A 56,730-nucleotide genomic window follows, 5' to 3' on the forward strand; every position below is an offset into this window, starting at 1 on the left:
ATGTGAGAGTAGGTCATCGTCAAGATTAAATTCCAAACCCCCTGTCTGCTCACGCAGACAGGGGGTTTGTTTTTGTGCGCGAAAAAGCGGTCGCAAGCTTCAAACCGTTACTCTCGGCTTGCCCCATGCTGTTAGCTTGCTGTGTGCGCGGGGTTTCTATGCAATGGCGCCGCTCATGGCTATCATGCGTGCCTCATTGTGAGGCGATACATGCATGCTGACGTTGTTGAAACTCCTCAAAGATGGTCGATTCCACTCAGGGCAAGCGCTTGGTGCTGCACTTGGCGTTAGCCGCAGTGCAGTCTGGAAGCAGCTCCAGCTTTTGGAATCCAACCTGAACCTGTCGATTCATAAAGTTCGTGGCCGTGGCTATCAGTTAGCTGCACCGCTTGAACTCCTTGAGCAGGACCAGTTGACTGCCAGCCCATGGCCTGTCTCGATTCATGATTCATTAGACTCCACCAATGCCGAGGCCTTGCGCGCGATCGACAGTGGCACTGCGGCGCCGTTTGTTGTTACGGCTGAGCGGCAAACTGCTGGTCGTGGACGAAGAGGCCGCAAATGGGTCAGTCCTTTCGCAGAAAATATCTACTACAGCCTTGTTCTTCGCATGGATGGCGGGATGCGCCAGCTTGAAGGGCTTAGCCTTGTGGTTGGTCTGGCAGTACTGAGTGCGCTTCGCGGGGTGGGGATATCTGACGCCGGCCTCAAATGGCCAAATGATGTGCTCGTAGGCAACAAGAAAATTGCCGGCATTTTGCTTGAGTTGGTCGGCGATCCGGCTGATGTGTGTCATGTGGTTCTGGGGATCGGCATTAACGTCAATATGCGGGTGGCCAGCGAGGTAGATCAGGCCTGGACCTCGGTATTTCTCGAGTCAGGTCATTCGGTAAACCGCAATGCGCTGATTTCGAAACTCAACGATAGCCTGCTTGTGTATCTGAATCGCCATGCTACCGAGGGCTTTTCGGCATTGCAGGCGCAGTGGGAGCAAAACCACTTGTGGCAGGGTCGTGAAGTCTCTCTGATAGCTGGAGTGCATCAGGTGGATGGCACTGTCATGGGTATTGATCAGCAGGGCGCGCTGCGCATGAGTGTCAATGGCGAAGAGAAAGTGTACAGCGGCGGTGAGCTTAGCTTGAGGTTGCGCCATGATTCTTGAGATGGACTGTGGCAACAGTTTTATAAAGTGGCGTGCCCTTGACGCGGGGGTGGCGGTGGGTGGGGGCGTAGTTGACTCTGATGCTGCGCTGCTGGCCGCGGTGTTGGCCGTTCCGGGGTTGAACATCACCCACTGCCGGTTGGTCAGTGTGCGCAGTGATGATGAGACATCGAGCCTGGTGGCCTCCATCGTGACGACCTTTCGTGTGGCTGCACAGTGCGCGCAGCCTGCAAGGAGTGCCGCAGGTGTGAGTAACGGTTATGAGGAGTTTACCCGTTTGGGGCTCGATCGCTGGCTTGCCGTGGTTGGTGCTTTTGAGTTGGCGAAGAGCGCGTGCCTGGTACTGGATTTCGGTACGGCGGTAACGGCGGACTTCGTGGCTGCTGACGGTCAGCACCTGGGCGGGTTTATTTGTCCCGGGATGCCCTTGATGCGCGATCAGTTGCGCACTCATACACGCCGTATCAGGTATGACGACCTCTCTGCGGAGCAGGCCTTGCTCCAGCGTACGCCCGGGCGTACGACGGTTGAGGCTGTTGAGCGTGGGTGTTTGTTGATGCTGCGGGGCTTTGTGATGACCCAGCTGGAATTGGCGCGCGAGTACTGGGGAGAAGACTTTGAAGTTTTTCTTACCGGCGGTGACGCAAGCCTGGTAAAGGATATGGTTCCAGAAGCGCGCTTGGTGCAAGACCTGGTATTTGTCGGTTTGGCGGTGGTTTGTCCCCTTCCTTGAGGTTTCTATGCGTTGGCTGTTTCTGCTGCTGGTTGTACTGAATGTCTTTTATTACATATGGCACCAGCAAGAGGCTCCGTTGAGGGCCAAAGAAGTTGTTTCCTTGTCTTTGTACAAGGGCAGTCATCAGGGCATACGTCTGCTTGGCGAGGTGCCGCCGGCAGGTCGGGGAGGTGCAGTCGCCATTGACCAGGCGCTGAGTGCGCAATGCATGTTTTTAGGCAATTTACCTGCGCAAGAACAGCTGCACGGCCTGCAGCGCAGGTTGTCTGAGATGGGTATAGCATCTACGCAAGTCGAAGGTGAGCAGGCTGAAATGCCTGGCTATGCCCTCAAGATCAGCCCGCAAGGCACTGCTGCGGCCAGTGAAATGGTTTTGCAGAACCTTGTTAATGAATTCAATGGGTTAAAATACAAAAAAATGCGCTGTGAGGGCTTGCAGGTACCCGATAGTTTGCATAGAATGGCGCCCGCTCCACAGTGAACGCCAAACAGGCTACTAGGTGTGAAGCGAGTCAAGTTGCTAACTTCCTGATTTAATTGAAGAAAGTGGTTGACATAAGGTTGGGATGATGTAGAATTCTAACCAGCTCAGGAGGGGTTCCCGAGCGGCCAAAGGGATCAGACTGTAAATCTGACGTCTACGACTTCGAAGGTTCGAATCCTTCCCCCTCCACCATATTTAAGCTAGAGCAGCAAGATTTGCGGGTGTAGTTTAGTGGTAGAACCTTAGCCTTCCAAGCTAATGATGCGGGTTCGATTCCCGCCACCCGCTCCAGTCTAGCTGTTTTCGCGACATGTTTTGCTCTTGTAGCTCAGTTGGTAGAGCACACCCTTGGTAAGGGTGAGGTCAGCGGTTCAAATCCGCTCAAGAGCTCCATATAACAAGGCAGATATGAAAATATCTGCCTTTGTTTTAACAGGTGCATAGCCTGTCTGGGGTGTTTGCTGGTGGCGCTGTTTTTAGGTGTCACTGCCCTGGTTGGTTGTTACGGTTGTGAGTGGCTCGCATTCTGCTATTCGCTGGCAATTCTCTGCTTGGACAGGGTTGATTGCAAAAGTAATTGCGCTTGTTGTTGAAAAGTCTCTCTCGTGTCGGCATAATCCGCGGCTCGATAATGTTTTAGGTCAGTAGCTCAATTGGCAGAGCGACGGTCTCCAAAACCGTAGGTTGGGGGTTCGATTCCCTCCTGACCTGCCAGATTCGCTCATTGCGTCTGGCTTTCTTTTCACAGGATCCTCTTTGATGACTCCCAAGGCTGAAGTTCAAGGCTCTCGCTTCGATCTCCTCAAGTGGCTTGTAGTGGTAGCTCTTGTGGTGGTTGGCGTTGTTGGGAATCAGTATTATTCTGGTTCGCCGATCCTGTATCGCGTCATTGCACTTCTTGTGATTGCTGCTGTTGCTGCCTATGTGGGCTTGCAGACGGCAAAAGGCAAGTCGTTCGCTGTCCTGGTAAAGGAAGCTCGTACTGAGATTCGTAAAGTCGTATGGCCAACTCGCCAAGAAACTACGCAGACCACGTTGATCGTGGTGGCTGTTGTTCTTGTTATGGCGTTGCTGTTGTGGGGTTTGGATTCCCTGCTCGGCTGGCTCGTTTCCTTGATTGTTGGCTAAGGGTGTCCCGTGGCTAAGCGTTGGTACGTAGTGCATGCTTATTCGGGTTACGAAAAGCATGTTATGCGCTCTCTGATAGAGCGTATTAAGCTGGCAGGCATGGAAGATGGCTTCGGCGAAATTCTGGTTCCCACTGAAGAAGTGGTTGAAATGCGTAATGGCCAGAAGCGCAAAAGCGAACGCAAGTTCTTCCCTGGTTATGTGCTGGTTCAGATGGACATGAGCGAAGGGACTTGGCACTTGGTCAAGGACACTCCGCGTGTCATGGGCTTCATTGGTGGTACTGCTGATAAACCGGCACCTATCACTGATAAAGAAGCAGAAGCAATTCTGCGTCGCGTAGCTGATGGCAGCGACAAGCCCAAGCCGAAAACACTGTTCGAGCCGGGCGAAGTTGTCCGTGTTACCGACGGTCCGTTTGCCGATTTCAATGGCACGGTCGAAGAAGTTAACTACGAAAAGAGCCGCATTCAAGTGGCGGTGCTCATTTTCGGTCGCTCTACTCCGGTAGAGCTAGAGTTTAGCCAGGTCGAAAAGGTCTAGTTAAACACGAATCCCAACCCCATGGCCTAGGCTGTGGGGTTTTGTCGTCACTGGGATAAACGCGCAAGTAACCGGGGAGCCTCTTTAGGCGATTGAACCCGTAATTGGAGTGCCTCATGGCTAAGAAGATTACCGCTTACATCAAGCTGCAAGTGAAGGCCGCTCAGGCTAACCCAAGCCCACCTGTTGGCCCGGCTCTGGGTCAGCACGGCGTGAACATCATGGAATTCTGCAAGGCTTTCAACGCCCGTACTCAGGGTATTGAGCCAGGCCTGCCGACTCCAGTGATCATCACTGTATACAGCGACCGTAGCTTCACGTTCGAAACCAAGTCGACCCCTGCTTCGGTTCTGCTGAAGAAGGCTGCCGGTCTGACTAGCGGTTCCGCTCGTCCAAACACCGTTAAGGTTGGCACTGTAACTCGTGCTCAGCTGGAAGAAATCGCGAAAACCAAAAACGCGGATCTGACTGCAGCTGATATGGAAGCAGCCGTGCGTACTATCGCCGGTTCTGCTCGTAGCATGGGCCTTAACGTGGAGGGTGTGTAATGGCTAAGCTGACCAAGCGTCAAAAGGCAATCGCCGGTAAAATCGAAGCTGGCAAGTCTTACAATTTTGTAGACGCTGCTGCTTTGCTGGCTGAGCTGTCGACTGTAAAATTCAGCGAGTCTTTTGACATCGCCGTTAACCTGGGCGTAGACCCACGTAAATCTGACCAGGTTGTTCGTAGCGCTACTGTGCTGCCACACGGCACTGGCAAGACTGTACGTGTTGCTGTGTTCACTCAGGGTCCAGCTGCTGAAGCTGCTCTGGCTGCCGGCGCTGATCGCGTTGGTATGGACGACCTGGCTGCCGAAATGAAAGGCGGCGACCTGAACTACGACGTAGTTATTGCATCCCCGGACGCAATGCGTGTTGTTGGTCAGTTGGGTCAGATCCTGGGCCCACGTGGTCTGATGCCTAACCCTAAGGTTGGTACTGTAACTCCAGACGTAGCCACCGCTGTTAAGAACGCGAAGGCTGGTCAGGTTCGTTATCGCACCGACAAAAACGGTATCATTCACACTTCCGTTGGCAAGATCGGCTTCGACGCCGTTCAGCTGAAGGAAAACGTTGAAGCCCTGATCGCTGATCTGAAGCGTATCAAACCAGCTTCCTCGAAAGGTATTTATGTTAAGCGCGTAACCCTGAGCACCACTATGGGCCCGGGCCTGGTCATCGACCAGGGTTCCCTGGACGCGTAAGACAAAATTGGCGCAGTCAAATGCGCCAATTGAAAGATTGGGGTCCCTGCCTGGCGGGGGCTATCCAAGACCGTAGGCGGCGAAAGCCTTAAACCTCAAGCCTACGCAGATGGTGCTCCCGGTTCCTTACCGAATCAGACACCAAAACGACATCAGGCCTCGGCCAGATGAAACGGTAACAAGCAGGAGTTAAACCCGTGGCAATTAAACTCGAAGACAAGAAGGCCATCGTCGCTGAAGTCAACGAGGCTGCCAAAGTTGCCCTGTCCGCTGTTGTGGCTGATGCCCGCGGTGTGACAGTAGGCGCTATGACCGGACTCCGTAAAGAGGCTCGTGAAGCTGGCGTTTACGTACGTGTTGTACGTAACACCCTGCTCAAGCGCGCTGTTGCTGACACTGAATACAGTGTTCTCAACGACGTGTTCACTGGCCCGACCTTGATTGCATTCTCGCAAGAACATCCGGGCGCTGCTGCTCGTATCTTCAAAGAGTTCGCAAAAGGTCAGGATAAGTTCGAGATCAAGGCAGCTGCGTTCGAGGGCAAGTTCCTCGCAGCTAATCAGATCGACGTACTGGCAAGTCTGCCGACCCGTGACGAAGCAATTTCTCAGCTGATGAGCGTGATTCAAGGCGCTACCAGCAAATTGGCTCGTACTCTGGCGGCCCTTCGCGACCAGAAAGAAGCTGCTGCAGCCTAAGGCTGAGCGACTCCTTTCAGCGTTTATTGTTTATTTCGATGGCCGCGTAGGCTGTCACCCCAATACAGGAATTTATAGTCATGTCTCTGACTAACGACCAAATCATCGAAGCAATCGGCGAAAAATCCGTTCTGGAAATCGTTGAACTGATCAAAGCAATGGAAGAGAAGTTCGGCGTTTCCGCTGCTGCTGCTTCTGCTGGTCCTGCTGCTGCCGCTGCTGTTGTTGAAGAGCAAACTGAATTCAACGTTATGCTGCTGGAAGCTGGCGAGAAGAAAGTTAACGTGATCAAGGCTGTTCGTGAGCTGACTGGTCTGGGCTTGAAAGAAGCCAAGGCAGTAGTTGACGGCGCTCCAGCTATGGTACTGGAAGCTGTTGCTAAAGAAGCAGCTGACAAAGCCAAGGCTACCTTGGAAGAAGCAGGCGCTAAAGTCGAGCTGAAGTAAGCATCGACCTTGCGTTTCCAGCCCAGGCGTTAAGCTGAGGCTGATGGCTGGTGGCTCTTGCCACCGGCCTTTTTCCGTTATTGGCAGCCGACTAGGTTGGTGCCTTTAACGTGCTGTAACCACCCTGTGCGGTGGAGCAAACCAAGGGGTTTGCACGATTTTCTGGCTGCTCCCGTCGGGAGAGGCCAAACAAGCAGGTGACCAAGCTGGGGAACGCTGATGGCTTACTCATATACTGAGAAAAAACGTATCCGCAAGGACTTTAGCAAGTTGCCGGACGTCATGGATGTGCCGTATCTCTTGGCAATCCAGCTGGATTCGTATCGTGAATTCTTGCAGGCGGGAGCGACTAAAGATCAGTTCCGCGACGTGGGCCTGCATGCGGCCTTCAAATCCGTTTTCCCGATCATCAGCTACTCCGGCAATGCTGCGCTGGAGTACGTCGGTTATCGCTTGGGCGAACCGGCATTTGATGTCAAAGAATGCGTGTTGCGTGGCGTAACGTACGCCGTACCTTTGCGGGTAAAAGTTCGTTTGATCATTTTCGACAAAGAATCGTCGAACAAAGCGATCAAGGACATCAAAGAGCAAGAAGTCTACATGGGTGAAATCCCCCTGATGACTGAAAACGGTACCTTCGTAATCAACGGTACCGAGCGTGTAATTGTTTCCCAGCTGCACCGTTCCCCGGGCGTGTTCTTTGACCACGACCGCGGCAAGACGCACAGCTCCGGTAAGCTGCTTTATTCCGCGCGTATCATTCCTTACCGTGGTTCGTGGCTCGATTTCGAGTTCGACCCGAAAGACTGCGTGTTCGTGCGTATTGACCGTCGTCGCAAGCTGCCTGCATCGGTATTGCTGCGCGCGCTGGGTTATACCACTGAGCAAGTGCTGGACGCGTTCTACACCACCAACGTGTTCCACGTTCAGGGTGAGAGCATCAGCCTGGAGCTGGTTCCACAGCGTCTGCGCGGTGAAATCGCGGCCATCGATATTACCGATGACAAAGGCAAGGTGATTGTTGAGCAGGGTCGTCGTATCACTGCCCGTCATATCAACCAGCTGGAAAAAGCCGGTGTCAAAGAGCTCGTTATGCCTCTGGACTATGTCCTGGGTCGCACAACGGCCAAGGCTATCGTGCATCCGGCTACTGGCGAAATCATTGCTGAGTGCAACACCGAGCTGACCACTGAAATCCTGGCAAAAGTTGCCAAGGGCCAGGTTGTTCGCATCGAAACGTTGTACACCAACGATATCGACTGCGGTCCGTTCGTCTCCGACACGCTGAAGATCGACTCCACCAGCAACCAACTGGAAGCGCTGGTCGAAATCTATCGCATGATGCGTCCAGGCGAGCCGCCAACCAAAGACGCTGCCGAGACTCTGTTCAACAACCTGTTCTTCAGCCCTGAGCGCTATGACCTGTCTGCGGTCGGCCGGATGAAGTTCAACCGTCGTATCGGTCGTACCGAGATCGAAGGTTCGGGCGTGTTGTGCAAAGAAGACATCGTTGCCGTGCTGAAGACCCTGGTCGACATCCGTAACGGTAAAGGCATCGTCGATGACATCGACCACCTGGGTAACCGTCGTGTTCGCTGTGTAGGCGAAATGGCCGAGAACCAGTTCCGCGTTGGCCTGGTACGTGTTGAGCGTGCGGTCAAAGAGCGTCTGTCGATGGCTGAAAGCGAAGGCCTGATGCCGCAAGACCTGATCAACGCCAAGCCTGTGGCTGCGGCGGTGAAAGAGTTCTTCGGTTCCAGCCAGCTGTCCCAGTTCATGGACCAGAACAACCCTCTGTCCGAGATCACCCACAAGCGCCGTGTTTCTGCACTGGGCCCGGGCGGTCTGACGCGTGAGCGTGCGGGCTTTGAAGTTCGTGACGTACACCCGACTCACTACGGCCGTGTTTGCCCTATTGAGACGCCGGAAGGTCCGAACATCGGTCTGATCAACTCCCTGGCTGCCTATGCGCGCACCAACCAGTACGGCTTCCTCGAGAGCCCGTACCGTGTAGTGAAAGACGCACTGGTAACTGACGAGATCGTTTTCCTGTCCGCCATCGAAGAAGCTGATCACGTGATCGCTCAGGCCTCGGCCACGATGAACGACAAGAAAGTGCTGATCGACGAGCTGGTTGCTGTTCGTCACTTGAACGAATTCACCGTCAAGGCGCCGGAAGACGTCACCTTGATGGACGTTTCGCCGAAGCAGGTTGTTTCGGTTGCAGCGTCGCTGATCCCGTTCCTGGAACACGATGACGCCAACCGTGCGTTGATGGGTTCCAACATGCAGCGTCAAGCTGTACCAACCCTGCGCGCTGACAAGCCGCTGGTAGGTACCGGCATGGAGCGTAACGTAGCTCGTGACTCCGGCGTTTGCGTCGTGGCTCGTCGTGGCGGCGTGATCGACTCTGTTGATGCCAGCCGTATCGTGGTTCGTGTTGCTGATGACGAAGTTGAAACTGGCGAAGCCGGTGTCGACATCTACAACCTGACCAAATACACCCGTTCCAACCAGAACACTTGCATCAACCAGCGTCCGCTGGTGCGCAAGGGTGACCGTGTACAGCGTAGCGACATCATGGCTGACGGCCCGTCCACCGATATGGGTGAACTGGCGCTGGGTCAAAACATGCGCATCGCGTTCATGGCCTGGAACGGTTACAACTTCGAAGACTCCATCTGCTTGTCGGAACGAGTTGTTCAAGAAGACCGCTTTACCACGATCCACATTCAGGAACTGACCTGTGTGGCACGTGACACCAAGCTTGGGCCTGAAGAGATCACTGCAGACATCCCTAACGTGGGTGAAGCTGCACTGAACAAACTGGACGAAGCCGGTATCGTTTACGTAGGTGCTGAAGTTGGCGCCGGTGACATTCTGGTAGGTAAGGTCACTCCGAAAGGCGAGACCCAGCTGACTCCGGAAGAGAAGCTGTTGCGTGCCATCTTCGGTGAAAAAGCCAGCGACGTTAAAGACACCTCCCTGCGCGTACCTACCGGTACCAAAGGTACTGTTATCGACGTACAGGTCTTCACCCGTGACGGCGTTGAGCGTGATGCTCGTGCACTGTCGATCGAGAAGACCCAGCTGGACGAGATCCGCAAGGATCTGAACGAAGAGTTCCGTATCGTTGAAGGCGCTACCTTCGAACGTCTGCGCTCTGCTCTGGTTGGCCGCATTGCCGAAGGTGGTGCCGGTCTGAAGAAAGGTCAGGAAATCACCAATGAAATCCTGGACGGTCTTGAGCATGGTCAGTGGTTCAAACTGCGCATGGCTGAAGATGCTCTGAACGAGCAGCTTGAAAAGGCTCAGGCTTACATCATCGATCGCCGTCGTCTGCTGGACGACAAGTTCGAAGACAAGAAGCGCAAACTGCAGCAGGGCGATGACCTGGCTCCAGGCGTGCTGAAAATCGTCAAGGTTTACCTGGCAATCCGCCGTCGCATCCAGCCGGGTGACAAGATGGCCGGTCGTCACGGTAACAAGGGTGTGGTCTCCGTGATCATGCCGGTTGAAGACATGCCGTACGATGCCAATGGCACCCCGGTTGATGTGGTCCTCAACCCGTTGGGCGTACCTTCGCGTATGAACGTTGGTCAGATTCTCGAAACTCACCTGGGCCTCGCGGCCAAAGGTCTGGGCGAGAAGATCAACCTCATGATTGAAGAACAACGCAAGGTCGCTGACCTGCGTAAGTTCCTGCATGAGATCTACAACGAAATTGGCGGTCGTCAAGAAAGCCTGGATGACTTCTCCGATCAGGAAATCCTGGATCTGGCGAAGAACCTTCGCGGCGGTGTGCCAATGGCTACCCCGGTGTTCGACGGTGCCAAGGAAAGCGAAATCAAGGCAATGCTTCGTTTGGCAGACCTGCCAGACAGCGGCCAGATGGTGCTGACTGATGGTCGTACCGGCAACAAGTTCGAGCGTCCGGTTACCGTTGGCTACATGTACATGCTGAAGCTGAACCACTTGGTAGACGACAAGATGCACGCTCGTTCTACCGGTTCTTACAGCCTGGTTACCCAGCAGCCGCTGGGTGGTAAGGCACAGTTCGGTGGTCAGCGTTTCGGGGAGATGGAGGTCTGGGCGCTGGAAGCCTACGGCGCGGCATACACTCTGCAAGAAATGCTCACAGTGAAGTCGGACGATGTGAACGGCCGTACCAAGATGTACAAAAACATCGTGGACGGCGATCACCGTATGGAGCCGGGCATGCCCGAGTCCTTCAACGTGTTGATCAAAGAAATTCGTTCCCTCGGCATCGATATCGATCTGGAAACCGAATAACACGTGACGCGAATCGAGAGCGGGGCTGTATGGCCCGCTCTCTGCTCCGCCAGGAGGAAAGGCCTTGAAAGACCTACTGAATTTGCTGAAAAACCAGGGTCAAGTCGAAGAGTTCGACGCCATCCGTATTGGATTGGCATCGCCTGAGATGATCCGTTCGTGGTCGTTCGGTGAAGTTAAAAAGCCGGAAACCATCAACTACCGTACGTTCAAGCCTGAGCGTGACGGCCTGTTCTGCGCCAAGATCTTTGGCCCGGTAAAGGATTACGAGTGCCTGTGCGGTAAGTACAAGCGCTTGAAGCACCGCGGTGTGATCTGTGAGAAGTGTGGCGTTGAAGTCGCACTGGCCAAGGTCCGTCGCGAGCGCATGGCTCACATCGAACTGGCTTCGCCGGTTGCTCACATCTGGTTCCTGAAATCGCTGCCGTCCCGTATCGGCTTGCTGATGGACATGACCCTGCGTGATATCGAACGCGTTCTCTACTTCGAGAGCTATGTCGTTATCGATCCGGGCATGACCACTCTGGAAAAAGGTCAGCTGCTGAACGATGAGCAGTACTTCGAAGCGCTGGAAGAGTTCGGCGACGACTTTGATGCCCGCATGGGTGCTGAAGCTGTCCGTGAACTGCTGCACGCTATCGACCTGGAGCACGAGATTGGCCGTCTGCGTGAAGAAATTCCGCAAACCAACTCTGAAACCAAAATCAAGAAGCTGTCCAAGCGCCTGAAGTTGATGGAAGCCTTCCTGGGCTCCGGCAACCTTCCGGAGTGGATGGTTCTGACCGTTCTGCCGGTTCTGCCGCCAGATCTGCGTCCTCTGGTACCGTTGGATGGCGGTCGTTTCGCGACTTCCGACCTCAACGACCTGTACCGTCGAGTGATCAACCGTAACAACCGCTTGAAGCGCCTGCTTGATCTGTCCGCTCCGGACATCATCGTGCGCAACGAAAAGCGTATGTTGCAAGAAGCGGTCGACGCACTGCTCGACAACGGCCGTCGTGGTCGCGCTATCACCGGTTCGAACAAGCGTCCTCTGAAATCCCTGGCTGACATGATCAAGGGTAAGCAAGGTCGTTTCCGTCAGAACTTGCTCGGTAAGCGTGTTGACTACTCGGGTCGTTCGGTAATTACCGTAGGTCCGACCCTGCGTCTGCACCAGTGCGGTCTGCCGAAGAAAATGGCTCTCGAGCTGTTCAAGCCGTTCATTTTCGGCAAGCTGGAAATGCGTGGTCTTGCTACCACCATCAAAGCCGCCAAGAAGATGGTTGAGCGCGAGTTGCCGGAAGTGTGGGACGTTCTCGCTGAAGTTATCCGCGAACACCCGGTTCTTCTCAACCGTGCACCGACCCTTCACCGTCTGGGTATCCAGGCGTTTGAACCGGTACTGATCGAAGGTAAAGCTATCCAGCTGCACCCTCTGGTCTGTGCTGCGTACAACGCCGACTTCGACGGCGACCAAATGGCCGTGCACGTACCGCTGACACTGGAAGCCCAGTTGGAAGCGCGCGCGTTGATGATGTCGACCAACAACATTCTGTCGCCAGCCAACGGTGAGCCAATCATCGTTCCGTCGCAGGACGTTGTATTGGGTCTGTACTACATGACGCGTGAAGCGATCAACGCCAAAGGCGAAGGTCGTGTATTCGCTGACTTGCAGGAAGTTGACCGTGTATTCCGTGCCGGCGAAGCCGCACTGCACGCCAAGGTCAAGGTTCGTATCAACGAAACCGTCAACGACCGTGATGGCGGCAGCGTGACCAACACCCGTATCGTCGACACCACTGTCGGCCGTGCGCTGTTGTTCCAGGTTGTGCCAAAAGGTCTGTCGTACGACGTCGTCAACCTGCCGATGAAGAAAAAAGCGATCTCCAAGCTGATCAACCAGTGCTACCGCGTGGTTGGTTTGAAAGAGACCGTGATCTTCGCTGACCAGTTGATGTACACCGGTTTTGCTTACTCGACCATCTCCGGCGTTTCCATCGGTGTTAACGACTTCGTTATCCCGGATGAAAAAGCTCGCATCATCGCGGCTGCAACCGATGAAGTGAAAGAGATCGAAAGTCAGTACGCCTCCGGCCTGGTAACCCAGGGCGAGAAGTACAACAAGGTAATCGACCTTTGGTCGAAAGCTAACGATGAAGTTTCCAAGGCGATGATGTCCAACCTCTCGAAAGAGAAGGTAATCGACCGCCACGGCAACGAAGTCGAGCAAGAATCGTTCAACTCGATGTACATGATGGCCGACTCCGGCGCACGGGGTTCTGCTGCGCAGATCCGTCAGCTGGCCGGTATGCGTGGTCTGATGGCCAAGCCGGACGGTTCCATCATCGAAACGCCGATTACTGCGAACTTCCGTGAAGGTTTGAGCGTACTTCAGTACTTCATCTCGACTCACGGTGCTCGTAAGGGTCTGGCGGATACCGCCTTGAAAACAGCTAACTCCGGTTACCTGACACGTCGTCTGGTAGACGTTGCACAAGATCTGGTTGTGACTGAAGTTGACTGCGGTACCGAACACGGTCTGCTGATGACTCCGCACATCGAAGGCGGCGACGTTGTTGAGCCATTGGGTGAGCGCGTACTGGGTCGAGTAATCGCCCGTGACGTATTCAAGCCGGGCACCGAGGAAGTTATCGTTCCTGCAGGCACCCTGGTTGACGAGAAGTGGGTTGAATTCATCGAGCTGAACAGCATCGACGAAGTGATCGTGCGCTCGCCAATCAGCTGCGAAACCCGTTTCGGTATCTGCGCCAAGTGCTACGGCCGTGATCTGGCTCGTGGTCACCAGGTGAACATCGGTGAAGCTGTCGGCGTTATCGCTGCCCAGTCGATCGGTGAGCCGGGTACACAGCTGACCATGCGTACGTTCCACATCGGTGGTGCGGCAAGCCGGACCTCCGCTGCTGACAGCGTTCAGGTGAAGAATGGCGGTACTGTCCGTCTGCACAACCTGAAGCACGTTGAGCGTGTAGATGGCTGCCTGGTTGCAGTATCCCGTTCCGGTGAGCTGGCCATTGCTGATGACTTCGGTCGTGAGCGTGAGCGTTACAAGCTGCCGTACGGCGCCGTGATTTCGGTTAAAGAAGGTGACAAGGTTGACGCTGGCTCTATCGTAGCCAAGTGGGATCCTCACACTCACCCAATCGTTACCGAAATGAAAGGTACCGTGACCTACGTGGGCATGGAAGAAGGCATCACGATCAAGCGTCAGACTGACGAATTGACCGGTATGACCAACATTGAAGTACTTGATGCCAAAGACCGTCCAGCTGCCGGCAAGGACATTCGTCCAGCCGTCAAGATGGTGGGTGTTGATGGCAAGGATCTGCTGTTGCCAGGTACCGACGTACCGGCTCAGTACTTCCTGCCAGCGAACGCCTTGGTCGGTGTAGCGGATGGTGCGGAAATCGCGATCGGTGACGTTATCGCTCGTATTCCGCAAGAAACTTCGAAAACTCGAGACATCACCGGTGGTCTGCCACGGGTTGCTGACTTGTTCGAAGCCCGTCGTCCGAAAGAAGCCTCGATTCTGGCTGAAGTCAGCGGCACCATCGCGTTCGGTAAAGAAACCAAAGGCAAGCGCCGTCTGGTTATTACCCCGAACGACGGTACTGATCCGTACGAAGAGCTGATTCCAAAGTGGCGCCACCTGAACGTCTTCGAAGGCGAACAAGTGAACCGCGGCGAAGTTATCTCCGACGGTCCAAGCGATCCACACGACATCCTGCGTCTGCTGGGTGTGAGTGCGCTGGCCAAGTACATCGTTAACGAGATCCAGGACGTTTACCGTCTGCAAGGCGTAAAAATCAACGATAAGCACATCGAGACCATTCTGCGTCAGATGCTGCGTAAAGTTGAGATTGCCGAGTCTGGCGATTCCACCTTCATCAAGGGCGACCAGATGGAGTTGACGCAGGTATTGACCGAGAACGAGCGTCTGGGCAACGAAGACAAGTTCGTGTCCAAGTTCACTCGCGTCCTGCTGGGTATCACCAAGGCGTCGTTGTCGACTGAATCGTTCATCTCGGCGGCCTCTTTCCAGGAGACCACTCGAGTACTGACCGAAGCGGCGGTAACCGGCAAGCGCGATTACCTGCGCGGCCTGAAAGAAAACGTTGTCGTGGGTCGTCTGATCCCGGCAGGTACCGGTTTGGCATACCACAGCGAGCGTAAGCGCCGCCGTGAGGCTGACAAGCCGTTGCGCGTAAGCGCCAGTGAAGTGGAAGCTGCACTGACCGAAGCGCTGAACTCGAGCGGTAACTGAGTTCTGCGGTAAATGATGGGCGGGCCCCGGCAGTTCCGTTCATCGAATCGAGACAATTTGTCTGGGTTTGATGAGTGGAAGTGTCGGGGCCTTGCCTTGACTGGGGGCAAGATCCTCTTTAGACTCTTGTACCCCTAAATTTGGCGGGAATTCGTTCCTGCCATTTTGCTTTTCTTGCAAGACAATAGCGTCGCAAGACAACAGTGGAGCTAGTAGATGGCAACTATCAACCAGCTGGTACGTCAGCCGCGTAAGCGTATCGTCGAGAAATCCGACGTACCTGCGCTGCAAAACTGCCCGCAACGTCGTGGCGTATGCACCCGTGTGTATACAACTACGCCGAAAAAACCTAACTCGGCACTGCGTAAAGTATGCCGTGTGCGCCTGACCAACGGTTTCGAGGTTTCCTCGTACATCGGTGGTGAAGGTCACAACCTGCAAGAACACAGCGTGGTACTGATTCGTGGCGGTCGTGTAAAAGACTTGCCAGGTGTTCGTTACCACACCGTTCGCGGCTCTTTGGATACTTCCGGCGTTAAAGGTCGTAACCAAGGTCGTTCGAAGTACGGTACCAAGAAGCCGAAGTAGTCTTCGGTTTCCGGTAAATAATGCAGATTTCTTTTTTTCTGAGTCGATAAGAGTAAGGTCGGACCTGCATCCCTGGGGTGTAATGGTTCCGAGCTAACCTGAAGACCGTTTGAGGGCTTATCCATGCCAAGAAGACGCGTAGCAGCCAAGCGCGAAGTGCTTGACGATCCAAAATACGGAAGCCAAATTCTGGCCAAGTTCATGAACCACGTGATGGAAAGCGGCAAAAAAGCCGTTGCCGAGCGTATCGTTTATGGCGCGCTGGAAAAGGTTAAAGAACGCAAGAACAGCGATCCCCTGGAACTCTTCGAGAAAGCTCTCGACGCCATCGCTCCGCTGGTCGAAGTGAAGTCGCGCCGTGTAGGCGGTGCTACTTACCAGGTTCCGGTCGAAGTTCGCCCGTCCCGTCGTAACGCCCTGGCAATGCGCTGGTTGGTAGACTTCGCCCGCAAGCGCGGCGAGAAGTCTATGGCTCTGCGTTTGGCTGGCGAACTGTTGGACGCTGCCGAAGGTAAAGGTGCTGCTGTTAAGAAGCGTGAAGACGTGCACCGTATGGCCGAAGCTAACAAAGCTTTCTCGCACTACCGCTTCTAATTTCAGCTTCACTAATTTTGCGAGGGCTTTATGGCTCGTACTACTCCGATTAGTCGCTACCGTAACATCGGTATCGTCGCTCACGTGGATGCTGGTAAAACCACCACCACCGAGCGCGTACTGTTTTACACTGGCAAAAGTCACAAAATGGGCGAGGTGCATGATGGCGCCGCGACCACAGACTGGATGGTTCAGGAGCAGGAGCGTGGTATTACCATTACTTCTGCTGCCATTACCGCCTTCTGGAAAGGTTCTGCCAAGCAGTACAAGGACGAACACCGCTTCAACGTAATCGATACCCCGGGCCACGTTGACTTCACTATTGAAGTTGAGCGTTCCCTGCGTGTACTCGACGGCGCTGTCGTTGTGTTCTGTGGTACCTCGGGCGTTGAGCCTCAGTCGGAAACCGTATGGCGTCAAGCCAACAAATACGGCGTTCCACGTCTTGTTTACGTAAACAAGATGGACCGTGCTGGTGCCAACTTCCTGCGCGTTATCGAGCAGATCAAGAAGCGTCTGGGCCACACTCCAGTTCCAATCCAGTTGGCTATCGGTTCCGAAGACAACTTCCAGGGTCAGATCGATCTGATCAACATGGAAGCTGTGTACTGGAACGATGCTGACAAAGGTATGGTTCCTGTTCGCAAAGAAATTCCAGCTGAGCTGAAAGATCTTGCTGACGAGTGGCGCGACAACATGGTTCAGGCTGCGGCCGAAGCCAATGAAGAGCTGATGAACAAGTACCTCGAAGGTGAAGAATTCACCATCGCGGAAATCAAGGCGGCTCTGCGTCAGCGTACTATCGCTGGTGAGATCGTCCTGGCTGTTTGCGGTTCTTCCTTCAAGAACAAGGGTGTTCCCCTGGTTCTCGACGCCGTTATCGACTTCCTGCCTGCTCCGACTGATATTCCTGCCATCAAGGGTACTGACCCGGATGACGAGACTATCGAACTGGAGCGTCATGCAGACGACAACGAGCCGTTCTCGGCTCTGGCGTTCAAGATCGCTACCGACCCATTCGTGGGTACCTTGACCTTCGTCCGTGTTTACTCGGGCGTGTTGAACTCCGGCGACGGCGTAATCAACTCGGTTAAGGGCAAGAAAGAGCGCGTGGGTCGTATGGTGCAAATGCACGCAAACGCCCGTGAAGAAATCAAGGAAGTACGCGCTGGTGACATCGCGGCCTTGATCGGCATGAAGGACGTCACCACTGGTGAGACTTTGTGCAACGCTGACAAGCCAATCATTCTGGTTCGTATGGACTTCCCGGAGCCGGTTATTTCGGTTGCCGTAGAGCCTAAGACCAAGGATGACCAGGAAAAAATGGGTGTTGCACTGGGCAAGCTTGCTCAGGAAGATCCATCTTTCCGCGTTAAAACTGATGAAGAGACTGGTCAAACGATCATCTCTGGCATGGGCGAGCTGCACCTGGACATCCTGGTTGACCGGATGCGCCGTGAGTTCAACGTCGAAGCCAACATCGGTAAGCCTCAGGTTTCCTATCGTGAGCGCATCACGAAGAACTGTGAGATCGAAGGCAAGTTCGTTCGTCAGTCCGGCGGTCGTGGCCAGTTTGGTCACTGCTGGATTCGTTTTGCACCTGCTGACGAAGGTCAGGAAGGTCTGCAGTTCGTGAACGAAGTGGTAGGTGGTGTGGTTCCTAAGGAATACATCCCGGCTATCCAGAAGGGTATCGAAGAGCAGATGAAGAACGGTGTTGTTGCCGGCTATCCGCTGATCGGCCTGAAGGCTACCGTGTTTGATGGTTCTTACCACGACGTCGACTCCAACGAGATGGCGTTTAAGGTGGCTGCTTCCATGGCGACCAAGCAACTGGCTACCAAAGGTGGCGGTGAGCTGCTTGAGCCGATCATGGCGGTAGAGGTTGTTACACCTGAAGACTATATGGGTGACGTGATGGGCGACTTGAACCGTCGTCGCGGCATGATCCAGGGTATGGAAGATACGGTCTCCGGCAAAGTAATTCGTGCTGAAGTACCGTTGGGTGAAATGTTCGGTTATGCGACCGACGTTCGTTCCATGTCCCAGGGTCGCGCAAGCTACTCTATGGAATTCAAAAAATACGATACAGCTCCGGCGCACATCGTCGAAACTGTTACTAAAAAACAAGGCTGATTTAGTTCAGTCCTTTAGGCAAGGAGTTAATTGTCGTGGCTAAAGAAAAATTTGATCGTTCCCTACCGCACGTCAACGTTGGCACTATCGGTCACGTTGACCATGGTAAAACCACGCTGACTGCAGCTCTGACCCGTGTTTGCTCCGAAGTTTTCGGTTCGGCAATCGTTGACTTCGATAAAATCGACAGCGCGCCAGAAGAAAAAGCTCGTGGTATCACGATCAACACTGCGCACGTTGAATACAACTCGCACATTCGTCACTACGCTCACGTTGACTGCCCAGGTCACGCTGACTATGTGAAGAACATGATCACCGGTGCTGCTCAGATGGACGGCGCTATCCTGGTTTGTTCGGCCGCTGATGGTCCGATGCCACAAACCCGTGAGCACATCCTGCTGTCCCGTCAGGTTGGCGTTCCGTACATCGTGGTTTTCCTGAACAAGGCTGACCTGGTAGACGACGCTGAGCTGCTGGAACTGGTTGAGATGGAAGTTCGTGACCTGCTGTCGACTTACGACTTCCCAGGCGACGACACTCCGATCATCATCGGTTCGGCTCGTATGGCGCTGGAAGGCAAAGACGACAACGAAATGGGCACCACTGCCGTTCGTAAACTGGTTGAAACTCTGGATACCTACATTCCAGATCCAGTACGTGTTATCGACAAGCCGTTCCTGATGCCAATCGAAGACGTATTCTCGATCTCCGGTCGCGGTACTGTTGTAACTGGCCGTATCGAGCGCGGTATCGTTCGCGTTCAAGATCCGCTGGAAATCGTTGGTCTGCGTGACACTACTGTTACCACCTGCACCGGCGTTGAAATGTTCCGTAAGCTGCTCGACGAAGGTCGTGCGGGCGAGAACTGCGGCGTGCTGCTGCGCGGCACCAAGCGTGACGACGTTGAGCGTGGCCAGGTTCTGGTTAAGCCAGGCTCGGTTAAGCCACACACTACCTTCGAAGCTGAAGTGTACGTGTTGAGCAAAGAAGAAGGCGGCCGTCACACTCCGTTCTTCAAAGGCTACCGTCCTCAGTTCTACTTCCGTACAACTGACGTAACTGGTAACTGCGAACTGCCGGAAGGCGTTGAGATGGTAATGCCGGGCGACAACATCAAAATGGTTGTTACCCTGATCAAAACCATCGCAATGGAAGACGGTCTGCGTTTCGCAATCCGTGAAGGCGGTCGTACCGTTGGCGCTGGCGTTGTAGCCAAAATCATCGCGTAAGTGATGATTGCCTGAAAAAAGCCCCCGCTCAGCGGGGGCTTTTTTTATTGAGTTGACACCTACTGGGGTCGTCTATAGAATTGCGCCTCCTTTTAACGGGCGTATTGCGCTCGGTGGGAACAGCAATCTGGAGTCTGAAATCCAATGCAAAATCAGCAAATCCGTATCAGGTTGAAGGCTTTTGACCATCGCCTGATCGACCAATCAACCCAGGAAATCGTGGAAACCGCGAAACGTACTGGTGCTCAAGTGCGTGGTCCAATTCCACTGCCTACCCGTAAAGAGCGGTTCACCGTTCTGGTCTCCCCGCACGTCAACAAAGACGCGCGTGACCAGTACGAGATCCGTACTCATAAGCGCGTACTGGACATCGTCCAGCCAACGGATAAAACCGTTGATGCACTTATGAAGCTTGATCTTGCGGCCGGTGTGGAAGTGCAGATCAGCCTCGGCTAAGACTTGGGTCTTAGTCGTGTAACGCTCTGAAATGGGCGGCCATAGCGGGTGAAAGCCCCGTACACTCATGAGGTTTACAACATGACTATTGGTGTAGTCGGTCGTAAATGCGGTATGACCCGTATTTTCACCGAAGAAGGTGTCTCCATTCCGGTCACGGTCATTGAGATCGAGCCGAATCGCGTCACCCAGTTCAAAACTGAAGAAACCGATGGCTATCGTGCAGTGCAAGTCACTGTCGGCGAGCGTCGCGCTTCGCGTGTAACAGCTGCTCAAGCGGGTCACTTCGCTAAAGCAAACGTTGCCGCCGGTCGTACCGTAATGGAATTCCGTCTTGAAGAAGGCGAGTACCAGGCTGGCGATCTGATCAACACTGAAATCTTCACCGCTGGCCAACTGGTTGATGTAACCGGTCAGTCCAAGGGTAAAGGCTTCCAGGGTACGATCAAGCGTTGGAATTTCCGTGGCCAAGACAACACTCACGGTAACTCCGTTTCCCACCGCGTCCCGGGCTCTATTGGCCAGTGCCAGACTCCTGGTCGTGTATTCAAGGGCAAAAAAATGTCCGGTCATATGGGCGCTGAGCGCGTGACCGTGCAGTCCCTGGAAGTAGTGCGCGTCGACGCTGAACGCAATCTGTTGTTGGTCAAGGGTGCTGTTCCTGGCGCTACTGGCGGCAACCTGGTTGTACGTCCAGCGGCCAAGGCTCGCGGTTAAGGGGAAGCTGACATGCAATTAAATGTAAATGACGCTCAAGCGATCGAAGTTTCCGAACTGACTTTCGGCGGCGAATTCAACGAGACGCTGGTTCACCAAGCAGTCGTGGCCTACATGGCCGGCGGCCGTCAAGGTAGCAAGCAGCAAAAGACCCGTTCCGACGTTCGTGGTGGCGGTAAGCGCCCTTGGCGTCAGAAAGGTACTGGCCGTGCTCGTGCCGGTACTATCCGTAGCCCAATCTGGCGTGGCGGCGGTACCACTTTCGCAGCTCGTCCACAGGATCACTCCCAGAAGCTGAACAAGAAGATGTATCGCGCAGCAATGCGTTCCATCCTTGCTGAGCTGGTGCGTACTGATCGTCTGGTCGTGGTTCAGGACTTCGCTGTTGAAGCGCCGAAAACCAAAGATCTGCTCAACAAGCTGAATGGCATGGGTCTGACTGATGTCCTGATCGTGTCTGAAGGTGTTGATCAGAACCTGTACCTGGCTGCTCGTAACCTGCCACACGTTGATGTACGTGACGTGCAAGGTTCCGATCCAGTTAGTCTGATCGCATACGACAAGGTGTTGATCACCGTGTCGGCCGTGAAGAAATTCGAGGAGCTGCTGGGATGAACCAGGAACGCGTATTTAAAGTTCTGCTTGGCCCGCACGTTTCCGAGAAGGCTACGGTTCTGGCAGACAAGAAAGGCCAGTTCGTTTTCAAGGTTGCTACCGATGCAACCAAGCTGGAAATCAAGAAGGCCGTCGAAAGCCTGTTCAGCGTGAAAGTTGAGCGTGTTACTACCCTGAACGTTCTGGGTAAGAGCAAGCGCACCGCTCGCGGCGTGGGCAAGCGTAATGACTGGAAGAAGGCAGTAATCTCCCTTCAGCCAGGCCAAGATCTCGATTTCAGCAGCAGTGCTGAGTAAGGAAGGGGTGCATCATGGCAATCGTTAAATGCAAACCGACTTCCCCTGGCCGCCGTCATGTGGTCAAGGTGGTCAACCAGGAGCTGCATAAAGGCGCTCCTCACGCACCGCTGCTCGAGAAGAAATCGAAGTCTGGTGGTCGTAACAACAATGGCCGTATTACCACTCGTCACATCGGTGGTGGTCATAAGCAGCATTACCGTATGGTCGACTTCCGTCGCAACGACAAAGATGGCATTCCAGCCACTGTTGAGCGTATCGAATACGATCCAAACCGTACTGCTCACATCGCTCTGATGCTGTACGCAGACGGCGAGCGCCGCTACATCATCGCCCCTAAAGGCGTGAGTGCTGGCGACCAGCTGATTTCGGGTGCTTTGGCCCCAATCAAGCCGGGTAACTCGTTGCAACTGCGCAGCATTCCAGTTGGTAGCACCGTACACGGCATCGAATTGAAGCCGGGTAAAGGCGCGCAAATCGCACGTTCCGCTGGTGCTTCGGCTCAGCTGGTCGCTCGTGATGGTGTCTATGTGACCCTGCGTCTGCGCTCTGGTGAAATGCGTAAAGTACTGGCTGAATGCCGTGCGACCCTGGGTGAAGTCTCGAACTCCGAGCACAGCCTGCGTTCGCTGGGTAAAGCTGGTGCCAAACGCTGGCGTGGCGTTCGCCCAACCGTTCGTGGTGTTGCCATGAACCCGGTTGACCACCCACATGGTGGTGGTGAAGGTCGTACCTCTGGTGGTCGTCATCCGGTATCGCCATGGGGCTTCCCGACTAAGGGCGCGAAGACTCGTGGTAATAAGCGTACCGACAAAATGATCGTCCGTCGTCGCAAGTAAATAGAGGGATACGACAGTGCCACGTTCTCTGAAAAAAGGTCCTTTTATTGATCTTCACCTACTGAAGAAGATCGAAGTGGCGGCGGAAAAGAACGATCGCAAACCGGTGAAAACCTGGTCGCGTCGTTCGATGATCCTGCCACAAATGGTCGGTCTGACCATCGCTGTGCATAACGGTCGTCTTCATGTCCCAGTTCTCGTGAACGAAGACATGGTTGGCCATAAACTAGGCGAGTTTGCCGGTACCCGCACTTATCGTGGGCACGTGGCAGACAAGAAAGCCAAGCGTTAAGGGGTAAGGAACGATGGAAGTAGCCGCTAAGTTGTCGGGCGCTCGAATCTCCGCCCAGAAAGCCCGCTTGGTCGCCGACCAGATCCGCGGGAAGAAGGTGGGCGAAGCGCTCAACCTGTTGGCTTTCAGCAACAAGAAAGCCGCCGAGATCATCAAGAAAGTGCTGGAGTCGGCCGTAGCCAACGCCGAGCATAACGAAGGCGCAGACGTTGACGACTTGAAAGTCGCCACCGTTTTCGTCAACGAAGGGCGTTCGCTGAAGCGCATCATGCCGCGTGCCAAAGGCCGCGCTGATCGCATCGTCAAGCGGTCTTGCCATATCACTGTCAAGGTTGCTGACAAGTAACGGAGTCGAAGAGATGGGTCAGAAAGTACATCCCATTGGCATTCGCCTGGGAATCGTCAAGGAGCACACCTCCGTCTGGTACGCAGACGGCCGGACTTATGCGGACTACTTGTTCGCTGATCTGAAGGTGCGTGAATACCTCCAAGACAAACTAAAAAGCGCGTCCGTAAGCCGTATCGATATCCATCGTCCGGCCCAAACTGCACGTATCACCATCCACACCGCTCGTCCAGGTATCGTTATCGGGAAGAAAGGTGAAGATGTTGAGAAACTGCGTCAGGACCTGACCAAGCAAATGGGTGTGCCTGTGCACATCAATATCGAAGAGATCCGCAAGCCGGAACTCGACGGTATGCTGGTTGCGCAGAGCGTAGCTCAGCAGCTGGAGCGTCGTGTAATGTTCCGTCGCGCGATGAAACGCGCTGTACAGAACGCTATGCGCATTGGTGCCAAAGGCATCAAAATCCAAGTGAGCGGTCGTCTCGGCGGTGCTGAAATCGCACGTACTGAATGGTATCGCGAAGGTCGTGTGCCATTGCACACCCTGCGTGCCGACATCGACTATGCCAACTACGAAGCTCACACCACTTACGGTGTGATCGGTGTAAAGGTTTGGATCTTCAAAGGCGAAGTAATTGGTGGTCGCCAAGAAGAACTGAAGCCACAAGCACCAGCGCCTCGTAAAAAAGCTGCTAAGTAAGGGGTACGCCAAATGTTACAACCTAAGCGTACGAAGTTCCGCAAGCAAATGACTGGCCACAACCGTGGCTTGGCATTGCGCGGTAGCAAAGTCAGCTTCGGCGAATACGCGCTGAAGTCTGTTGCTCGTGGTCGTCTCACCGCTCGTCAGATCGAATCAGCGCGTCGTGCACTGACCCGTCACGTTAAGCGTGGCGGCAAGATCTGGATCCGTGTATTCCCGGACAAGCCTATTTCCAAAAAGCCCCTAGAAGTTCGTATGGGTAAAGGTAAGGGTAACGTGGAATATTGGGTTGCCCAGATTCAGCCAGGCAAAGTCCTGTATGAAATCGAGGGTGTTACTGAAGAGCTGGCGCGTGAGGCTTTCGCCCTGGCTGCTGCAAAGCTGCCGCTCGCCACCTCCTTTGTTAAACGGACGGTGATGTGATGAAAGCGAATGAACTTCGTGAAAAATCCGCACAGCAGCTGAACGAGCAACTGCTCGGCTTGCTGCGCGACCAGTTCAATCTGCGTATGCAGAAAGCAACTGGCCAGTTGGGGCAGTCGCATCTGCTCTCGCAAGTTAAGCGTGACATCGCTCGCGTGAAGACTGTGCTCAAACAGCAGGCAGGTAAGTAATCATGGCTGAAGCCGAAAAGACTGTCCGTACGCTGACTGGCCGTGTTGTCAGCGACAAGATGGACAAAACCATCACCGTTCTGATCGAGCGTCGCGTTAAGCACCCGATCTACGGTAAATACGTTAAGCGTTCGACTAAGCTGCACGCGCACGACGAAACCAATCAGTGCCACATCGGCGACAAAGTCACTATTCGTGAAACTCGTCCGATGGCCAAGACCAAGTCTTGGGCACTGGTTGATGTTCTCGAACGCGCTGTGGAAGTCTAAGGACTAGGGGTCGGAGAAATTATATGATTCAGACTCAATCCATGCTCGATGTGGCCGATAACAGCGGCGCACGCCGCGTTATGTGCATCAAGGTGCTGGGTGGCTCCCATCGTCGTTACGCTGGTATCGGTGACATCATCAAAGTTACCGTGAAGGAAGCAATTCCTCGCGGTAAAGTGAAAAAAGGCCAAGTGATGACTGCTGTTGTAGTCCGCACTCGTCACGGCGTACGTCGTGCTGATGGCTCCATTATCCGCTTTGATGGCAACGCTGCTGTTCTTCTGAACAACAAGCAAGAGCCGATCGGCACCCGTATCTTTGGGCCAGTGACCCGTGAACTTCGTACTGAGAAGTTCATGAAGATCGTCTCGCTCGCCCCAGAAGTGCTGTAAGGAGATCCGACATGCAAAAGATTCGTCGTGACGACGAGATCATCGTGATCGCCGGCAAAGACAAAGGTAAGCGCGGTAAGGTGCTTAAGGTTCTCGCTAACAACCGTTTGGTTATTGGCGGTCTGAACCTGGTTAAGCGTCATACCAAGCCTAACCCGATGTCGGGCGTACAAGGCGGTATCGTCGAGAAAGAAGCTCCACTGGACGCTTCTAACGTGGCCATCTTCAACAGCGAAACCAGCAAAGCAGATCGCGTTGGTTTCAAAGTAGAAGAAGGCAAAAAAATTCGTGTCTTCAAGTCGACCCAAAAAGCGGTTGATGCTTGAACACTGCTAGGTAGATGAGACCATGGCACGACTAAAAGAGATTTACCGGAAGGAAATCGCTCCGAAACTTAAGGAAGAACTTAAGCTTTCGAACGTGATGGAAGTTCCGCGCGTTACCAAAATCACCCTGAACATGGGTTTGGGCGAAGCGATCGGTGATAAGAAAATCATCGAGCACGCTGTAGCTGATTTGGAAAAAATCACGGGTCAAAAATGTGTAGTGACCTACGCTCGCAAGTCCATCGCAGGCTTCAAAGTTCGCGAAGGCTGGCCGATCGGCGTTAAGGTTACTCTGCGCCGTGAGCGTATGTACGAATTCCTGGATCGTCTGCTGTCGATCTCCCTGCCTCGGGTACGCGACTTCCGCGGCCTGAATGCCAAGTCCTTCGATGGTCGTGGTAACTACAGCATGGGCGTAAAAGAGCAGATCATCTTCCCGGAAATCGACTACGACAAAATCGATGCTCTCCGCGGTCTGGACATTACCCTGACCACCACTGCTCGGACAGATGATGAAGGTCGCGCCTTGCTGCGTGCTTTCAAATTCCCGTTCCGCAACTGATTGGAGTAGGACCATGGCTAAGATGAGCATGAAAAACCGCGAGCTGAAACGTCAGCTCACGGTTGCCAAGTTCGCCAAGAAGCGTGCAGCACTGAAAGCTATCATCGTGGATCTGAACGCAAGTCCAGAAGCACGTTGGGAAGCTCAAGTTGCTCTGCAGAAGCAGCCACGTGACGCAAGCGCTGCGCGCATGCGTAACCGCTGCCGCCTGACTGGCCGTCCGCATGGTGTTTACCGCAAGTTCGGCCTTGGCCGTAACAAATTGCGTGAAGCAGCAATGCGTGGCGACGTACCAGGTCTGGTTAAAGCCAGCTGGTAAGGCGCACAGGCAAAGTTACCCCTGTCAGGGTTGCAAGATCCTGACAGCCGGTGACCTTGAATATGAATCAAGCCCCTATTGGGGCTTGATTCATTTCTGGCGTGTGTCTAGAATGACCGGCTCGCCTGAGCCCGTGCTTTTTAAGCATTGAGTACTCGGCGACAGTTGTAGCCGCAAGGCTAATTCTTTTTGTATCAGGAGCGTCTAGCCCATGAGTATGCAGGACCCGTTAGCGGACATGCTAACTCGAATCCGTAATGCCCAGATGGCTGAAAAGTCCGTCGTAAGCATGCCATCTTCCACGTTGAAGGTAGCTGTAGCCAAAGTTCTCAAAGACGAAGGTTACATCGCGGATTATCAGATCAGCAGCGAAATCAAGCCACTGCTGTCTATCGAGCTGAAGTACTTCGAAGGCCGTTCGGTTATCGAAGAAGTTAAGCGCGTTAGCCGTCCAGGCCTGCGTCAGTACAAGTCCTCCGAAGATCTGCCGAAAGTTCGTGGCGGTCTGGGTGTGTCTATCGTCTCCACCAGCAAAGGTGTGATGACGGATCGTGCTGCGCGCGCTGCCGGTGTCGGCGGCGAAGTTCTTTGCACTGTGTTCTAAGGGGGGATAAGCATGTCACGCGTCGCTAAGAACCCCGTTAAGCTGCCAGCTGGTGTCGAAGTAAAATTCGCCGGCCAACAGCTTTCGGTGAAGGGTGCCAAGGGTACTCTAGAACTGAACATCCATTCGTCCGTTGAGATTGTTGAAGAAGCTGGTGAGCTGCGTTTCGCTGCTCGCAATGGCGATCAACAAACTCGCGCAATGGCTGGTACCACTCGTGCGTTGGTAAACAACATGGTCCAAGGCGTAAGCCAAGGCTTCGAGCGCAAGCTCCAGCTGGTCGGTGTTGGTTACAAAGCGCAAGCAAAAGGCACAGTGCTGAACCTGGCTCTTGGCTTCTCGCACCCAGTGGATTACGAGTTGCCGGAAGGCATCACCGCTGAGACTCCTAGCCAAACCGATATCCTGATCAAGGGTATTGATAAGCAGCTGGTAGGTCAGGTGGCCGCTGAGATCCGCGGTTTCCGTCCGCCAGAGCCTTATAAAGGCAAGGGTGTACGTTACGCGGACGAAGTCGTCCGTCGTAAAGAAGCCAAGAAGAAGTAGGGCATAGCAAATGACCGACAAAAAAGTTACTCGCCTGCGCCGCGCTCGCAAAGCACGTCTGAAAATGCACGAACTAGAAGTCGTGCGTCTCTGCGTGTTCCGCTCGGCACAGCACATATACGCCCAGGTCATCTCGGCCGACGGCAGCAAAGTCCTGGCAAGCGCCTCGACTTTGGACAAAGAACTGCGTGATGGTGCCACTGGCAACATCGACGCGGCCACAAAGGTTGGCCAGCTGGTCGCTACGCGTGCAAAAGCCGCTGGCGTCTCGCAGGTGGCTTTCGACCGCTCTGGCTTCAAGTACCACGGCCGCGTGAAAGCGCTGGCTGAGGCTGCTCGTGAAGCTGGGCTGGAGTTCTAAGTTATGTCAAATAACGACCAAAAGCGCGACGAAGGCTACATTGAGAAGCTGGTTCAAGTTAACCGCGTAGCCAAAACCGTTAAAGGCGGCCGTATCTTCACTTTCACCGCGTTGACCGTGGTTGGTGATGGTAAAGGGCGCGTTGGCTTCGGCCGTGGCAAGTCACGTGAAGTGCCTGCTGCGATCCAGAAGGCAATGGAAGCTGCTCGCCGCAACATGATTCAAGTGGACCTTAACGGCACCACTCTGCAGTACGCCATGAAATCCGCCCACGGCGCTTCCAAGGTTTACATGCAGCCTGCTTCTGAAGGTACCGGTATCATCGCTGGCGGCGCTATGCGTGCTGTCCTCGAAGTTGCTGGCGTTCAGAACGTACTGGCCAAGTGCTACGGCTCGACTAACCCGGTAAACGTGGTTCACGCCACTTTCAAAGGTTTGAAAGCTATGCAATCTCCTGAATCTATTGCCGCCAAGCGTGGCAAAAGCGTCAAGGAGATCTTCTGATCATGGCTACCGTTAAAGTAACGCTGATCAAAAGCATGACCGGCCGTATCCCTAACCACAAACTGTGCGTTAAGGGTCTGGGTCTGCGTCGCATCGGTCACACTGTAGAAGTACTTGATACTCCCGAGAATCGCGGGATGATCAACAAGGCTTACTACATGCTGCGTGTAGAGGGTTAATCGATGAAACTCAATGATCTGAGTCCAGCGCCGGGTTCCCGTCGCGAAAAGCATCGTCCGGGCCGTGGTATCGGTAGTGGTTTGGGTAAGACTGGTGGCCGTGGTCACAAAGGTCAGACCTCCCGCTCCGGTGGCACCATTGCTCCAGGCTTTGAAGGCGGTCAACAGCCGCTGCATCGCCGTCTGCCTAAGTTCGGTTTCGTATCCCTGAAAGCCATGGATCGCGCAGAAGTGCGTTTGTCCGAGCTGGCTAAAGTGGAAGGCGACATCGTAACTGTGCAGACCCTGAAAGATGCCAACGTGATCAACGTCAACGTACTGCGTGTGAAAATCATGCTGTCCGGTGAAGTGACTCGCGCTGTCACAATCGGCAAGGGAATCGGCGCCACCAAAGGTGCGCGTTCGGCTATCGAAGCAGCTGGCGGCAAGTTCGAGGAATAAATGGCTAAGCAAGGTGCTCTCTCAGCGCTCAGCAAAGGCGGGTTATCCGAGCTCTGGGCTCGACTGCGTTTTCTATTCCTGGCGATTATCGTCTACCGGATAGGCGCACACATCCCAGTTCCAGGTATCAACCCGGACCGGCTGGCGGACCTGTTTCGACAGAATGAGGGGACCATACTTAGCTTGTTCAACATGTTTTCCGGCGGCGCGCTGGAGCGGATGAGTATTTTTGCGCTGGGGATCATGCCGTACATTTCGGCATCGATCATCATGCAGCTTATGTCCGCTGTCAGCCCGCAACTGGAGCAGTTGAAGAAGGAAGGTGAAGCTGGCCGTCGCAAGATTAGCCAGTACACCCGCTACCTCACTGTCGCTCTTGCTCTTGTCCAGGCTATTGGCATGTCCATTGGTCTGGCAGGGCAAGGCGTAGCGTTCACTGGTGACCTGGGCTTCCATTTCGTTGCAGTAACCACGTTTGTGGCGGGTGCAATGTTCATGATGTGGCTGGGTGAGCAGATTACTGAGCGTGGTGTTGGCAACGGTATCTCGATGTTGATTTTTTCGGGTATCGTCGCCGGTCTTCCGAGAGCAATCGGGCAGTCTTTCGAGTCTGCACGTCAGGGCGATATCAATATCTTCGCTCTGGTTGCTATCGGTTTGCTGGCAGTAGCGATTATCGGTTTTGTGGTGTTCATTGAGCGTGGCCAGCGTCGTATTGCTGTTCACTACGCCAAGCGTCAGCAGGGCCGCAAGGTGTTTGCTGCGCAGACTAGCCACCTACCGCTGAAAGTGAATATGGCCGGTGTTATCCCGGCTATTTTTGCGAGCAGCATTTTGCTGTTCCCGGCTTCGCTGGGTGCCTGGTTCGGTCAGTCTGAAGGTATGGGCTGGTTGCAGGACATCTCGCAGTCGATCGCTCCTGGTCAGCCGTTGAATATTCTGCTGTTTAGTGCAGGGATTATTTTCTTCTGCTTCTTCTATACGGCGTTGATGTTCAATCCGAAAGACGTAGCGGAAAACCTGAAGAAGTCCGGTGCCTTTATTCCGGGTATCCGTCCAGGTGAGCAGTCGGCACGCTATATTGATGGCGTTTTGACTCGTTTGACTCTGTTCGGTGCTCTTTATATGACGGCCGTGTGCCTGTTGCCCCAGTTCCTGGTGGTTGCGGCAAACGTTCCGTTCTACCTTGGCGGGACCTCGTTGCTGATCGTTGTTGTGGTTGTTATGGACTTCATGTCCCAAGTACAATCGCACCTCGTTTCGCACCAGTACGAATCCCTGATGAAGAAAGCCAACCTGAAGGGCTACGGCAGCGGCATGCTCCGCTGAAGTACTACCCCGTAAGGTGAGAGGAGTTGGTGATGAAAGTTCGTGCATCGGTGAAAAAGCTGTGCCGTAACTGCAAGATTATTCGCCGCGAAGGTGTTGTTCGGGTAATTTGCAGCGCGGAACCACGTCACAAACAGCGCCAAGGCTGAGTGTGATCTGTTTGAAGCCCAGCAGCTAGTGCGCTGCTGGGTTGATTATTTGTTATTACAGCGATATTATCTCGCGCCCTATTTCTTGGCTTCCGGGGCGTAGGTAGCTGTCAATTGGAGTCCCACTGAATGGCCCGTATTGCAGGCGTTAACATTCCAGATAACAAGCACACTGTTATCTCGCTGACCTACATCTATGGTGTTGGTCGCACTACCTCACAGAAAATCTGTGCGGATGCTGGTGTAAACCCAGCCGCTAAGATCAAGGATCTGAGCGACGAGCAGATTGAGTTGCTGCGTGGCGAAGTGGCGAAGTTCACCACTGAAGGTGACCTGCGTCGTGAAGTCAACATGAAAATCAAACGCTTGATGGACCTGGGCTGCTACCGCGGTCTGCGCCATCGTCGTGGTCTTCCAGTGCGCGGTCAGCGTACCAAGACCAACGCGCGTACTCGCAAAGGTCCGCGTAAGCCGATCCGCAAGTAATCGCACCAGCGAATCGACAGGAATTTAGTCATGGCAAAACCTGCTGCTCGTCCTCGTAAAAAAATTAAAAAGACAGTGGTTGATGGCATCGCCCACATCCACGCGTCTTTCAACAACACCATCGTGACCATCACGGATCGTCAGGGTAACGCGCTTTCTTGGGCTACCTCTGGTGGTTCGGGTTTCCGCGGTTCACGCAAGTCCACCCCGTTCGCTGCTCAAGTAGCTGCTGAACGTGCTGGTCAAGCTGCGCTGGAATATGGCCTGAAAAACCTTGACGTTAACGTCAAGGGCCCAGGTCCAGGTCGTGAGTCCGCTGTCCGTGCTTTGAACGGCTGTGGCTATAAGATCGCCAGCATCACCGACGTGACGCCAATCCCGCACAACGGGTGCCGTCCGCCGAAGAAGCGCCGCGTGTAATCAGGAGACTGTAAAGAATGGCTCGTTACATTGGTCCAAAATGCAAACTGGCACGTCGTGAAGGCACTGATCTCTTCCTGAAGAGTGGTGTGCGCGCTATCGAATCGAAGTGCAATATTGAAGCTGCTCCAGGCATCCACGGCCAACGCCGCGGTCGCCAATCCGACTACGGTACCCAACTGCGTGAAAAGCAGAAGGTCCGTCGTATCTACGGCGTTCTCGAGCGTCAGTTCAGCGGCTACTACAAACAAGCTGCTGGCAAAAAAGGTGCAACCGGTGAAAACCTGCTGCAACTGCTCGAATGCCGCCTGGATAACGTCGTATACCGTATGGGTTTCGGTTCTACTCGTGCCGAATCTCGTCAGTTGGTATCGCACAAGTCGATCAGCGTTAACGGTCAGACCGTAAACGTTCCGTCCTACCAGGTTCGTGCTGGTGACGTGGTCGCTATCCGCGAGAAAGCAAAGAACCAGCTTCGCATTGTCCAAGCTCTCGATCTGTGTGCCCAACGTGGCCGCGTAGAATGGGTAGAAGTAGACACTGAGAAGAAGTCGGGCGTTTTCAAGAACGTTCCTGCTCGCAGTGATCTGTCCGCCGACATCAACGAAAGCCTGATTGTCGAGCTCTACTCCAAGTAAGGGCTAGAAAATAGGTGCATCCATGCAGATTTCGGTAAATGAGTTCCTGACACCTCGCCATATTGATGTGCAAGTTGTCAGTCCAACCCGCGCTAAAATCACTCTCGAGCCTCTCGAGCGTGGTTTTGGCCACACCCTGGGCAACGCGCTGCGCCGCATCCTGTTGTCCTCAATGCCAGGCTGTGCAGTAGTCGAGGCCGAGATTGACGGTGTGCTCCACGAGTACAGCGCCATCGAAGGTGTACAGGAAGACGTAATTGAAATCCTGTTGAACCTTAAAGGTCTGGCTATCAAGCTGCACGGCCGTGACGAAGTTACGCTGACCTTGTCGAAGAAGGGTTCGGGGGTGGTTACCGCTGCCGATATTCAGCTGGATCATGATGTCGAGATCGTTAATCCCGATCACGTAATCGCCAACCTGGCGTCTAACGGCGCCTTGAACATGAAGCTCACCGTAGCTCGTGGTCGTGGTTATGAACCAGCAGACTCGCGTCAGAGCGATGAAGACGAAAGCCGCAGCATTGGTCGCTTGCAGCTGGATTCTTCGTTCAGCCCGGTTCGCCGTATCGCATACGTGGTGGAAAACGCCCGTGTCGAGCAGCGCACCAACCTGGACAAGCTGGTTATTGATCTGGAAACCAACGGTACACTGGATCCTGAAGAGGCCATTCGTCGTGCTGCAACCATCCTGCAACAGCAGTTGGCTGCATTCGTCGACCTCAAAGGTGACAGCGAGCCAGTGGTAATCGAGCAGGAAGACGAGATCGATCCGATCCTGCTTCGTCCTGTTGACGATCTGGAACTGACCGTGCGTTCGGCCAACTGCCTTAAGGCGGAGAACATTTACTACATCGGTGACCTGATTCAGCGCACCGAAGTAGAACTGTTGAAGACTCCGAACCTGGGCAAGAAATCCTTGACTGAAATCAAGGACGTTCTGGCCTCCCGTGGTCTGTCCCTCGGCATGCGCCTCGACAACTGGCCGCCTGCAAGTCTTAAGAAGGACGACAAGGCGACTGCCTGATCGTCGTAATCACCGAACGTTGTGTTTGGTAAGGAATGAACCATGCGTCATCGTAAAAGTGGTCGTCACCTGAGCCGCACTAGCTCGCACCGCAAGGCTATGTTTCAAAACATGGCAGTGTCGTTGTTCGAGCACGAGCTGATCAAAACGACTCTGCCGAAAGCCAAAGAATTGCGTCGCGTTGCTGAGCCGCTGATTACTCTGGCCAAGATTGATTCTGTTGCTAACCGCCGTCTGGCCTTCGACCGTACTCGTTCGAAAGCCATGGTTGGTAAGCTGTTCAACGATCTGGGCAAGCGTTATGCAACTCGTGAGGGTGGCTACCTGCGCATCCTCAAGTGCGGTTTCCGCGCTGGCGACAACGCGCCTATGGCGTACGTCGAGTTGGTTGATCGTCCAGTTGGCGGTGAAGCTGTATCCGCTGAGTAAGACGTCAGTCTCTACAAAGAACCGGGCCTAGTGCCCGGTTTTTTGTGCGCGTTCGATTATGATTATCTATTGATTCTGATCATTTAATGCATTTGCCCATGTGTAATTCATGGTCAATACTCCTCGTCAGCCGATTAGCCGGCAGTACAAAGACTGACTGAGGAAGCAAACATATGAGCCAGACCAAAACGCTTACAACCGCCAGCGGCGCTCCAGTTGCGGATAACCAGAATTCTCGTTCTGCCGGTCCTCGTGGCCCATTGCTGCTTGACGATTTTCATCTGATCGAAAAGCTCGCGCACTTCAACCGTGAAAACATTCCTGAGCGTCGCGTACACGCCAAGGGTTCAGGCGCCCATGGCACTTTCACCCTGACCCGTGACATGGCTCAGTACAGCAGTGCCAAGCTGTTTGACACCATCGGCAAGCAAACCCCCACTTTTCTGCGCTTCTCAACGGTAGGTGGCGAGCGCGGCTCGGCTGATACCGAGCGTGATCCACGTGGCTTTGCCCTCAAGTTCTACACCGAGGAAGGTAACTGGGACATCGTCGGTAATAACACCCCGGTGTTTTTCATCCGTGACCCGCTTAAATTTCCCGACTTTATCCACACACAAAAACGCCTCCCGCAAAGCAACCTGAAAAGCGCACAGATGATGTGGGACTTCTGGTCGCACTCCCCTGAGTCGCTGCACCAGGTCACCATCCTGTTTTCCGATCGCGGCATTCCAGATGGTTACCGCCATATGCATGGCTTTGGCAGCCACACGTACAGCCTGATCAATGCTGCGGGTGAGCGTCACTGGGTCAAATGGCATTACAAAACCAAGCAGGGCATCAAGAACCTGCCGCCTGCAGAGGCTGCGCGCCTTGCCGGTACCGACCCGGATTACGCACAGCGTGACTTGTTTGCCGCCATCGAACGCGGTGACTTTCCGAAATGGCGCGTATGCATGCAGGTCATGACTGAAGCTCAGGCTGCAGCCCACTATGAGAACCCGTTTGACGTGACCAAGACCTGGTCGCAGAAAGAGTTCCCGCTGATTGAAATCGGTGAGCTGGAGCTGAACCGCAACCCGCTGAACTACTTTGCCGAAGTGGAGCAGGCTGCGTTCGGGCCAAGCAATATGATCCCGGGTGTGGGCCTGTCGCCTGACCGCATGCTGCAAGGCCGTGTGTTCGCGTATGCCGATGCCCATCGCTACCGTGTAGGCACTAACCACCAGCACCTGCCGATCAACTCACCACGGGTACCTGTGCATAACTATCAGCGTGATGGCTCTATGGCCTTCGGCAACAATGGTGGTGCTGCACCGAACTATGAGCCGAACAGCTATGGCGACGCGCCAAAACAAGCACCGCAATATGCTGAGCCGCCATTGGCCCTCAGTGGTGCAGCTGATCGTTACGATCATCGTGTAGACAGCGATTACTACAGCCACGCCGGTGCCCTGTTCCGACTGATGAACGACGAGCAGAAAGCCCTGCTGATCAACAATATTGCAGGGGCTATGGAGGGTGTGACGGGGGATGTCGTCGAGCGTCAGCTGCAGCATTTCTACAATGCTGATCAGGCTTATGGTGATGGTGTTGCCAAGGCGTTGGGTGTACAGCGTAACTAACTCTAAGTGAGAAGCAGAACCGCCCTCAATTGGGCGGTTTTTGCGTTATTTAACCCTGTTTTCTCTGAAAAACAGGGTTTTTATTGCGATTTAGCCGTGACCTCTCAGTCGGCTTGGTTCAAACTACAGCCTTTCAAGCAGGGAGATGTAAGGCAATGCAAGGCCACCCGGATGTAATCGATTATCTCAATACGTTGCTGACCGGCGAGTTGGCTGCGCGTGACCAATATTTCGTCCATTCCCGTATGTACGAGGATTGGGGTTTCACCAAGCTTTACGAGCGTATCAACCACGAGATGGAGGAAGAGGCACAACACGCTGATGCGTTGATGCGCCGGATTCTGATGCTCGAGGGTACGCCGCGCATGCGCCCTGACGACCTGGATGTGGGCACTACGGTGCCTGAGATGTTCGCTGCCGACCTGCGCCTGGAATATAAAGTCCGTGCCGCGCTGTGCAAAGGCATCGCCCTGTGCGAACTGCACAAGGACTACGTGAGCCGTGACATGTTGCGTGTTCAGCTGGCAGACACCGAAGAAGACCACACCTACTGGCTGGAAAAACAGCTGGGCCTGATCAAGTCGATCGGCTTGCAGAACTACCTGCAATCGCAGTTCTGATCCAGGGAAGCTGAGATGCTTTTGGTGGGAGCGTGGCTTGCCCGCGATGCAGGCAACACGGTCTGGCTTGTGTGTCGCGGCGTTACCATCGCGAGCAAGCCCGTTCCCACAAGAGCTTGATTTGCGCTCAGTAAAAAGCCCCTGCCATCTCACGATGGCAGGGGCTTTTTCGTACCGCGCTTTAAGCCTTGTCGCGAATCAACAGTGGCTTCAGGTAGAAGCCCGTGTGTGATTGCTTCATCTCGGCTACTTCTTCCGGTGTACCGGTAGCAATGATCTGCCCGCCCTTGGAACCCCCCTCAGGGCCGAGATCCACCAGCCAGTCAGCGGTCTTGATCACGTCCAGGTTGTGTTCGATCACTACCACGGTGTTGCCATGGTCGCGAAGACGATGCAGCACATCCAGCAACTGCTGGATGTCAGCAAAGTGCAAACCGGTAGTAGGCTCATCGAGGATATACAAGGTCTTGCCTGTATCGCGCTTGGACAGCTCACGGGACAACTTGACCCGTTGCGCCTCACCGCCTGACAGCGTGGTGGCGGATTGTCCTAGCTTGATATAGGACAAGCCTACATCCATCAGCGTTTGCAGCTTACGCGCCAGTGCAGGCACGGCATCGAAGAACACTCGCGCTTCTTCGATGGTCATTTCCAGCACTTCGTGGATGCTCTTGCCCTTGTATTTGATCTCAAGGGTTTCACGGTTGTAACGCTTGCTTTTGCACACATCGCAAGGCACATAGATGTCCGGCAGAAAGTGCATTTCTACCTTGATCAGGCCATCACCCTGACAGGCCTCGCAGCGTCCGCCCTTTACGTTGAAAGAGAAACGCCCCGGGCCGTAACCGCGCGAGCGCGACTCGGGCACACCCGAGAACAACTCGCGGATTGGCGTAAACAACCCGGTGTAGGTCGCAGGGTTGGAGCGCGGCGTACGGCCAATCGGGCTTTGGTCGATATCGACGACCTTGTCCAGATGCTCAAGCCCCTTGATGCTGTCGTGCGCCGCCGCTTCCAGCGTGGTCGCGCCATTCAGTGCCGTGGCGCTGAGCGGGTAGAGTGTGTTGTTGATCAGGGTCGACTTGCCCGAACCGGAAACCCCGGTCACACAGGTCAAAAGACCGATCGGTATCTCCAGGTCAACATTGCGCAAGTTATTGCCGCGAGCACCCTTGAGCGACAGTGTCAGCTTCTTGTTGCGCGGTGTGCGCTTGGCGGGTACGGCAATCTTCACACGCCCCGACAGGTATTTGCCTGTCAGTGAGTCAGGGTGAGCCATCACCTCGGCCGGTGTACCTTCAGCAACAATATGACCGCCATGCACGCCAGCACCAGGGCCGATATCCACCACATAGTCCGCCAGGCGGATGGCGTCTTCGTCGTGCTCCACCACAATCACGGTGTTACCGATATCACGCAGATGCTTGAGGGTGCCCAGCAGGCGATCGTTATCGCGCTGATGCAGGCCGATGGAGGGCTCGTCGAGGATATACAGCACGCCAACCAGGCCTGCACCAATCTGACTGGCCAGACGAATACGCTGGGCTTCACCGCCTGACAGGGTATCGGCACTACGGTCCAGCGACAGATAGTCCAGCCCCACATTCACCAGGAACTGCAGGCGCTCGCGAATTTCCTTAAGGATTTTGTCAGCGATTTCGCCACGGCGTCCGCTCAGGCTCAGCGTGCTGAAGTATTCGGTTGCATCACCGATAGGCATGCTGGTGACCGCGGGCAGGGTTTTTTCGCCGACCCATACATGACGGGCTTCGCGACGCAGTCGGGTACCCCGGCAATCCGGGCAGGACTGGGTGCTGAGGAACTTGGCCAGTTCTTCGCGCACGGTGGCCGACTCGGTTTCGCGATAACGGCGTTCCAGGTTTGGCACGATGCCTTCGAACGGGTGAGCACGCTTGACGATATCGCCACGATCATTCAGATAGCGGAAATCCACGTTTTGCGTGCCGCTGCCATACAGGATCACCTTTTGCTTGTCGGCCGGCAGCTCGCTGAACGGCACTTCAAGGCTGAAGTCGTAATGCTTGGCCAACGCCCCGAGCATCTGGAAGTAATAAACGTTGCGCCTGTCCCAACCGCGGATCGCGCCTTCGGCCAGCGTCAGCTCGCCATTGACCAGGCGCTTGATATCGAAGAACTGCTTGACCCCCAGACCATCGCAGGTCGGGCATGCACCTGCCGGGTTGTTGAAGGAAAACAGCTTGGGTTCCAGCTCGCTGATCGCATGGCCGCAAATCGGGCAGGCGAAGCGCGCGGAGAAGATTATTTCTTCGCCCGGCTCATCGTCCATCGGCGCAACCAGGGCAATGCCATCAGCCAGTTTCAGCGCTGTCTCGAAAGACTCGGCCAGGCGCTGCTGCAGATCGGCACGCACTTTAAAGCGGTCAACCACCACATCAATGCTGTGCTTTTTCTGTTTGTCGAGCTTGGGCAGTTCGTCCAGCTCGCAAAGCTTGCCGTTGACCCGGGCGCGAACAAAACCCTGGGCGCGCAGTTCTTCAAATACTGAAAGGTGTTCGCCCTTACGCTCGCGGATCACCGGCGCCAGCAGCATCAGCTTGCTGCCTTCGGGCTGGGCCAGTACCAGGTCGACCATTTGGCTGACGGTCTGGGCTTCCAGAGGAATGTCGTGATCCGGGCAGCGCGGGATACCTACGCGGGCATACAGCAGGCGCAGGTAGTCGTAGATTTCGGTGATGGTGCCGACCGTGGAGCGCGGGTTGTGCGAGGTCGATTTTTGCTCGATGGAAATCGCCGGCGACAGACCCTCGATGGTATCGACGTCAGGCTTTTCCATCATCGACAGGAACTGCCGCGCATAGGCTGACAACGACTCGACATAACGGCGCTGGCCTTCGGCATACAGCGTGTCAAACGCGAGGGATGATTTGCCGGAGCCAGACAGTCCGGTGATAACGATCAGTTTGTCCCTTGGCAGGGTCAGGTCGATGTTCTTCAGGTTGTGGGTTCGTGCCCCACGTATCAGGATCTTGTCCACTGCGGCCTCGCTTGGCGGGCATAACGTAAACGAATGAGTATACGGATCTGTGCGAAAGCTGTGCAGGCCCTTGATGGCACACTGTCATTCAAGCAGCCTTTATAACTTTTGCGTGACAAAGCGTCGCGTCTCTCTCGTGTATGTGCTGTTAGACGATGGGACTGATAGAATCGCCGCCGGTTCACATGAGGTTTTTCCATGCACGATCCCCACAGCGAACGCATGAGTAGCGGCGAGACCCGGGCAGCAAGCGGTCTGGCCCTTGTGTTCGCCTTCCGTATGCTGGGCATGTTTATGGTGTTGCCGGTTCTGGCAACCTATGGAATGGACCTTGCCGGTGCAACGCCCGCCCTGATTGGTCTGGCGATTGGCGCTTATGGCCTGACCCAGGCCATTTTCCAGATCCCCTTTGGTGTTATTTCCGATCGTATTGGACGGCGCCCGGTCATTTACCTGGGCTTGATTGTCTTCGCGCTGGGCAGTGTGCTGGCGGCCAATTCCGATTCGATCTGGGGCGTCATTGCGGGACGCATCCTGCAAGGTGCGGGGGCGATTTCTGCAGCCGTCATGGCGCTGTTGTCAGACCTTACCCGTGAACAGCATCGCACCAAGGCCATGGCCATGATCGGCATGACCATCGGCTTGTCATTTGCCGTGGCCATGGTGGTGGGGCCGCTCCTGACTCGCGCTTTCGGGTTGTCCGGGCTGTTTCTGGCGACGGGGGCAATGGCGCTGTGCGGGATCGTGATTGTGATGTTTATGGTGCCGCGTTCCACCGGTACCTTGCAGCATCGTGAGTCCGGAGTGGCGAAGCAGGCCTTGCTGCCGACCTTGCGCCATCCCGACCTGTTGCGCCTGGACCTTGGCATTTTTGTGCTGCACGCCATGTTGATGTCGAGCTTTATCGCACTGCCGCTGGCGCTGGTCGAGAAGGCCGGCCTGCCCAAGGAACAACATTGGTGGGTGTATCTGACGGCCTTGCTGATTTCATTCTTCGCCATGATCCCGTTCATCATCTACGGCGAAAAGAAACGCAAAATGAAACGAGTTTTGCTCGGCGCCGTCGTGACGTTGATGCTCACTGAGCTATTCTTCTGGAAGTTCGGCGACAGTTTACGAACGCTGGTGATTGGCACTGTGGTGTTTTTCACTGCGTTTAACCTGTTGGAGGCTTCATTGCCTTCGCTGATCAGCAAAGTTTCACCCGCAGGCGGCAAGGGCACGGCGATGGGGGTTTACTCCACCAGCCAGTTCCTCGGATCGGCACTGGGCGGCATACTCGGCGGCTGGCTGTTTCAGCATGGCGGTCTGTCGGTTGTGTTCCTGGGAGGCGCAGGTCTGGCTGCACTCTGGTTGGCCTTTGCTGTTACCATGCGTGAACCACCGTATGTAACAAGCCTGCGCCTGCCGTTATCGCCCGAGGCGTTGCGCGAAGCAGGTCTGGCTGAGCGTCTAAAGGCAGTCAATGGCGTTACAGATGCAGTGATCGTGGCTGAAGAGGCTGCGATTTATATCAAATTGGACACCGAACTATTGGATCGCGCGACACTCGAGCAGTTGGTTAACCCAGCGCCGACGTGCGAAGCCTAGGAGAACGTTATGGCCCGTGGGGTTAACAAAGTTATATTGGTCGGCACATGCGGCCAGGATCCCGAAGTTCGCTACTTGCCTAACGGTAATGCCGTGACCAACCTGAGTCTGGCAACCAGCGAACAATGGACTGACAAGCAAACCGGTCAGAAAGTCGAGAAGACTGAATGGCACCGTGTATCGATGTTCGGCAAAGTGGCCGAAATCGCCGGCGAATACCTGCGCAAGGGTTCGCAGGTGTACATCGAAGGCAAGCTGCAAACCCGTGAGTGGGAAAAAGACGGTATCAAGCGTTACACCACCGAAATCGTGGTCGACATGCAAGGCACCATGCAACTGCTGGGTGGCCGTCCACAGGGCGACCAGCAAAACCAGGGTGGTGGCAACAACTACCAGCAACAACAGTCGGCTCCGCGTCAGCAGGCTCAACGCCCTGCACCGCAGCAACAGCAACAGTCGCGCCCTGCGCCGCAACAGCAGGCCCCGCAGCCAGCTCCGGATTTCGACAGCTTTGATGACGATATTCCGTTCTAGGTCTTGCCTTGGGCTTAACAGCTTCAGCGTTACCTAAAAAGCCCCGAGAGTTCTGCTCTCGGGGCTTTTTGTTTGCCTCAAAAATAATCCCCGTAAACGGGGATTATTTTTTACATAAACGCAACCAGCCGTTTATTTTTCAGCACTGTCCGGTAATGCATACGCAATGATGTAGTCACCTACGTCAGGGGAGTGGCTCATGCCCCCTGCGGAGATCACCACGTATTGTTTCCCGGTAACCGGTGATTTGTAGATCAGCGGTGCGGCCACTGCGCCGACAGGCAAGCGTGCTTTCCACACTTCTTTACCGGTTGCCGAGTCGAGCGCACGCAGGTAGTAGTCTTGAGTCCCGGCAAAGAACACCAGGCCCGAGGCTGTTGAGGTTGGACCACCCAGTGTTGGCATGCCCAGCGGTATCGGCATGTGGGTTTTAATTCCCATAGGGCCGGTATCCTGGACGGTGCCCATAGGCACTTGCCACACCAGTTTCTGAGTATTGAGATCAATCGCACTCATGCTGCCGAACGGGGGTGTATTGCACGGCACGCCCAGTGGCGATTGCAGAATGTCGATTCTCACGCCGCCATAGATACCGGCGACTTGTGGGCGAATGGTTCCCATGAAACCGGGCACTTCGTCAGTCGATACTTTGAACTTGCTGGTGTCTTCCTTCGTCACCAGCGACATCCGCAGGGGCACACGCATGTCGTTAACAAACATCATGCCTGTATTTTCGTCGATGGAGATGCCCCCCCAGTTCATACCGCCCAACAAGCCTGGCCATTCGATGTACGGTTTCTCGGACGGAGGTGTAAACGGGCCCACGTAAACGGAGTCCTTGAACATGATCCGGCAGTACAGTTGATCGAAAGTCGTCACGCCCCACATGGACTTCTCAGTCAGTGGCTCAACACCAATAGTTGGCATTCCGACCGAAAACGGTTGAGTCGGTGACAGGTGCTCGCCTTCAGCAGCAGGTGAGGTTGGAACCGGACGTTCTTCAACTTCGGTAACAGGTTTGCCTGTACGACGGTCCAGAACAAAAATATTGCCTGTTTTGCTGGTCTGGATCAAAACCGGCGTTTTCTCGCCGTCAGCGCTCTTCCAGTCATACATAACTGGCTGAGAAGGCAGGTCGTAATCCCACACATCGTGGTGAACGATCTGGTAAACCCACTTGGCTTTACCGGTCGATGCATCCACAGCTACAACCGCCGAGCCATATTTTTCCTTGGCCGCGTTGCGATCACCGCCCCAGTAGTCCGGTGGGCCATTGCCTGTTGGCAGGTAGACCAGGTTCAACTCTTTATCGTAAGTAGGAATAGTCCATACGTTAGGCGTTTCCAGCGTGAACTGGTGATCGTCGGCAGTAGCGTCCTTACCCTCAGGTGCGCCTATGTCCCATGCCCAGACCAAATCACCGGTCAGCACGTCAAATGCACGCACGGCCCCTGAAGGCTCGCCCGCTACAATGTCACGCACCCAGCCGCCGACTACGGTCAGATGACCCATCACAACCGGCAGAGAGGTTGGGTGATAGCGTTTGCTCTTCTCGGTCGGGCCCATGCCTTTCTTGAGATCGACGTAACCGTTCTCACCAAAGCTCGAACACAGGGCGCCGGTGTGCGCGTCAAGTGCAAACAGACGGGCATCTACAGAGGACACCAGAATGCGCTGACGGCATTGTTGGTCGTTGTCGTGCGAAGCCTTGACCTCAGCACTCAGGCTGTCGTCTTTATCTATGTCGTAATAACCCACGCCGCGGCAGGTGACGTGTTCTTCGGTTTTGGCTTTAGGGTCGAACTTCCAGAGAGGAGTCCCAGTATCACCATCCAGTGCGGTGATCAGATTCTCCGGTGTGCATGAATACAGCACGTTGCCAATCTGCAACGGCGTGTTTTCGTCTACGCCTGCACCAGCCCCGGTCGTTCTGCGCCCTGTTCTGTATGTCCAGGCGACCTGTAGGTCCTTGACGTTTTCTGGGGTGATCTGCGTGTAAGGCGCAAACCGGGTACCCGATGCGCTGCGACCATAGTATTCCCAATTTTCAGGCGTATCGGCAGTAGGTTCCTTCGGCTCGGATGCCTTCGACGCGACCACAGGATTTGAGATCGCACCGTGAGGGTAAAACGCAGCAATAAAGGTGGCGATCAACGCGGCAAACACCGCAAAGCCAAACCGGTTAGCCATGCGCCGAGTCGTCAGGGATGTACCCGGGAACGTCGCGCCCACCCACAAACTAAGTGTCAGGATAATGGCTGGAACGACAAGGCGTGGCAGCAGTTCCCAATAACTGAACTGACCTACCTCATAAAATGCCCAGACGCATGTAGCAAGGAAAATAAGTGCCGAAAATATAATGCTGAAACGTTTACGCCATAACAATAACGGGGCGAGTAGCAAATAAGCCAACCCGGCTATTAGATAATAACTTGAGCCGTCCAGGGCCAATAACATGACCCCGCCGTATATCAATGTCACTGCAACAGCAAAAACGAAGAGGGAAAATATTATTCTCGCGAGCGAGCTGATTGCCCGTCTTTTATTGGGTGATTGATGGTCATCCGTCATTTTCATGAATGCTCTATGGGTGAATACAAAACTGTTCGTCGTCGGTGCGAACAGCCCGGCCGAATGATCGATTCGGACGTAATTGGTTGGGCGTAAATCCTCTGGCACCTCGTCAATCAAGCGTTAAAGCGCTGAAAAACCAGGTCGTTACCCGGTGAGTCGGATGCTGAACGCGCAGTTGCACACAAAGGACTGAAGGTTCTACGAAACCTGGAGCGGAGCATCAGTGCTCTATAGGGTTGGATTTTGTGACTTTGTTTGCGCTAGCAGGCTAATTTTAATCGGATGATGTCTCGGATAAATCCAGCGCATTGGAAAACAATATTGATGAAACAGTAACAATCAAGTAGTCGTGAGCGACTCAATAGGTGCAGAACGTCATCGGTGCTGGGTGGCCAACGAGCAATGAGTCATAGGCACGATGAGCAGATCTGTTGAGTCATCGCTTCAGGTTCGTGCCTGTTAGTTCAAGAGCTGGCATTCAGGCGAATTGTTACGAACGCACCAACAATGTTTCTTGCAGAGTTGGATGTATTCCAAAAAAGCTGATGCTTACACTTAAGCGTTGCTACTAACGTCAAGCGGCGTTATCCAATCCAATCCAGTCCTTACACCTTGACGCAAGCAGCATAAGGCGACTTGCTAAACAGCCTTGATCATCTGCGTTTTTTCAACGGAGCACCTTTCGAATGTTTTTTTCTTTCCGCGCGCTGCTGAGTACCAGCCTGTGCAGCGGTTTGTCGTTCTGTATGTTGGCCCCTGCTTCAGCGTTGGCGGATTCTACGGACTTGATGAGTCGCTCAACACTCACCGGCGATTGGGGAGGGGAGCGACAGAAGCTGGTCGACAAGGGGATTAAGCTGACGGGTGAATACAGCTCCGAGACGATTTCGAACCTGCACGGCGGGATAAAACGCGGCACTCGCTATGCGCAACAAATACGCATTGGCGCGCAGTTTGATCTGAGCAAGTTACTCGACACTCCGGATGCTGGGGTGGTGCAGATCATTATCAATGACCGTCGTGGCCACAGCGCCACGGAAGATTTGCTCGGTAACCGCTTATCAGCTCAGGAAAACTATGGGGGTGAATACACCCGGCTGACCGAGTTCAGCTATCAACGCAATCTGTTTTCCAATGACCTGTCGGCCAAGGTCGGATATATGGTCATGGGCACCGAATTTGGGGGGATGCCCATCCTGACCAACTTTGTAAGCGCCGGTTTTTGTGCACACCCGTTAACCATGTCCAGCGGCAGTGGATGGGGTAACTATCCGACGGCACACTGGGGGGGAGAACTGCGTTACGACGTTAACCCGTCTCTAACGCTGCAAACCGCTGTGTTCCAAGTCAACCCGGAGCACAACGCACGCCCTTCTGAAGCGTTTTCCATGCCCAGCAACGGTACCACCGGGGCTATTTTGCCACTGGAGGCGATTTTCAATAATCATGCCTTTCTGGATGGTCAGTACAAAGTCGGTTGGTATTACGACACGTCCAATTACCAGAAAATTGGCAGCACAGAAAAGAGCAGTAACCGTACCGGGGCTTACGTGTTGTTTGATCAGGCCATCTGGAAGGACGAGCAAGACCCTGAAAGCGTATTGCGCCTTTTCGGGCAAGCGGCCACCAGTAACGCTGCGACTTCACCGATGCGTCGTTGGTATTCGGTGGGTCTGGTCAAGCAGAAGCCCTTTGCAAACCGCCCCAAAGATACTATCGCCTTTGGTTATGGCCGCGCCGTGATCAATTCGCGCACGCGCGATGAGCAAGAAGCGGCTGCAATCAATTTTGGGGAGTCAGACATGATCGCCAGCCTCGACAACGGCGAGCAGATGCTTGAACTCAACTATGGCGCGCAAGTCACGCCCTGGCTGCTGGTGCGACCGGACATGCAGTACTACATCGAACCGGGCGCGTTCTTCGGTAAAAAAAGAGGAAACGCATTGGCTGTAGGACTACAGATCAAAGCGACTTTTTAACAGACGGGCTGGCGCTTTGTGCGTTACGAACCTGAAAGCGCAGGCTATTAAGCGATCTCCGCGACTCAGGCAAGCACACATTGCCCATTGACCATGCGCCACAGTTCGAGCGGATTGCCCTCCTGTAGCGCTTCAGGCATCAAGGCCGCAGGCAGGTCCTGATAACACACCGGCCGCAAGAACCTGTCGATGGCGCTGGCGCCGACGGCGCTACTTCGACTGTCCGAACTGGCCGGGAACGGGCCGCCATGCACCATCGCGTGAGAGACCTCGACGTTGTTCGGATAACCGTTCACCAGGATGCGGCCCGCCTTGCGCTCAAGGATGGGCAGCAGCTTTCGGGCCAGCCCATGATCAGCGTCATCCAATTGCATTGTCGCCGTCAGCTGTCCTGACAGGTGCTCGGCCACCGCCAGCATTTCATCTTCGTTCTTGCAGGCGACGATCAGCGAGCTGGGGCCGAATGTTTCGTCGCCAAGCCGTTCTGTTGTGAGAAAGGTGGCTGCATCGGTTACGAACACTGTGGCCTGCGCGGCACTTGGCTTTTCTGCAGGGCACCCTTGGCCCAGCGTTGTAATACCGCTGATGTTGCCTGTCTCCTCGATCCCAGTGAGGTAGGCATGATGAATCCCCGGCGTCAGCATGGTTGCTGCCGCCTTTTTGTGCAGGGCGTCCAGGGCCGTGCTGCAAAACTGGGTCAGTGGCTGACCTTCCAGGGCAATCACCAAGCCTGGATTTGTACACAATTGGCCGGCACTCATCGTCAGAGCCTCAACGAATCCACGGCCGATTTCGCTGGCGCGCATCGACAGCGCATGCGGCAACAGGAACACGGGATTGATGCAGCTCATTTCGGCGTACACCGGAATCGGTTCGCTGCGTTGCGCCGCGGTACGCATCAGCGCCAGACCGCCTTGTCGCGAACCCGTGAAGGCGACTGCCTTGATCGCGGGATGGCTGACCAGGGACTGGCCGAACGGATGACTGTCGCCAATGAGCAGGGAAAACACGCCCTCTGGCAAGTTGTGGGCAGCGGCGGCCTGTTGAATCACCTGGCCTACCAGTTCAGACGTACCCAGGTGAGCTTCGTGTGCCTTGACCACTATCGGGCAGCCAGCGGCCAGGGCAGCGGCGCTGTCGCCGCCGGCAACCGAAAACGCCAGGGGAAAATTGCTTGCACCAAATACAGCCACCGGGCCGAGCGCGATCTTGTGCAGCCTCAGGTCGGGGCGAGCAGGGAGGCGCGTCGGCAAAGCGCTGTCCAGGGTGGCGCCGAGGTAGTGGCCGTCGCGCACCACTTGGGCAAAGAGCCGCAACTGGCTCACGGTGCGGCCCCGTTCGATGATCAGGCGCGCTGCCGGCAATCCGGTTTCGAGAGACGCGCGCCCGATCAGCGTGACCCCCAACGCCAGGATGCCCGTGGCGATCGCTTCCAGAAACTGGGCACGCTGTTCTGCCGTGGTCGCGCGGTAGCGATCGCAGGCCTGCTGCGCCAACGTGCAGGCCTGTTCAATGTCAGCGATACCGCCGACGCCGAAGTCAGGCCCCAGCGTTTCATGGGTGGCAGGGTTGATTGCAGACAGCAATCCTTTGTCGCCACGCACTGCCGACTGGCCGATGAGCATTTTGCCGGTAATCATCATGTGTCCTATTGTTTGCTGTGCCATCGTCAGGCCCGATTTTTCCTGGAAATGAAATGCGCAGGAGGTTGGTTCTATGTGTAGCGGTAGCGGCCCAACACAGCTTGGGGATCCATTAAAAGCTGCATAGCCCTGCTGATTTCCTGCACCTCTGGGGGCGTGTACTTGCCGTAATAAGCTGCATTCACAGGCCCGACGCCATGCTCTGCACTGAAGCAGCCGCCGTTTTCGGTCACCAGCTTATAGATGCCGCTACGCACAGCGACGACCTTGGCGATGCCGTACTGGCTGATGTGGGCGTGCGGCACCAGCACAATCAAATGGCAGCCGCCGTCGGCAAAATGGCCGAAATCGTAAAGCTGTAGCAGCGGATGTTCGCGCTGTAACCACTGTGCAGCCTGATCACGGAAAGCGACCAAGCGTGAGCGCGAAAACGCTACGTCGAACGACAGTGGGATACCTTCCTTGGCGATGGCCAGCGGCAGGTTGTCTCGCAGTGGCCAAAAGCTGCTGGTATTTCCAAAGGCGGCGTCGAGAATTCGGCCGCTTTCATACAGCGCTTCCAGCACCTGTTCGGTTCGTTGCGCAAAAAGGCTGTGCAAGCCAGGCATGCTGCTGGCGATCTCAATCAGGGCGTAGCAGCTTGCCGACGATTGGCCGAACGGGTGGCGCAGCGTGGGGAAGTTGCGCAACGTAATGGCGAGCGCCGCCTCGGAGATCACTTCGAACGCGCACAGCAGATCGCCAAATTGAAGTTCGAAAGCCTGCAACACCTCAAGCGCTGTCCCATGGTCAGGCAAGGCCACAAACACGCTTTGCGTCGACTGGTCGATGCGTTTGAGCTCAAGCGTCGCCGCCGTAATGATGCCGAAGGCGCCACCGGTGCCGACAAACAACTGCTTGAGGTCAAGCCCGGTATTGTTCTTGCGCAGCGGTGCGAGGAGTTGCACCACGGTGCCGTCGCCATCGGGCAGCACCACTTCGATACCGAGCAGGTTATGGCGCACGTCGCCATGCTTGAGCAAGCGGCTGCCGCCGGCATTGGCGCCGATTAATCCGCCTATGGCCGGGTCGCTGCCGATATCAATAGGGAAATACAGCGAATGGCTTTCCAGTGTGCGATTCAGTGCTGACAAGAGCGTGCCGGCTTCGACAATCACCGTGCGGTTCAAGGGATCAATCTCGCGCACTTGGCGCATGCGCGAAAGTGAGACGATCACTTGCTTGCCGGAGTTGTCGGTGACGGCACCGCCCACCAATCCGCTGCGGTTGCCTTGGGCGACCAGCCGTATGCGATGGCGCACCGCGATGCGCATAAGCGCGCTGACAGCGTGGGTATCGCACGGGATGACGACCGCCGCCGCTTTGCCGCGGCAATGAGCAACGTCGATTTCATAGGGGGCACAGTCCGCCCCGGTCAGCAGCGACGCCTGCCCCAGAACTTCGGCGACTTCGGCCAGAAACGCGTCGAGGCCCGAGGCTTGTCGGTCCACGGTATGTTCCAGGTCGCTCATTGCGCCGCCGCCATGCGCTTGAGCAACTGGCTGCGTACCAGCACCAGTGCGACGACCGGCAATACGCCTCCCAGCAACGTGTTATGGCGAAAAATCAACGACACGGCGACGGCGATGGCCGCGCCAATCAGCAGCATCACAGAGAGTTTTCGAACCAAAGCCTGATCGCTGCTGGTTTCGCCGATGAAGCCGAGTGGAGAAAACCGGGTGGCACCCATGCCAATCACCAATACGCACGCCAGCACCGGAGCAGCACCCAGCTCCTGCCCCCACACTTGCAACGCAGCGGTAGAGACCGTGGCCAACAGGGCGCCAATCATCAGGTACAGGTCGACGCCCATTGCGATCCAATGGCCAGGGCGGTAATTGAACAGCCAGAACAGGTGCGCAATGCTGAGAATACCGCTGAGCACATACGCGGTATCCCAGCGTACGCCTGCCTCACCCGGGCCGAAACGGCCATACAACAGGAACACGATGACCGGAATGAATGCGCTGGCATTCGACAAATAGGCACGGCCTAGCTTGCTGATAGACATGCGGGTTTCCTTGGATAGAGATGCAATGAAATGCCTGAGTCCCGGGCTTAACTCTTGTGCCAGCGGAACATTAAGGTGGCTGCGGTGAGAAACAACGTGGTCCAGCCTGCCATGGCCAACAAGGGCAGCCACAGCGAAGGCAAGGGCGCTCCTTCGAGCAGCACTTGGCGCAGTACAGAGACAAACTGGTTGATCGGAATCACCGAGAGAATGCTTTTGATCCAGGCTGGCGCATCGTTCAACGGGATGGTCAGGTTGCCGAAGAACAGGGCCGGGTAATGGATCAGATGGCACAGCAATTCGGTTTCCTTGACCGAGGAGGTGCGACTGGCCAGCAGGGTGCCGAGGCTCAGCAACATGGCGCCGCCCAGCAGAATGACCGGCAACGCACGCATGGACTGCACGCTCCACAGCGAGATATCAATGCCGTACCCGTACCGCGCCACCAGCAGCAAGGTGCCGACAGAAATCAGCATCATGAGCACCCGCGACACGAGAATAGAGGCCAGAAAGACCAGCTTCGGCACTGGAAAGCAGGCGTAGATCTTGAGTGCATTATGTTCACGCAAGCTGGCAATCGATAAGGCGGTGGACATGATGCCGAGTGACATCAAACAGATGACCAGAATGCCGGTTGTAAAGAACTGGCCGTAGTCGAAGGGCTTGGCACCGGAGGCCGTATCCTCGAAACGCACCAGGTCTGTCGAGACGATGCCGCGTCTGGCCGCTGAACACCTGACCGCGGCGATCTCGATCACGCGCGCTGCGGCGCGTACCGCCAGCTGACCCTTGAAGTCATAGTGCACCTGCAACGGTTCGTCGCCGGCCGCAAAGACGATGCGTACCGTATCTGCTGCGATGGGGGCAGTGCTGCTGACGGTTGAAAAATTGGCCTTTACCGGATCTCCACCCGCAAATGCTTGCTGGATCGCCGACTGGCAACGGGTGTCCGAACTGGCCTGGGCGTCAGCCTCCAGAAACTGGATATTCACCGTGCCGAGTGAACCAGGATGACCGAAAGCCATCAGCATCACGGTCAACAGCAGGATGGGAAAGGCCAGCGCCCAGAACAGCGCCGACTTGCTGCGAAAAAACCCCAGCAGCTCGTTGCGCGTCAATATCGCCAGTATGCTAAACATCCTGTTCTCCCTGGGCGCAGAGGTGCAACATGTCGCGGTAATGGGTGGGGCCGAACTCAAAGTGCTGGAACGCAACATTGCCAATCAGGCGGCGTATCGACTGATCCAGTTCTTGCGTGCCATAGACGCTGATTTCAGTGTTTGATGGCCTCGACAGCCGCAACGTGGCGCTTTCGCGTTCCAGCTGGCGATAGATGGCGTTGATATGATCACTGTCGTCCAGCTGCAGATAGGCATGGAAGGCACCGACCAGGCGGTTCTTCAATGCTTCTTTATCGCCTCGATACTTAACGCCGCCGTTGCACACCCACACCACATCGCTTGCGGCATCCAGCTCTTCCTCCGAGTGGCAAATCATGATGATGGTCAAGTCGGCCAGGTCGTAGCGCAGCAGGTGTGCGACGCGCTCGATATACGCGCGGTCGAGCCCGGTAAACGGTTCGTCAAGGATTGCGATTTCCGGGTGGTGTGCCAGCGCCACGAACAAATCGAGCCGCTGTTTCTGGCCGCGTGACAGTGCCCGATAGGGCAGTGTGCGCAGCGCTTCGATATCCAGTGCCTGCGCCACCTGCGGGTCTTGCTTGCCGTACAGGGCCTGATGCAAATCGAGGATTTCCCTGACATTCGACGAGTCTTCATATTCGACCCGCTGCAATTGCACCCCCAACCGCTTGCGGTGCCGGGTGCTTTGCAGAAAACGCGACGCCGCAACCCCCAGAATCTGCGCTTCTTCCAGATGCGCCTGACGGAAGCCGAGCAAGGCTTCGATCAGGGTAGTTTTGCCAGCACCATTGGGGCCAATGATGGCGGTATGTCGACCGCGCCGGAACTGCAGATCGCGGACCTCGAAGTGGAAACTGCCAGCGCTGACCCGGATCAGTTTGGCCGCTGCCGCATAGGGTTCATCAGTGCGCGTAGGTGCCAACTGCACCTCACGGTGCAGGGTAGGTTCGGACAGCCCGTGTGTTTCGTCCGTCAGCAGGATTTGACTGTTCATGTTCAATCGAACAACGCGACTTGGACATCGCGTTTGCCTTTGTAGGGATTGCGGCCATGGGCGACGGCAATGTTATCGATCAACAACATGTCACCGCTGTGCCAGGGAAACGCAATTTCCTGCGCCTCCAAGGCGTCGTATATCGGCGCGATTTCATCCTCCGAGATCGGCGAGCCGTCGCCCAGCCGCACATCGTAAGGGCGTGCCGGTTTGTCCTGATAGGCGTGCTGAATGTAGGCGTAGCCCGGCTTGCCGAGGGAGCGGGCGTTGTTGTGTTGGGTCGACAGTTGATTGAACCAGATCGCTTCGCCGGTCAGCGGATGTTTCAACATGGCATCACCGGTATGCGAGACCGTGATGCTGCCATCGTCGAGCCACTGGTAATCGAGGTGGGTATCGCGGCACAGCTGTTCCACCTGCTGCGGATCATCGGTCAGGAACGCTTCATCCCAGGGGCGGTGGTATTCGCGCATATGGGTGTTACGCGGTTCATTCTCGGGTGTGCTGGGGGCACGGAAGTTGCGCAAGTACTGGATGCGCGCGGCGCTGAGGCGTTCGATCAATGACGGTGACAGGCGACGCGTGACGGCTCGCATATCACACAGTATGGTTTCGCCGCCTTGGTCAGAGGGCTGTTTGCAAAAGAAAGCCAGTTTCTGTGGATAGTGCGCCATGTAGGCCTTTTCCTGATGCAGACCGATTTTCAGGGTGGCCGGGATGCGTGTCGATTCGTAGACTCTGCCTTCGATGTTCTTGCGTGGCGTGGCGCCGCCGATATAACCGAACGCATGCTCAGGATAGTGTTGCGCAATGGCCTGGAAGTCCGCGTTTTCGCGCAATGGAAAACCACGGAACAACAGGCAACCGAACTCCAGCAGCATGCTGTCAAAGATTGCCTGGTGCTGGCGATACCACGTCGTAAAAGCCTCGCGGTCATCGCTTAGCGTACTGTCGACAGGCGTTATGACGAGCGGCATGTGCTCCGGCGACAGAAAGCCACACTGTATCCGCGAGCCGCCCAGCATTTCGTTAAAGTGCTCAACCCTATCTAAACGATGATCCATAGCCTTTTCCCCGACGAGTTGCGTATCAAGCCAGCAAAGGCTTTTTGATAAGGATTTCGAAACCCAGTGCGCCCATGCCGGAACTTGGGCTGGTCACTACCGTGCAATGGTCCAGACCCGCTTCGATGACCAGTGCGCGTGCTTCTTCCAGGGTGACTTTTTCTTCAACGTGGGTCGGTGGATAACCCACTGAAGCGCGCATTTGAGTGAACTTCTCCAGCAAGTCGGGGGCGACGTCGCGGCGCATGTCGTGCACCAGGCCAACCCCGCCCGGCTGCAGTACGCGATACATCTCCGTCAGGCTTTTCAGCTTGTCCGGCAAGTGATGCAAGGTGGCACGGCTGACCGCCATGGTCAGGCTGTTGTCGGCGAATGGCAGGTCCAGAGCATCGCCCACCTTGAGTTCGATGGTATCGCTCAGGCCTAGCGCTTCGATGCGCGGTCGGCCTCCTTCGAGCATGGTTTCGTCCAGATCCAGGCCGATGAAATGCCAGCCTTTCAAAACCGGGTCGGCCGCCAGACGCACCGGGACCACGACGGTGGCGGTGCCGATATCGACCAGGGCGCCCGGCGGCAAGTCGCGGGCAATCTGGCGGATGCGGGTGACGAACAACACATCCCAGGGTTCCAGTGCTTGCGAGGCAAAGCGGTCGTACTCGTCAGCAGGGCGTAGATTTTTCAATAACATGGATACGTTCTCGTCTTGGTTAGCGTTAGAAGAAGATTCAGCGTTGAACTAGCCAGTGCGTGTGGCTCATTTCTTGTCTTACAGCCACCCCACTGGAACGGTGGCCAACAACTTGCGCGCGGCTTTGCTGTTGACACCGAAAGCAGGGCGATCGCGCCGCTCGATGGCATGCGCGACCATGGCCGCCACCCGGCCACAGAGCCCCAGGCCGACACCCCAACGGGCTTGGGTCACGCCGAGATCGAGCAGGGCTGCGGCGGTGATGAAGTCAATATTCGGACGTAGGCCTTTGCGCTCCAGAACGTGGGCACAAACAACGTCGTAAATCTCCAGATAGCGCCCCCCGAAACCCCACTGGGAAAACAGGGCCCTGATGTGCGGCGGTCGTGGGTCCTGCACAAACAGCGGATGGCCAAAGCCAAACAACAGGTTGCCCGGCTGATCCAGCGCAAGGTCGACCGCTTGCCGTATGTCAGCAGGGCTGGCTTGCGCACTGATGGTCTTGAGCCAGGTCATCGCTTCTTCTGCTGCGCCGACATGGTTCGGTCCGCTGGCCATGAAACCGGCCGCCACGGCCTGGGCAAGGGTGACACCGGTGCCGATGGCGGTACGGGGTACCAGCACCGTCGGCGTGATGTAGCCGAAACCGGCGTGCCAGGCCACCAGCAGGGCATCAACGACACGAATGGCTAATGGGTCGATATCGGTCGCGCCCATTGCCGTCAATACGACCTCGGCGTGATGCGTCGATGCTGCGCCGGGGGCGCTATAACCGAGCGCCGTTTGCAGAAAGTGCGGCGTTGAAGCAACGCTGACCAGGCCCTCGATAAAATCCTGATGCGTAGGCAAGTCGCGAACGGTGGCTTCGATCAGGACAATATGTTCCAGCGCTGCCAGATCACCGAGAAGGCCGCAGGCGGCGGCCTGAACGATGCCGGCACCGCTGTCGGCCACGGCTTCGATGCCACGTCGATAGGCAGGCTCCGCCGACAGGTGGCTGGCAATACGTACCAGAAGGGCGTCAACGGCCTGGCTCTCAGCAGGGGTCGGCAGGCTGCCAAACCACGCCAGCCATAGCGCTGTGGGGAAGTCGACAATGCCGATGAGGTCATTGAGGTTGCGACCCCTGACCCACAGCCCTTCATTAGGCTCAATCGTGGCGCCGTCGATATTGGTGCCGCGATACAGGGTGCGTGGTCCGCCAAACAGGCTCTGCGGCGGCGTGGGTATCAGCGGCTCGGCTTGTACCAGTTCATCAAGCGCAATGCCGCAGTGGGCGACCAGCAGGTTTTCTATTGTGTGTGCGTGTTGCGTGACCGTCGGCAGGATGTTGGCGAAAAAATAATGGGCGGTTTTGACCTTGCCACGGTAAAAAGCGGCTTCTTCGGCACTCAGTGGCTCGCGCAACTGACGCTCGGCCAGGCAGGCCGATTCAAGCAAGACCCAGGCGCTGGCGGTGAGACCGAGCATTTCCAGGAAGCGGGTATAGAACTGGCTGGTTTCGTGTGTGCGGCCTTCACGCACGTGCTCATTGATACGTGTCAGCGCCTGCTCCACGGCAACCATGGCGTTTTCCAGCGCCGGGAATTGGTCGTGCAGCTCAGAACCGACACCCGTTGTGTTGTTCAAGAAGGCATCCAGCTCTTCGCGCAGAAACTTGATCAGGCGTGAGTTCCTGCCAAAACCGAGCTTGTCGCGCACCAGGTCCTGGGACTGGATGTAGTTGGTCCCTTCCCAGATCGACAGGATTTTCACATCGCGCGCATTTTGCTCGACAGGGTAAGCATCGGTGTAGCCGATACCGCCATGCACTTGTATCGCCAGTTCGCAGATTTTCCAGGCCTGGTCCGAGACGAATGCCTTGCACACCGGCGTGAACAGCAGCACCAGCTTGCGGTATTTTTCGACCTGGGCTTCGTCCAGTACCGGCTCGGCTTCCAGGGCAAATGCCTGGGTCGATGCGCCGGTCAACTTACCGAGCAGGCCACGGCAACCTTCTACCCGGGCCTTCATTTCCAGCAGCATGCGCTGCACGTCGGCGTGTTCGATGATGGCCACAGGCGGGGCGCTGGCATCGGAGGTGCGACTGATTGCACGGCCCTGGAACCGTTTGCCGGCGAAATCGACTGAATGCAGATAAGCGCTGGAAGCCAGGCCCAAGCCGATAATTGCCGTGCTCATACGGGCCTGGTTCATCAAGGGCACCAGTTGCAGCAATCCGGCATTCTTGCGGTCGCCCAGCAGTACGGCGCGGGTGGTGCCGGTTCGACCAAACACCAGTTGGGTATTGGCGCAGCCCTTCAATCCCATCTTGCGCAGCAATGAAGTGCACTCGACATGGTTGTCTTCCAGCTCGCCCGTTTCGGGATTAGGCCAGAAGCGCGGCACCAGCAGGCAGGACAGCGAGTAGGAGGTCGAGGTGGTGGTATTGATGCGGCCCAGGACAAAGTAAACGGTGTTTTCGGTCAGCGTATGCATGCCCGCCGAGATGTAGACCTTTTCGCCGCTGACGGCGTATTCGCCGTTTTCAAGGGGTTTTGCGACAGTGGTGACCGCTGTCAGGTCGCTGCCGGCCTGCTGCTCGGTGGCGCAGAAACAAGCGTCCCAGTCGTAGCGCTGAAGCTTGCGCAGGTACGTTGCCTTTTGCGCTGCGGTAGCGTGCAGCTTCAACAGCTTGATGGCCGGAAAATTGAAGCCGCCATAGGTCATGAACGCCGGATTGGCGCCCATGAACATTTCCTGGATGGTTTGCCGGATCAGGGGTGGCAAGGCCGGTTGCTGGGATTCGCTGTCGATGCCCAGCACCTGAATCCACTCTTCCTTATAGCGCTGCCAGAGTCCGTGGAACTCTTTGGGGATTTCGACCTTGCCGTTTTCCAGCAAGTGGCATTCCTGTCGGTCGGAGGCTTGATAGGCCTTGCCTAACTCATAAGCGAACGCCCTGGCGCGCTCCAGCAAGGCATCGTAGTAGGTACGATTTTTGTCGTTGAACGGCGCCCGTGTGAGAAAATTCTGGTCGGTTTTATGCAGTTCCCACAAAAAAAAGCGAAGCTCACGCAGGCTGACTTTATAAGCAGACATAGGTTTTCCTGATTAATAAGCGGTGTGTATCTGGGTTCAGGCGCCAGCCTGGATCTCGGCCACAATGGCGCCAGCGGTGCCGCACAACGCCGCATCCCAAAGCAGGGCGGTGGCTGTTTTACCCTGAGGCAGGGTGGCGCGCAGGCGCATAAGCGACAGCAAGGGGGCCGCGCTCGAGTGGTGCGCGCGGGCACCGAGTTCGAAATGTCGCTCTTGTGCAATGCCCAGTTCGCGACTGACGCCCAAGGTGAAGCTGTCGCTGAATCCGGCCGGTAATACCCAATCGATATCACTGGCTTTCAGGCCGGAACGTTCGATTGCCGTTTGCGCTGCGTTCACCGCCATCGGATGCAGGCGCTCAGCCAGAGCGGCAGGGGTCAGCCCCCAGGGGTTGTCAATGGCCGCGCCATAGTGCACCGCCGAGGCGCGTATCGCCCCCCAGCCAGGCGTCGTCTGAGCGTCGCCATCGAGCAAGATGGCGGCTGCGCCGTCGCCGTACACAACCAGATCCCCCCATGCGCGAAAGAAGGGGTAGAGCCACTTATCGGACGCCACCAGCAGCACCTTGCCGCCTAGACTGACCAGCGCTTCGATCATGGTCAGTGCGTTGAACACGCCGGCAGTGCCCGATTGGCCGATGGCGAACGGCAACGCGTTGGGCAAGCCCAGTGCATGCTGGATACGGCCTGCGACCGACTCATTAATGCGTTGGTTAAGGGCGCTATTGGTCACC

Annotated in this window: 59 protein-coding genes and 4 tRNA genes (1 of these 63 only partly in view); 52 read left to right on the forward strand and 11 right to left on the reverse strand. The window is 55.6% G+C overall.

Going from position 1 to position 56,730, the window contains the following annotated elements:
• The first annotated feature begins 214 nt into the window (after positions 1–214).
• The 49 genes from birA (at position 215) to bfr (ending at position 35,642) form a co-directional block, all read left to right on the forward strand.
• Positions 215–1,162, forward strand: a complete 948-nt coding sequence (gene birA / locus GHO42_RS05060) for a bifunctional biotin--[acetyl-CoA-carboxylase] ligase/biotin operon repressor BirA (RefSeq protein WP_095019088.1) — start codon at positions 215–217, stop codon at positions 1,160–1,162.
• Entirely contained in the window at positions 1,152–1,895 is a 744-nt protein-coding gene (locus tag GHO42_RS05065) for a pantothenate kinase (RefSeq protein ID WP_153327395.1), read from the forward strand. The genes birA and GHO42_RS05065 overlap by 11 nt, the downstream gene beginning before the upstream one ends.
• A gap of 7 nt (positions 1,896–1,902) precedes the next feature.
• Positions 1,903–2,379: a hypothetical protein gene (locus GHO42_RS05070; RefSeq protein WP_153327393.1), complete on the forward strand. Its 477-nt coding sequence runs from the start codon at positions 1,903–1,905 to the stop codon at positions 2,377–2,379.
• 110 nt (positions 2,380–2,489) lie between these two features.
• A tRNA-Tyr gene (locus GHO42_RS05075) sits at positions 2,490–2,574 on the forward strand.
• Between the two features lie 25 nt (positions 2,575–2,599).
• A tRNA-Gly gene (locus tag GHO42_RS05080) sits at positions 2,600–2,673 on the forward strand.
• A 26-nt stretch (positions 2,674–2,699) separates the two neighbouring features.
• Positions 2,700–2,775 (forward strand) — tRNA-Thr (locus GHO42_RS05085).
• Between the two features lie 245 nt (positions 2,776–3,020).
• Positions 3,021–3,096 (forward strand) — tRNA-Trp (locus GHO42_RS05090).
• 45 nt (positions 3,097–3,141) lie between these two features.
• Positions 3,142–3,510: a preprotein translocase subunit SecE gene (gene secE, locus GHO42_RS05095; RefSeq protein WP_016779165.1), complete on the forward strand. Its 369-nt coding sequence runs from the start codon at positions 3,142–3,144 to the stop codon at positions 3,508–3,510.
• Between the two features lie 9 nt (positions 3,511–3,519).
• Positions 3,520–4,053, forward strand: coding sequence for a transcription termination/antitermination protein NusG (gene nusG, locus GHO42_RS05100; protein WP_026014126.1), 534 nt, complete (start codon positions 3,520–3,522; stop codon positions 4,051–4,053).
• Between the two features lie 116 nt (positions 4,054–4,169).
• Entirely contained in the window at positions 4,170–4,601 is a 432-nt protein-coding gene (rplK, locus tag GHO42_RS05105; protein WP_008008888.1) for a 50S ribosomal protein L11, read from the forward strand.
• Positions 4,601–5,296, forward strand: coding sequence for a 50S ribosomal protein L1 (rplA, locus tag GHO42_RS05110; protein ID WP_016779167.1), 696 nt, complete (start codon positions 4,601–4,603; stop codon positions 5,294–5,296). Before rplK ends, rplA begins: the two co-directional genes overlap by 1 nt.
• Positions 5,297–5,493: 197 nt before the next feature.
• Positions 5,494–5,994, forward strand: coding sequence for a 50S ribosomal protein L10 (gene rplJ, locus GHO42_RS05115; RefSeq protein WP_016779168.1), 501 nt, complete (start codon positions 5,494–5,496; stop codon positions 5,992–5,994).
• 80 nt (positions 5,995–6,074) lie between these two features.
• Positions 6,075–6,440, forward strand: coding sequence for a 50S ribosomal protein L7/L12 (gene rplL, locus GHO42_RS05120; protein ID WP_016779169.1), 366 nt, complete (start codon positions 6,075–6,077; stop codon positions 6,438–6,440).
• A 219-nt stretch (positions 6,441–6,659) separates the two neighbouring features.
• Positions 6,660–10,733: a DNA-directed RNA polymerase subunit beta gene (gene rpoB / locus GHO42_RS05125; protein WP_016779170.1), complete on the forward strand. Its 4,074-nt coding sequence runs from the start codon at positions 6,660–6,662 to the stop codon at positions 10,731–10,733.
• 64 nt (positions 10,734–10,797) lie between these two features.
• Positions 10,798–14,997, forward strand: a complete 4,200-nt coding sequence (rpoC, locus tag GHO42_RS05130; protein WP_094999501.1) for a DNA-directed RNA polymerase subunit beta' — start codon at positions 10,798–10,800, stop codon at positions 14,995–14,997.
• A gap of 216 nt (positions 14,998–15,213) precedes the next feature.
• Complete coding sequence (gene rpsL, locus GHO42_RS05135) at positions 15,214–15,585, forward strand: 30S ribosomal protein S12 (protein ID WP_002555494.1); 372 nt, start codon at positions 15,214–15,216, stop codon at positions 15,583–15,585.
• A gap of 123 nt (positions 15,586–15,708) precedes the next feature.
• Positions 15,709–16,179 carry a 30S ribosomal protein S7 gene (rpsG, locus tag GHO42_RS05140; protein WP_016779172.1) on the forward strand — a complete coding sequence of 157 codons (471 nt, stop codon included), beginning with the start codon at positions 15,709–15,711 and terminating at the stop codon, positions 16,177–16,179.
• Between the two features lie 30 nt (positions 16,180–16,209).
• Positions 16,210–18,315 (forward strand): elongation factor G, encoded by a 2,106-nt coding sequence (gene fusA / locus GHO42_RS05145; RefSeq protein WP_094999500.1) that lies wholly within the window; start codon positions 16,210–16,212, stop codon positions 18,313–18,315.
• 35 nt (positions 18,316–18,350) lie between these two features.
• On the forward strand, positions 18,351–19,544 hold the full coding sequence (tuf, locus tag GHO42_RS05150) for an elongation factor Tu (protein WP_016779174.1): 1,194 nt from the start codon (positions 18,351–18,353) through the stop codon (positions 19,542–19,544).
• 144 nt (positions 19,545–19,688) lie between these two features.
• The gene (gene rpsJ / locus GHO42_RS05155) at positions 19,689–20,000 is read left to right on the forward strand and encodes a 30S ribosomal protein S10 (protein WP_003186070.1); all 312 of its coding nucleotides are present in this window, start codon (positions 19,689–19,691) and stop codon (positions 19,998–20,000) included.
• 81 nt (positions 20,001–20,081) lie between these two features.
• The gene (rplC, locus tag GHO42_RS05160) at positions 20,082–20,717 is read left to right on the forward strand and encodes a 50S ribosomal protein L3 (RefSeq protein ID WP_016779175.1); all 636 of its coding nucleotides are present in this window, start codon (positions 20,082–20,084) and stop codon (positions 20,715–20,717) included.
• A gap of 12 nt (positions 20,718–20,729) precedes the next feature.
• Positions 20,730–21,332 carry a 50S ribosomal protein L4 gene (gene rplD, locus GHO42_RS05165; protein ID WP_016779176.1) on the forward strand — a complete coding sequence of 201 codons (603 nt, stop codon included), beginning with the start codon at positions 20,730–20,732 and terminating at the stop codon, positions 21,330–21,332.
• Positions 21,329–21,628, forward strand: a complete 300-nt coding sequence (gene rplW / locus GHO42_RS05170; RefSeq protein WP_003444375.1) for a 50S ribosomal protein L23 — start codon at positions 21,329–21,331, stop codon at positions 21,626–21,628. The genes rplD and rplW overlap by 4 nt, the downstream gene beginning before the upstream one ends.
• A 14-nt stretch (positions 21,629–21,642) precedes the next feature.
• Entirely contained in the window at positions 21,643–22,467 is an 825-nt protein-coding gene (rplB, locus tag GHO42_RS05175) for a 50S ribosomal protein L2 (protein WP_016779177.1), read from the forward strand.
• A gap of 16 nt (positions 22,468–22,483) precedes the next feature.
• Positions 22,484–22,759 (forward strand): 30S ribosomal protein S19, encoded by a 276-nt coding sequence (gene rpsS / locus GHO42_RS05180; RefSeq protein WP_003232420.1) that lies wholly within the window; start codon positions 22,484–22,486, stop codon positions 22,757–22,759.
• Positions 22,760–22,772: 13 nt separating this feature from the next.
• A complete protein-coding gene (gene rplV / locus GHO42_RS05185) occupies positions 22,773–23,105 on the forward strand; it encodes a 50S ribosomal protein L22 (RefSeq protein ID WP_003444373.1) in 333 nt (110 codons plus the stop codon).
• Between the two features lie 13 nt (positions 23,106–23,118).
• On the forward strand, positions 23,119–23,805 hold the full coding sequence (rpsC, locus tag GHO42_RS05190; RefSeq protein ID WP_003176422.1) for a 30S ribosomal protein S3: 687 nt from the start codon (positions 23,119–23,121) through the stop codon (positions 23,803–23,805).
• A 12-nt stretch (positions 23,806–23,817) separates the two neighbouring features.
• Entirely contained in the window at positions 23,818–24,231 is a 414-nt protein-coding gene (gene rplP, locus GHO42_RS05195) for a 50S ribosomal protein L16 (RefSeq protein WP_016779178.1), read from the forward strand.
• Positions 24,231–24,422, forward strand: a complete 192-nt coding sequence (rpmC, locus tag GHO42_RS05200) for a 50S ribosomal protein L29 (RefSeq protein ID WP_003444371.1) — start codon at positions 24,231–24,233, stop codon at positions 24,420–24,422. Before rplP ends, rpmC begins: the two co-directional genes overlap by 1 nt.
• A 2-nt stretch (positions 24,423–24,424) precedes the next feature.
• A complete protein-coding gene (gene rpsQ / locus GHO42_RS05205) occupies positions 24,425–24,691 on the forward strand; it encodes a 30S ribosomal protein S17 (RefSeq protein WP_003194644.1) in 267 nt (88 codons plus the stop codon).
• 23 nt (positions 24,692–24,714) lie between these two features.
• Entirely contained in the window at positions 24,715–25,083 is a 369-nt protein-coding gene (rplN, locus tag GHO42_RS05210) for a 50S ribosomal protein L14 (RefSeq protein WP_002555479.1), read from the forward strand.
• 11 nt (positions 25,084–25,094) lie between these two features.
• On the forward strand, positions 25,095–25,409 hold the full coding sequence (rplX, locus tag GHO42_RS05215) for a 50S ribosomal protein L24 (protein ID WP_016779179.1): 315 nt from the start codon (positions 25,095–25,097) through the stop codon (positions 25,407–25,409).
• A gap of 22 nt (positions 25,410–25,431) precedes the next feature.
• On the forward strand, positions 25,432–25,971 hold the full coding sequence (rplE, locus tag GHO42_RS05220) for a 50S ribosomal protein L5 (protein WP_003444368.1): 540 nt from the start codon (positions 25,432–25,434) through the stop codon (positions 25,969–25,971).
• 13 nt (positions 25,972–25,984) lie between these two features.
• Positions 25,985–26,290 carry a 30S ribosomal protein S14 gene (rpsN, locus tag GHO42_RS05225; protein WP_003444367.1) on the forward strand — a complete coding sequence of 102 codons (306 nt, stop codon included), beginning with the start codon at positions 25,985–25,987 and terminating at the stop codon, positions 26,288–26,290.
• A gap of 211 nt (positions 26,291–26,501) precedes the next feature.
• Positions 26,502–26,894 (forward strand): 30S ribosomal protein S8, encoded by a 393-nt coding sequence (rpsH, locus tag GHO42_RS05230; protein ID WP_003444366.1) that lies wholly within the window; start codon positions 26,502–26,504, stop codon positions 26,892–26,894.
• A gap of 12 nt (positions 26,895–26,906) precedes the next feature.
• Positions 26,907–27,440 (forward strand): 50S ribosomal protein L6, encoded by a 534-nt coding sequence (rplF, locus tag GHO42_RS05235; RefSeq protein WP_016779180.1) that lies wholly within the window; start codon positions 26,907–26,909, stop codon positions 27,438–27,440.
• Between the two features lie 10 nt (positions 27,441–27,450).
• Entirely contained in the window at positions 27,451–27,801 is a 351-nt protein-coding gene (gene rplR, locus GHO42_RS05240) for a 50S ribosomal protein L18 (protein WP_016779181.1), read from the forward strand.
• Positions 27,802–27,804: 3 nt separating this feature from the next.
• Positions 27,805–28,305 carry a 30S ribosomal protein S5 gene (gene rpsE, locus GHO42_RS05245; RefSeq protein WP_003186035.1) on the forward strand — a complete coding sequence of 167 codons (501 nt, stop codon included), beginning with the start codon at positions 27,805–27,807 and terminating at the stop codon, positions 28,303–28,305.
• A 2-nt stretch (positions 28,306–28,307) separates the two neighbouring features.
• Positions 28,308–28,484, forward strand: a complete 177-nt coding sequence (gene rpmD / locus GHO42_RS05250; protein ID WP_003186033.1) for a 50S ribosomal protein L30 — start codon at positions 28,308–28,310, stop codon at positions 28,482–28,484.
• A 3-nt stretch (positions 28,485–28,487) separates the two neighbouring features.
• Positions 28,488–28,925 carry a 50S ribosomal protein L15 gene (rplO, locus tag GHO42_RS05255; RefSeq protein WP_016779182.1) on the forward strand — a complete coding sequence of 146 codons (438 nt, stop codon included), beginning with the start codon at positions 28,488–28,490 and terminating at the stop codon, positions 28,923–28,925.
• Positions 28,926–30,254 (forward strand): preprotein translocase subunit SecY, encoded by a 1,329-nt coding sequence (gene secY, locus GHO42_RS05260; RefSeq protein ID WP_003444361.1) that lies wholly within the window; start codon positions 28,926–28,928, stop codon positions 30,252–30,254.
• Positions 30,255–30,286: 32 nt separating this feature from the next.
• Complete coding sequence (gene rpmJ / locus GHO42_RS05265) at positions 30,287–30,403, forward strand: 50S ribosomal protein L36 (protein ID WP_002555468.1); 117 nt, start codon at positions 30,287–30,289, stop codon at positions 30,401–30,403.
• Positions 30,404–30,532: 129 nt separating this feature from the next.
• Complete coding sequence (gene rpsM / locus GHO42_RS05270; protein ID WP_016779184.1) at positions 30,533–30,889, forward strand: 30S ribosomal protein S13; 357 nt, start codon at positions 30,533–30,535, stop codon at positions 30,887–30,889.
• A 30-nt stretch (positions 30,890–30,919) separates the two neighbouring features.
• Positions 30,920–31,309 (forward strand): 30S ribosomal protein S11, encoded by a 390-nt coding sequence (gene rpsK / locus GHO42_RS05275; protein ID WP_007924177.1) that lies wholly within the window; start codon positions 30,920–30,922, stop codon positions 31,307–31,309.
• A 17-nt stretch (positions 31,310–31,326) separates the two neighbouring features.
• Positions 31,327–31,947: a 30S ribosomal protein S4 gene (rpsD, locus tag GHO42_RS05280; protein WP_003444359.1), complete on the forward strand. Its 621-nt coding sequence runs from the start codon at positions 31,327–31,329 to the stop codon at positions 31,945–31,947.
• A 22-nt stretch (positions 31,948–31,969) separates the two neighbouring features.
• On the forward strand, positions 31,970–32,971 hold the full coding sequence (gene rpoA, locus GHO42_RS05285) for a DNA-directed RNA polymerase subunit alpha (protein ID WP_003176403.1): 1,002 nt from the start codon (positions 31,970–31,972) through the stop codon (positions 32,969–32,971).
• 42 nt (positions 32,972–33,013) lie between these two features.
• Complete coding sequence (rplQ, locus tag GHO42_RS05290; RefSeq protein WP_016779185.1) at positions 33,014–33,400, forward strand: 50S ribosomal protein L17; 387 nt, start codon at positions 33,014–33,016, stop codon at positions 33,398–33,400.
• Between the two features lie 173 nt (positions 33,401–33,573).
• Positions 33,574–35,022: a catalase gene (locus GHO42_RS05295; RefSeq protein ID WP_095025007.1), complete on the forward strand. Its 1,449-nt coding sequence runs from the start codon at positions 33,574–33,576 to the stop codon at positions 35,020–35,022.
• Positions 35,023–35,177: 155 nt separating this feature from the next.
• The gene (bfr, locus tag GHO42_RS05300) at positions 35,178–35,642 is read left to right on the forward strand and encodes a bacterioferritin (protein ID WP_016779187.1); all 465 of its coding nucleotides are present in this window, start codon (positions 35,178–35,180) and stop codon (positions 35,640–35,642) included.
• A gap of 181 nt (positions 35,643–35,823) precedes the next feature.
• Here bfr and uvrA read toward each other — a convergent pair whose 3' ends face one another.
• Positions 35,824–38,658, reverse strand: a complete 2,835-nt coding sequence (uvrA, locus tag GHO42_RS05305; protein ID WP_094999498.1) for an excinuclease ABC subunit UvrA — start codon at positions 38,656–38,658, stop codon at positions 35,824–35,826.
• Positions 38,659–38,856: 198 nt separating this feature from the next.
• On the opposite strand from uvrA, the gene GHO42_RS05310 reads away from it, so the two are divergent.
• Positions 38,857–40,248, forward strand: coding sequence for an MFS transporter (locus tag GHO42_RS05310; RefSeq protein ID WP_095019084.1), 1,392 nt, complete (start codon positions 38,857–38,859; stop codon positions 40,246–40,248).
• Positions 40,249–40,257: 9 nt separating this feature from the next.
• On the forward strand, positions 40,258–40,782 hold the full coding sequence (locus tag GHO42_RS05315) for a single-stranded DNA-binding protein (protein ID WP_016779190.1): 525 nt from the start codon (positions 40,258–40,260) through the stop codon (positions 40,780–40,782).
• Between the two features lie 132 nt (positions 40,783–40,914).
• Here GHO42_RS05315 and GHO42_RS05320 read toward each other — a convergent pair whose 3' ends face one another.
• On the reverse strand, positions 40,915–43,353 hold the full coding sequence (locus tag GHO42_RS05320) for a membrane-bound PQQ-dependent dehydrogenase, glucose/quinate/shikimate family (protein ID WP_153327404.1): 2,439 nt from the start codon (positions 43,351–43,353) through the stop codon (positions 40,915–40,917).
• Positions 43,354–44,042: 689 nt separating this feature from the next.
• On the opposite strand from GHO42_RS05320, the gene GHO42_RS05325 reads away from it, so the two are divergent.
• Positions 44,043–45,335, forward strand: a complete 1,293-nt coding sequence (locus GHO42_RS05325; RefSeq protein ID WP_153327391.1) for a carbohydrate porin — start codon at positions 44,043–44,045, stop codon at positions 45,333–45,335.
• Between the two features lie 65 nt (positions 45,336–45,400).
• Here GHO42_RS05325 and GHO42_RS05330 read toward each other — a convergent pair whose 3' ends face one another.
• From GHO42_RS05330 to GHO42_RS05375, 9 genes are all read right to left on the reverse strand, one after another.
• A complete protein-coding gene (locus GHO42_RS05330) occupies positions 45,401–46,978 on the reverse strand; it encodes an aldehyde dehydrogenase (NADP(+)) (RefSeq protein ID WP_153327389.1) in 1,578 nt (525 codons plus the stop codon).
• Positions 46,979–47,049: 71 nt separating this feature from the next.
• Complete coding sequence (locus GHO42_RS05335; RefSeq protein WP_153327386.1) at positions 47,050–48,489, reverse strand: FAD-binding oxidoreductase; 1,440 nt, start codon at positions 48,487–48,489, stop codon at positions 47,050–47,052.
• The gene (locus GHO42_RS05340) at positions 48,486–49,028 is read right to left on the reverse strand and encodes a permease (protein ID WP_095031799.1); all 543 of its coding nucleotides are present in this window, start codon (positions 49,026–49,028) and stop codon (positions 48,486–48,488) included. Before GHO42_RS05340 ends, GHO42_RS05335 begins: the two co-directional genes overlap by 4 nt.
• A gap of 47 nt (positions 49,029–49,075) precedes the next feature.
• Positions 49,076–50,167 (reverse strand): ABC transporter permease, encoded by a 1,092-nt coding sequence (locus GHO42_RS05345; protein ID WP_153327384.1) that lies wholly within the window; start codon positions 50,165–50,167, stop codon positions 49,076–49,078.
• The gene (locus GHO42_RS05350; protein WP_153327382.1) at positions 50,160–51,164 is read right to left on the reverse strand and encodes an ATP-binding cassette domain-containing protein; all 1,005 of its coding nucleotides are present in this window, start codon (positions 51,162–51,164) and stop codon (positions 50,160–50,162) included. Before GHO42_RS05350 ends, GHO42_RS05345 begins: the two co-directional genes overlap by 8 nt.
• A 2-nt stretch (positions 51,165–51,166) precedes the next feature.
• A complete protein-coding gene (locus tag GHO42_RS05355; RefSeq protein ID WP_178114897.1) occupies positions 51,167–52,141 on the reverse strand; it encodes a TauD/TfdA family dioxygenase in 975 nt (324 codons plus the stop codon).
• Positions 52,142–52,253: 112 nt separating this feature from the next.
• A complete protein-coding gene (locus GHO42_RS05360) occupies positions 52,254–52,916 on the reverse strand; it encodes a class I SAM-dependent methyltransferase (RefSeq protein WP_094999489.1) in 663 nt (220 codons plus the stop codon).
• Between the two features lie 78 nt (positions 52,917–52,994).
• Positions 52,995–55,997 carry a citrate/2-methylcitrate synthase gene (locus tag GHO42_RS25835; RefSeq protein WP_218575993.1) on the reverse strand — a complete coding sequence of 1,001 codons (3,003 nt, stop codon included), beginning with the start codon at positions 55,995–55,997 and terminating at the stop codon, positions 52,995–52,997.
• 36 nt (positions 55,998–56,033) lie between these two features.
• On the reverse strand, positions 56,034–56,730 hold the 3' portion of the coding sequence (locus GHO42_RS05375; RefSeq protein ID WP_153327380.1) for a hypothetical protein. The gene runs 299 nt beyond the window's last position; the window shows 697 of its 996 coding nt (coding positions 300–996); its start codon lies off the right edge, out of view; its stop codon occupies positions 56,034–56,036.

Source organism: Pseudomonas sp. FSL R10-0056, assembly GCF_009600105.1.
GTDB lineage: Bacteria > Pseudomonadota > Gammaproteobacteria > Pseudomonadales > Pseudomonadaceae > Aquipseudomonas > Aquipseudomonas bubulae.

Bases quoted from the DNA above. Each gene is read 5' to 3' on its own strand.
- GHO42_RS05345 (WP_153327384.1), bottom strand. From the start codon at position 50,167: ATGTTTAGCATACTGGCGATATTGACGCGCAACGAGCTGCTGGGGTTT.
- rpsK (WP_007924177.1), top strand. From the start codon at position 30,920: ATGGCAAAACCTGCTGCTCGTCCTCGTAAAAAAATTAAAAAGACAGTG.
- rplA (WP_016779167.1), top strand. From the start codon at position 4,601: ATGGCTAAGCTGACCAAGCGTCAAAAGGCAATCGCCGGTAAAATCGAA.
- rpmC (WP_003444371.1), top strand. From the start codon at position 24,231: ATGAAAGCGAATGAACTTCGTGAAAAATCCGCACAGCAGCTGAACGAG.
- rpsC (WP_003176422.1), top strand. From the start codon at position 23,119: ATGGGTCAGAAAGTACATCCCATTGGCATTCGCCTGGGAATCGTCAAG.
- GHO42_RS25835 (WP_218575993.1), bottom strand. From the start codon at position 55,997: ATGTCTGCTTATAAAGTCAGCCTGCGTGAGCTTCGCTTTTTTTTGTGG.
- GHO42_RS05330 (WP_153327389.1), bottom strand. From the start codon at position 46,978: ATGATGATTACCGGCAAAATGCTCATCGGCCAGTCGGCAGTGCGTGGC.
- GHO42_RS05335 (WP_153327386.1), bottom strand. From the start codon at position 48,489: ATGAGCGACCTGGAACATACCGTGGACCGACAAGCCTCGGGCCTCGAC.
- rpsG (WP_016779172.1), top strand. From the start codon at position 15,709: ATGCCAAGAAGACGCGTAGCAGCCAAGCGCGAAGTGCTTGACGATCCA.
- rplC (WP_016779175.1), top strand. From the start codon at position 20,082: ATGACTATTGGTGTAGTCGGTCGTAAATGCGGTATGACCCGTATTTTC.
- rpsD (WP_003444359.1), top strand. From the start codon at position 31,327: ATGGCTCGTTACATTGGTCCAAAATGCAAACTGGCACGTCGTGAAGGC.
- GHO42_RS05315 (WP_016779190.1), top strand. From the start codon at position 40,258: ATGGCCCGTGGGGTTAACAAAGTTATATTGGTCGGCACATGCGGCCAG.
- GHO42_RS05350 (WP_153327382.1), bottom strand. From the start codon at position 51,164: ATGAACAGTCAAATCCTGCTGACGGACGAAACACACGGGCTGTCCGAA.
- rplP (WP_016779178.1), top strand. From the start codon at position 23,818: ATGTTACAACCTAAGCGTACGAAGTTCCGCAAGCAAATGACTGGCCAC.
- bfr (WP_016779187.1), top strand. From the start codon at position 35,178: ATGCAAGGCCACCCGGATGTAATCGATTATCTCAATACGTTGCTGACC.
- GHO42_RS05340 (WP_095031799.1), bottom strand. From the start codon at position 49,028: ATGTCTATCAGCAAGCTAGGCCGTGCCTATTTGTCGAATGCCAGCGCA.
- GHO42_RS05070 (WP_153327393.1), top strand. From the start codon at position 1,903: ATGCGTTGGCTGTTTCTGCTGCTGGTTGTACTGAATGTCTTTTATTAC.
- rplE (WP_003444368.1), top strand. From the start codon at position 25,432: ATGGCACGACTAAAAGAGATTTACCGGAAGGAAATCGCTCCGAAACTT.
- rpsN (WP_003444367.1), top strand. From the start codon at position 25,985: ATGGCTAAGATGAGCATGAAAAACCGCGAGCTGAAACGTCAGCTCACG.
- rplK (WP_008008888.1), top strand. From the start codon at position 4,170: ATGGCTAAGAAGATTACCGCTTACATCAAGCTGCAAGTGAAGGCCGCT.
- GHO42_RS05360 (WP_094999489.1), bottom strand. From the start codon at position 52,916: ATGTTATTGAAAAATCTACGCCCTGCTGACGAGTACGACCGCTTTGCC.
- rpsL (WP_002555494.1), top strand. From the start codon at position 15,214: ATGGCAACTATCAACCAGCTGGTACGTCAGCCGCGTAAGCGTATCGTC.
- birA (WP_095019088.1), top strand. From the start codon at position 215: ATGCTGACGTTGTTGAAACTCCTCAAAGATGGTCGATTCCACTCAGGG.
- GHO42_RS05320 (WP_153327404.1), bottom strand. From the start codon at position 43,353: ATGACGGATGACCATCAATCACCCAATAAAAGACGGGCAATCAGCTCG.
- GHO42_RS05065 (WP_153327395.1), top strand. From the start codon at position 1,152: ATGATTCTTGAGATGGACTGTGGCAACAGTTTTATAAAGTGGCGTGCC.
- rpoB (WP_016779170.1), top strand. From the start codon at position 6,660: ATGGCTTACTCATATACTGAGAAAAAACGTATCCGCAAGGACTTTAGC.
- rplF (WP_016779180.1), top strand. From the start codon at position 26,907: ATGTCACGCGTCGCTAAGAACCCCGTTAAGCTGCCAGCTGGTGTCGAA.
- rplQ (WP_016779185.1), top strand. From the start codon at position 33,014: ATGCGTCATCGTAAAAGTGGTCGTCACCTGAGCCGCACTAGCTCGCAC.
- rplN (WP_002555479.1), top strand. From the start codon at position 24,715: ATGATTCAGACTCAATCCATGCTCGATGTGGCCGATAACAGCGGCGCA.
- rplD (WP_016779176.1), top strand. From the start codon at position 20,730: ATGCAATTAAATGTAAATGACGCTCAAGCGATCGAAGTTTCCGAACTG.
- GHO42_RS05295 (WP_095025007.1), top strand. From the start codon at position 33,574: ATGAGCCAGACCAAAACGCTTACAACCGCCAGCGGCGCTCCAGTTGCG.
- fusA (WP_094999500.1), top strand. From the start codon at position 16,210: ATGGCTCGTACTACTCCGATTAGTCGCTACCGTAACATCGGTATCGTC.
- rpsE (WP_003186035.1), top strand. From the start codon at position 27,805: ATGTCAAATAACGACCAAAAGCGCGACGAAGGCTACATTGAGAAGCTG.
- rpoA (WP_003176403.1), top strand. From the start codon at position 31,970: ATGCAGATTTCGGTAAATGAGTTCCTGACACCTCGCCATATTGATGTG.
- rpsH (WP_003444366.1), top strand. From the start codon at position 26,502: ATGAGTATGCAGGACCCGTTAGCGGACATGCTAACTCGAATCCGTAAT.
- rplO (WP_016779182.1), top strand. From the start codon at position 28,488: ATGAAACTCAATGATCTGAGTCCAGCGCCGGGTTCCCGTCGCGAAAAG.
- GHO42_RS05325 (WP_153327391.1), top strand. From the start codon at position 44,043: ATGTTTTTTTCTTTCCGCGCGCTGCTGAGTACCAGCCTGTGCAGCGGT.
- GHO42_RS05355 (WP_178114897.1), bottom strand. From the start codon at position 52,141: ATGCCGCTCGTCATAACGCCTGTCGACAGTACGCTAAGCGATGACCGC.
- rpsJ (WP_003186070.1), top strand. From the start codon at position 19,689: ATGCAAAATCAGCAAATCCGTATCAGGTTGAAGGCTTTTGACCATCGC.
- rplR (WP_016779181.1), top strand. From the start codon at position 27,451: ATGACCGACAAAAAAGTTACTCGCCTGCGCCGCGCTCGCAAAGCACGT.
- GHO42_RS05310 (WP_095019084.1), top strand. From the start codon at position 38,857: ATGCACGATCCCCACAGCGAACGCATGAGTAGCGGCGAGACCCGGGCA.
- rplX (WP_016779179.1), top strand. From the start codon at position 25,095: ATGCAAAAGATTCGTCGTGACGACGAGATCATCGTGATCGCCGGCAAA.
- rplV (WP_003444373.1), top strand. From the start codon at position 22,773: ATGGAAGTAGCCGCTAAGTTGTCGGGCGCTCGAATCTCCGCCCAGAAA.
- secE (WP_016779165.1), top strand. From the start codon at position 3,142: ATGACTCCCAAGGCTGAAGTTCAAGGCTCTCGCTTCGATCTCCTCAAG.
- rplL (WP_016779169.1), top strand. From the start codon at position 6,075: ATGTCTCTGACTAACGACCAAATCATCGAAGCAATCGGCGAAAAATCC.
- rplB (WP_016779177.1), top strand. From the start codon at position 21,643: ATGGCAATCGTTAAATGCAAACCGACTTCCCCTGGCCGCCGTCATGTG.
- rpmD (WP_003186033.1), top strand. From the start codon at position 28,308: ATGGCTACCGTTAAAGTAACGCTGATCAAAAGCATGACCGGCCGTATC.
- secY (WP_003444361.1), top strand. From the start codon at position 28,926: ATGGCTAAGCAAGGTGCTCTCTCAGCGCTCAGCAAAGGCGGGTTATCC.
- rpsQ (WP_003194644.1), top strand. From the start codon at position 24,425: ATGGCTGAAGCCGAAAAGACTGTCCGTACGCTGACTGGCCGTGTTGTC.
- rplW (WP_003444375.1), top strand. From the start codon at position 21,329: ATGAACCAGGAACGCGTATTTAAAGTTCTGCTTGGCCCGCACGTTTCC.
- rpsM (WP_016779184.1), top strand. From the start codon at position 30,533: ATGGCCCGTATTGCAGGCGTTAACATTCCAGATAACAAGCACACTGTT.
- rpmJ (WP_002555468.1), top strand. From the start codon at position 30,287: ATGAAAGTTCGTGCATCGGTGAAAAAGCTGTGCCGTAACTGCAAGATT.